The 54,409-nt window shown below is 67.9% G+C and carries 58 protein-coding genes, 1 tRNA gene and 2 pseudogenes (1 of these 61 only partly in view); 23 read left to right on the plus strand and 38 right to left on the minus strand.

Features of this window, described 5'->3' with window-relative positions:
* Both CUJ89_RS04535 and CUJ89_RS04540 read right to left on the minus strand, forming a co-directional pair.
* Nucleotides 1–533, minus strand: partial view of a glycosyltransferase gene (locus CUJ89_RS04535; RefSeq protein WP_114176313.1) — the 5' portion only. It extends 292 nt beyond the left edge of the window; only the first 533 of its 825 coding nucleotides appear in the window; it begins with the start codon at nt 531–533; its stop codon lies off the left edge, out of view.
* Entirely contained in the window at nt 530–1,786 is a 1,257-nt protein-coding gene (locus CUJ89_RS04540; protein WP_114176314.1) for a lipopolysaccharide biosynthesis protein, read from the minus strand. The genes CUJ89_RS04535 and CUJ89_RS04540 overlap by 4 nt, the downstream gene beginning before the upstream one ends.
* A 248-nt stretch (nt 1,787–2,034) precedes the next feature.
* On the opposite strand from CUJ89_RS04540, the gene CUJ89_RS04550 reads away from it, so the two are divergent.
* The 4 genes from CUJ89_RS04550 to waaA all read left to right on the plus strand — a co-directional run bounded on the left by CUJ89_RS04550 (nt 2,035) and on the right by waaA (nt 6,910).
* Entirely contained in the window at nt 2,035–3,429 is a 1,395-nt protein-coding gene (locus CUJ89_RS04550) for a phosphomannomutase/phosphoglucomutase (RefSeq protein ID WP_114176316.1), read from the plus strand.
* A 173-nt stretch (nt 3,430–3,602) separates the two neighbouring features.
* Nucleotides 3,603–4,598 (plus strand): lipopolysaccharide heptosyltransferase I, encoded by a 996-nt coding sequence (gene waaC / locus CUJ89_RS04555; protein ID WP_114176317.1) that lies wholly within the window; start codon nt 3,603–3,605, stop codon nt 4,596–4,598.
* Nucleotides 4,599–4,623: 25 nt separating this feature from the next.
* A complete protein-coding gene (locus CUJ89_RS04560; RefSeq protein ID WP_114176318.1) occupies nt 4,624–5,508 on the plus strand; it encodes a Kdo hydroxylase family protein in 885 nt (294 codons plus the stop codon).
* 37 nt (nt 5,509–5,545) lie between these two features.
* Nucleotides 5,546–6,910, plus strand: coding sequence for a lipid IV(A) 3-deoxy-D-manno-octulosonic acid transferase (gene waaA / locus CUJ89_RS04565; protein ID WP_114176319.1), 1,365 nt, complete (start codon nt 5,546–5,548; stop codon nt 6,908–6,910).
* Nucleotides 6,911–6,961: 51 nt separating this feature from the next.
* On the opposite strand, the gene ureG is transcribed toward waaA, so the two are convergent.
* From ureG to urtA, 12 genes are all read right to left on the minus strand, one after another.
* Complete coding sequence (ureG, locus tag CUJ89_RS04570; RefSeq protein WP_011351182.1) at nt 6,962–7,609, minus strand: urease accessory protein UreG; 648 nt, start codon at nt 7,607–7,609, stop codon at nt 6,962–6,964.
* 18 nt (nt 7,610–7,627) lie between these two features.
* Nucleotides 7,628–8,308 (minus strand): urease accessory protein UreF, encoded by a 681-nt coding sequence (locus CUJ89_RS04575; RefSeq protein WP_114176320.1) that lies wholly within the window; start codon nt 8,306–8,308, stop codon nt 7,628–7,630.
* Nucleotides 8,295–8,912 carry an urease accessory protein UreE gene (gene ureE / locus CUJ89_RS04580; protein ID WP_114176321.1) on the minus strand — a complete coding sequence of 206 codons (618 nt, stop codon included), beginning with the start codon at nt 8,910–8,912 and terminating at the stop codon, nt 8,295–8,297. The genes CUJ89_RS04575 and ureE overlap by 14 nt, the downstream gene beginning before the upstream one ends.
* Nucleotides 8,913–8,940: 28 nt before the next feature.
* A complete protein-coding gene (gene ureC, locus CUJ89_RS04585) occupies nt 8,941–10,647 on the minus strand; it encodes an urease subunit alpha (protein WP_114176322.1) in 1,707 nt (568 codons plus the stop codon).
* A gap of 38 nt (nt 10,648–10,685) precedes the next feature.
* Nucleotides 10,686–10,991 carry an urease subunit beta gene (locus CUJ89_RS04590; RefSeq protein WP_034182910.1) on the minus strand — a complete coding sequence of 102 codons (306 nt, stop codon included), beginning with the start codon at nt 10,989–10,991 and terminating at the stop codon, nt 10,686–10,688.
* 10 nt (nt 10,992–11,001) lie between these two features.
* Nucleotides 11,002–11,304 (minus strand): urease subunit gamma, encoded by a 303-nt coding sequence (ureA, locus tag CUJ89_RS04595; protein ID WP_006406310.1) that lies wholly within the window; start codon nt 11,302–11,304, stop codon nt 11,002–11,004.
* A gap of 236 nt (nt 11,305–11,540) precedes the next feature.
* Nucleotides 11,541–12,416, minus strand: coding sequence for an urease accessory protein UreD (locus CUJ89_RS04605; RefSeq protein WP_114176324.1), 876 nt, complete (start codon nt 12,414–12,416; stop codon nt 11,541–11,543).
* A gap of 152 nt (nt 12,417–12,568) precedes the next feature.
* A complete protein-coding gene (gene urtE / locus CUJ89_RS04610; protein WP_114178488.1) occupies nt 12,569–13,261 on the minus strand; it encodes an urea ABC transporter ATP-binding subunit UrtE in 693 nt (230 codons plus the stop codon).
* A gap of 4 nt (nt 13,262–13,265) precedes the next feature.
* Nucleotides 13,266–14,123, minus strand: a complete 858-nt coding sequence (gene urtD, locus CUJ89_RS04615; protein WP_114176325.1) for an urea ABC transporter ATP-binding protein UrtD — start codon at nt 14,121–14,123, stop codon at nt 13,266–13,268.
* Complete coding sequence (gene urtC / locus CUJ89_RS04620) at nt 14,120–15,304, minus strand: urea ABC transporter permease subunit UrtC (protein ID WP_114176326.1); 1,185 nt, start codon at nt 15,302–15,304, stop codon at nt 14,120–14,122. The genes urtD and urtC overlap by 4 nt, the downstream gene beginning before the upstream one ends.
* Before the next feature lies 1 nt (nt 15,305).
* Complete coding sequence (urtB, locus tag CUJ89_RS04625; RefSeq protein WP_114176327.1) at nt 15,306–16,925, minus strand: urea ABC transporter permease subunit UrtB; 1,620 nt, start codon at nt 16,923–16,925, stop codon at nt 15,306–15,308.
* A 141-nt stretch (nt 16,926–17,066) separates the two neighbouring features.
* Complete coding sequence (gene urtA / locus CUJ89_RS04630; protein WP_114176328.1) at nt 17,067–18,374, minus strand: urea ABC transporter substrate-binding protein; 1,308 nt, start codon at nt 18,372–18,374, stop codon at nt 17,067–17,069.
* Between the two features lie 304 nt (nt 18,375–18,678).
* On the opposite strand from urtA, the pseudogene CUJ89_RS04635 reads away from it, so the two are divergent.
* Nucleotides 18,679–18,795: pseudogene (locus CUJ89_RS04635) on the plus strand (beta 1,6 glucan synthase); the annotation flags it as partial.
* 113 nt (nt 18,796–18,908) lie between these two features.
* Here the strand turns inward: CUJ89_RS04635 and CUJ89_RS04640 are convergent.
* From CUJ89_RS04640 to hemN, 4 genes are all read right to left on the minus strand, one after another.
* Nucleotides 18,909–19,232: a rhodanese-like domain-containing protein gene (locus CUJ89_RS04640; RefSeq protein WP_114176329.1), complete on the minus strand. Its 324-nt coding sequence runs from the start codon at nt 19,230–19,232 to the stop codon at nt 18,909–18,911.
* A 14-nt stretch (nt 19,233–19,246) separates the two neighbouring features.
* Nucleotides 19,247–19,903 carry a protein-L-isoaspartate O-methyltransferase family protein gene (locus tag CUJ89_RS04645; RefSeq protein WP_114176330.1) on the minus strand — a complete coding sequence of 219 codons (657 nt, stop codon included), beginning with the start codon at nt 19,901–19,903 and terminating at the stop codon, nt 19,247–19,249.
* Nucleotides 19,904–20,007: 104 nt separating this feature from the next.
* Entirely contained in the window at nt 20,008–20,265 is a 258-nt protein-coding gene (locus CUJ89_RS04650) for a hypothetical protein (RefSeq protein ID WP_114176331.1), read from the minus strand.
* A gap of 72 nt (nt 20,266–20,337) precedes the next feature.
* The gene (hemN, locus tag CUJ89_RS04655; RefSeq protein ID WP_114176332.1) at nt 20,338–21,729 is read right to left on the minus strand and encodes an oxygen-independent coproporphyrinogen III oxidase; all 1,392 of its coding nucleotides are present in this window, start codon (nt 21,727–21,729) and stop codon (nt 20,338–20,340) included.
* Nucleotides 21,730–21,902: 173 nt separating this feature from the next.
* Here hemN and CUJ89_RS04660 point away from each other — a divergent pair, with 173 nt between their 5' ends.
* The 3 genes from CUJ89_RS04660 (at nt 21,903) to CUJ89_RS04670 (ending at nt 23,853) form a co-directional block, all read left to right on the plus strand.
* Nucleotides 21,903–22,220 carry a YkgJ family cysteine cluster protein gene (locus tag CUJ89_RS04660; protein WP_114178489.1) on the plus strand — a complete coding sequence of 106 codons (318 nt, stop codon included), beginning with the start codon at nt 21,903–21,905 and terminating at the stop codon, nt 22,218–22,220.
* Between the two features lie 142 nt (nt 22,221–22,362).
* A complete protein-coding gene (locus tag CUJ89_RS04665; protein ID WP_114176333.1) occupies nt 22,363–22,944 on the plus strand; it encodes a DUF1439 domain-containing protein in 582 nt (193 codons plus the stop codon).
* Between the two features lie 78 nt (nt 22,945–23,022).
* On the plus strand, nt 23,023–23,853 hold the full coding sequence (locus tag CUJ89_RS04670) for an undecaprenyl-diphosphate phosphatase (RefSeq protein ID WP_096472655.1): 831 nt from the start codon (nt 23,023–23,025) through the stop codon (nt 23,851–23,853).
* 139 nt (nt 23,854–23,992) lie between these two features.
* Here CUJ89_RS04670 and trmB read toward each other — a convergent pair whose 3' ends face one another.
* The gene (trmB, locus tag CUJ89_RS04675; protein ID WP_114176334.1) at nt 23,993–24,760 is read right to left on the minus strand and encodes a tRNA (guanosine(46)-N7)-methyltransferase TrmB; all 768 of its coding nucleotides are present in this window, start codon (nt 24,758–24,760) and stop codon (nt 23,993–23,995) included.
* Between the two features lie 133 nt (nt 24,761–24,893).
* Nucleotides 24,894–24,968: transfer RNA gene (locus CUJ89_RS04680), tRNA-Gly, on the minus strand.
* A 358-nt stretch (nt 24,969–25,326) separates the two neighbouring features.
* Here CUJ89_RS04680 and CUJ89_RS04690 point away from each other — a divergent pair.
* The 4 genes and pseudogenes from CUJ89_RS04690 to CUJ89_RS38460 form a co-directional block, all read left to right on the plus strand.
* Nucleotides 25,327–26,403, plus strand: a complete 1,077-nt coding sequence (locus CUJ89_RS04690; RefSeq protein WP_114176335.1) for an Imm72 family immunity protein — start codon at nt 25,327–25,329, stop codon at nt 26,401–26,403.
* A 207-nt stretch (nt 26,404–26,610) separates the two neighbouring features.
* A complete protein-coding gene (locus tag CUJ89_RS04695) occupies nt 26,611–27,069 on the plus strand; it encodes a hypothetical protein (RefSeq protein ID WP_152036587.1) in 459 nt (152 codons plus the stop codon).
* A gap of 490 nt (nt 27,070–27,559) precedes the next feature.
* Nucleotides 27,560–27,904: a cupin domain-containing protein gene (locus CUJ89_RS04700; RefSeq protein ID WP_114176337.1), complete on the plus strand. Its 345-nt coding sequence runs from the start codon at nt 27,560–27,562 to the stop codon at nt 27,902–27,904.
* A 68-nt stretch (nt 27,905–27,972) separates the two neighbouring features.
* Nucleotides 27,973–28,179: pseudogene (locus tag CUJ89_RS38460) on the plus strand (mandelate racemase); the annotation flags it as partial.
* Here CUJ89_RS38460 and CUJ89_RS04710 read toward each other — a convergent pair.
* Both CUJ89_RS04710 and CUJ89_RS04715 read right to left on the minus strand, forming a co-directional pair.
* On the minus strand, nt 28,176–28,385 hold the full coding sequence (locus CUJ89_RS04710) for a LysE family transporter (protein ID WP_236654922.1): 210 nt from the start codon (nt 28,383–28,385) through the stop codon (nt 28,176–28,178). The pseudogene CUJ89_RS38460 and the gene CUJ89_RS04710 sit on opposite strands and share 4 nt — an antisense overlap.
* Before the next feature lie 13 nt (nt 28,386–28,398).
* Entirely contained in the window at nt 28,399–29,328 is a 930-nt protein-coding gene (locus CUJ89_RS04715; RefSeq protein ID WP_114176338.1) for a LysR substrate-binding domain-containing protein, read from the minus strand.
* Nucleotides 29,329–29,498: 170 nt separating this feature from the next.
* Between CUJ89_RS04715 and CUJ89_RS04720 the strand changes: the two genes are divergently transcribed.
* The 3 genes from CUJ89_RS04720 (at nt 29,499) to scpB (ending at nt 32,912) form a co-directional block, all read left to right on the plus strand.
* Complete coding sequence (locus tag CUJ89_RS04720) at nt 29,499–30,821, plus strand: MFS transporter (protein ID WP_114176339.1); 1,323 nt, start codon at nt 29,499–29,501, stop codon at nt 30,819–30,821.
* Between the two features lie 61 nt (nt 30,822–30,882).
* Nucleotides 30,883–32,106: a CaiB/BaiF CoA transferase family protein gene (locus CUJ89_RS04725; RefSeq protein WP_114176340.1), complete on the plus strand. Its 1,224-nt coding sequence runs from the start codon at nt 30,883–30,885 to the stop codon at nt 32,104–32,106.
* Complete coding sequence (scpB, locus tag CUJ89_RS04730; protein ID WP_114176341.1) at nt 32,103–32,912, plus strand: methylmalonyl-CoA decarboxylase; 810 nt, start codon at nt 32,103–32,105, stop codon at nt 32,910–32,912. Before CUJ89_RS04725 ends, scpB begins: the two co-directional genes overlap by 4 nt.
* Before the next feature lie 133 nt (nt 32,913–33,045).
* On the opposite strand, the gene CUJ89_RS04735 is transcribed toward scpB, so the two are convergent.
* From CUJ89_RS04735 to CUJ89_RS04745, 3 genes are all read right to left on the minus strand, one after another.
* Nucleotides 33,046–33,585: a chromate transporter gene (locus CUJ89_RS04735; protein WP_114176342.1), complete on the minus strand. Its 540-nt coding sequence runs from the start codon at nt 33,583–33,585 to the stop codon at nt 33,046–33,048.
* Nucleotides 33,582–34,193 (minus strand): chromate transporter, encoded by a 612-nt coding sequence (locus CUJ89_RS04740; protein WP_114176343.1) that lies wholly within the window; start codon nt 34,191–34,193, stop codon nt 33,582–33,584. Before CUJ89_RS04740 ends, CUJ89_RS04735 begins: the two co-directional genes overlap by 4 nt.
* A gap of 156 nt (nt 34,194–34,349) precedes the next feature.
* The gene (locus CUJ89_RS04745) at nt 34,350–35,105 is read right to left on the minus strand and encodes a DeoR/GlpR family DNA-binding transcription regulator (RefSeq protein ID WP_114176344.1); all 756 of its coding nucleotides are present in this window, start codon (nt 35,103–35,105) and stop codon (nt 34,350–34,352) included.
* 81 nt (nt 35,106–35,186) lie between these two features.
* Between CUJ89_RS04745 and CUJ89_RS04750 the strand changes: the two genes are divergently transcribed.
* The 5 genes from CUJ89_RS04750 to CUJ89_RS04775 all read left to right on the plus strand — a co-directional run bounded on the left by CUJ89_RS04750 (nt 35,187) and on the right by CUJ89_RS04775 (nt 38,081).
* A complete protein-coding gene (locus tag CUJ89_RS04750) occupies nt 35,187–35,786 on the plus strand; it encodes an NUDIX domain-containing protein (RefSeq protein ID WP_114176345.1) in 600 nt (199 codons plus the stop codon).
* On the plus strand, nt 35,783–36,163 hold the full coding sequence (locus CUJ89_RS04755) for a DUF4406 domain-containing protein (RefSeq protein ID WP_114176346.1): 381 nt from the start codon (nt 35,783–35,785) through the stop codon (nt 36,161–36,163). Before CUJ89_RS04750 ends, CUJ89_RS04755 begins: the two co-directional genes overlap by 4 nt.
* 184 nt (nt 36,164–36,347) lie before the next feature.
* Nucleotides 36,348–37,214: an SIR2 family NAD-dependent protein deacylase gene (locus tag CUJ89_RS04760; RefSeq protein WP_114176347.1), complete on the plus strand. Its 867-nt coding sequence runs from the start codon at nt 36,348–36,350 to the stop codon at nt 37,212–37,214.
* Nucleotides 37,215–37,320: 106 nt separating this feature from the next.
* Entirely contained in the window at nt 37,321–37,707 is a 387-nt protein-coding gene (gene crcB, locus CUJ89_RS04770; RefSeq protein WP_114176349.1) for a fluoride efflux transporter CrcB, read from the plus strand.
* 23 nt (nt 37,708–37,730) lie between these two features.
* Nucleotides 37,731–38,081 (plus strand): DUF190 domain-containing protein, encoded by a 351-nt coding sequence (locus CUJ89_RS04775; RefSeq protein WP_114176350.1) that lies wholly within the window; start codon nt 37,731–37,733, stop codon nt 38,079–38,081.
* A 38-nt stretch (nt 38,082–38,119) separates the two neighbouring features.
* On the opposite strand, the gene CUJ89_RS04780 is transcribed toward CUJ89_RS04775, so the two are convergent.
* Both CUJ89_RS04780 and CUJ89_RS04785 read right to left on the minus strand, forming a co-directional pair.
* Nucleotides 38,120–38,683, minus strand: coding sequence for a YggT family protein (locus tag CUJ89_RS04780; RefSeq protein ID WP_114176351.1), 564 nt, complete (start codon nt 38,681–38,683; stop codon nt 38,120–38,122).
* Between the two features lie 76 nt (nt 38,684–38,759).
* Entirely contained in the window at nt 38,760–39,689 is a 930-nt protein-coding gene (locus CUJ89_RS04785) for a Rossmann-like and DUF2520 domain-containing protein (protein WP_114176352.1), read from the minus strand.
* A 503-nt stretch (nt 39,690–40,192) separates the two neighbouring features.
* Here CUJ89_RS04785 and CUJ89_RS04795 point away from each other — a divergent pair.
* Nucleotides 40,193–40,507: a hypothetical protein gene (locus CUJ89_RS04795; protein WP_114176354.1), complete on the plus strand. Its 315-nt coding sequence runs from the start codon at nt 40,193–40,195 to the stop codon at nt 40,505–40,507.
* 121 nt (nt 40,508–40,628) lie between these two features.
* On the opposite strand, the gene CUJ89_RS04800 is transcribed toward CUJ89_RS04795, so the two are convergent.
* Together CUJ89_RS04800 and CUJ89_RS04805 are read right to left on the minus strand one after the other, a co-directional pair.
* Nucleotides 40,629–41,297, minus strand: coding sequence for a LysE family translocator (locus tag CUJ89_RS04800; protein WP_114176355.1), 669 nt, complete (start codon nt 41,295–41,297; stop codon nt 40,629–40,631).
* A gap of 58 nt (nt 41,298–41,355) precedes the next feature.
* Nucleotides 41,356–42,912: a UbiD family decarboxylase gene (locus tag CUJ89_RS04805; protein WP_114176356.1), complete on the minus strand. Its 1,557-nt coding sequence runs from the start codon at nt 42,910–42,912 to the stop codon at nt 41,356–41,358.
* Nucleotides 42,913–43,507: 595 nt separating this feature from the next.
* On the opposite strand from CUJ89_RS04805, the gene CUJ89_RS04810 reads away from it, so the two are divergent.
* Nucleotides 43,508–44,623 carry a transglycosylase SLT domain-containing protein gene (locus tag CUJ89_RS04810; RefSeq protein WP_114176357.1) on the plus strand — a complete coding sequence of 372 codons (1,116 nt, stop codon included), beginning with the start codon at nt 43,508–43,510 and terminating at the stop codon, nt 44,621–44,623.
* Nucleotides 44,624–44,738: 115 nt separating this feature from the next.
* Here CUJ89_RS04810 and CUJ89_RS04815 read toward each other — a convergent pair whose 3' ends face one another.
* The 9 genes from CUJ89_RS04815 to CUJ89_RS04855 form a co-directional block, all read right to left on the minus strand.
* Entirely contained in the window at nt 44,739–45,935 is a 1,197-nt protein-coding gene (locus CUJ89_RS04815) for a pyridoxal phosphate-dependent aminotransferase (RefSeq protein WP_114176358.1), read from the minus strand.
* 64 nt (nt 45,936–45,999) lie between these two features.
* Entirely contained in the window at nt 46,000–46,437 is a 438-nt protein-coding gene (gene nusB, locus CUJ89_RS04820) for a transcription antitermination factor NusB (protein ID WP_114176359.1), read from the minus strand.
* Nucleotides 46,434–46,961 carry a 6,7-dimethyl-8-ribityllumazine synthase gene (ribH, locus tag CUJ89_RS04825; protein WP_114176360.1) on the minus strand — a complete coding sequence of 176 codons (528 nt, stop codon included), beginning with the start codon at nt 46,959–46,961 and terminating at the stop codon, nt 46,434–46,436. The genes nusB and ribH overlap by 4 nt, the downstream gene beginning before the upstream one ends.
* Before the next feature lie 53 nt (nt 46,962–47,014).
* Entirely contained in the window at nt 47,015–48,157 is a 1,143-nt protein-coding gene (gene ribBA, locus CUJ89_RS04830; protein WP_114176361.1) for a bifunctional 3,4-dihydroxy-2-butanone-4-phosphate synthase/GTP cyclohydrolase II, read from the minus strand.
* 193 nt (nt 48,158–48,350) lie between these two features.
* A complete protein-coding gene (locus CUJ89_RS04835; protein ID WP_114176362.1) occupies nt 48,351–48,869 on the minus strand; it encodes a DUF1993 family protein in 519 nt (172 codons plus the stop codon).
* 294 nt (nt 48,870–49,163) lie between these two features.
* Nucleotides 49,164–49,817 (minus strand): riboflavin synthase, encoded by a 654-nt coding sequence (locus CUJ89_RS04840; RefSeq protein ID WP_114176363.1) that lies wholly within the window; start codon nt 49,815–49,817, stop codon nt 49,164–49,166.
* Nucleotides 49,818–49,831: 14 nt separating this feature from the next.
* A complete protein-coding gene (gene ribD, locus CUJ89_RS04845; RefSeq protein WP_114176364.1) occupies nt 49,832–50,953 on the minus strand; it encodes a bifunctional diaminohydroxyphosphoribosylaminopyrimidine deaminase/5-amino-6-(5-phosphoribosylamino)uracil reductase RibD in 1,122 nt (373 codons plus the stop codon).
* Nucleotides 50,954–50,968: 15 nt separating this feature from the next.
* Nucleotides 50,969–52,252, minus strand: a complete 1,284-nt coding sequence (gene hemL, locus CUJ89_RS04850) for a glutamate-1-semialdehyde 2,1-aminomutase (protein ID WP_114176365.1) — start codon at nt 52,250–52,252, stop codon at nt 50,969–50,971.
* A gap of 191 nt (nt 52,253–52,443) precedes the next feature.
* Nucleotides 52,444–52,896, minus strand: coding sequence for a hypothetical protein (locus CUJ89_RS04855; RefSeq protein WP_114176366.1), 453 nt, complete (start codon nt 52,894–52,896; stop codon nt 52,444–52,446).
* A 236-nt stretch (nt 52,897–53,132) separates the two neighbouring features.
* Here CUJ89_RS04855 and CUJ89_RS04865 point away from each other — a divergent pair, with 236 nt between their 5' ends.
* Nucleotides 53,133–54,350, plus strand: a complete 1,218-nt coding sequence (locus CUJ89_RS04865; RefSeq protein ID WP_114176367.1) for a Bcr/CflA family multidrug efflux MFS transporter — start codon at nt 53,133–53,135, stop codon at nt 54,348–54,350.
* The last annotated feature ends 59 nt before the right edge of the window (nt 54,351–54,409 follow it).

The following is a 54,409-nucleotide window of genomic DNA, read 5'->3' on the forward strand; positions in this document are numbered from 1 at the left end:
GCGCGATAGTTGCCGACCTCGCGCACGGCGTCGATGCGCAGCATCACCGACGGATGCACGAGCGGCGAGCGCAGGAAGCGCGTGCGGCGCAGCGTGCGCGGATCGGCGGGCGGCGTCAGCATGAAGCGCGGCTCGCCGGCGCGCGACACGACCTGTGTCCACATGCCGACGCAGGCCACGCGCGGGTGGGCGCCGAGATACGCGCGCTCTTTCGCGAGGCGCTGCGGCGCGGCGAGATCGCCCGCGTCGATGCGCGCTGCATAGCGGAAGCCGCGCGCCGCGAGCGCGTCGATGCCGGCCGCGAGCGCGCGCTCGATGCCGCCGTTCTGCGGCATGCGCAGCACCTCGATCGCGAGGCCGGGCAGGTCGGGCGCGACGATCGGCGGCGCGCTGCCGTCGTCGACGATCAGCACGTGCACGGGCGCGTCCTCGCGAAACGAGGAGAGGGTCCGGACGACGTCGTCGTGCCCGTTGTAGGCCGGCATCAGCACGGCCACGTCGTCGAGCGGGGGCGGGCAATCAGGGGGCGTCATGGTCGCAGCTTGAAACAGATGTAATAAAAATTCACGGCGGCGGCGGCCAGGTAGCCGGCCGCCAGCCCGACGAGCGCGCCGTACAGGCCGAGCCGCGGGATTGCGAACAGGTTGACCAGCGCGGCGATCGCGAGCGCGAGCAGCCATTTCGACAGCAACACGAATTTTGCTTGATATTTGAGAACGATAAGATTGCCTATCGCCTCGATGCCGGCCGGCACGGACAGCCAGACGGCCCAGCGGAAGATGTCGACCGATGCCTCGTAGCCGCGGCCGAACACCTTGCCGACGATCAGCGGGGCGGCCGCGTCGAGCACGAGCGCGCCGGCCGTCATCAGGCAGGCCGTCATCGCGATCAGCCGGACGATGTTGCGGCGCAGCCGCGCGACGTCCTGCACGCGGTAGACGAATGCGGGCGCGATCGTCTGCGCAAGCATCAGCGCGAGCGTGATCCAGTTCTCGTTGAGCTGCTGCGCGGCCGAGTAGCGGCCGAGATCGGCGAACGACACGTGGCGCTCGAGCATCAGGCGGTCGAGCTTCAGGAACAGGTACATGCAGATGAGGCCGAGCCAGAATACGGTGCCGGCCGTCGCAAAGTGCCTGAACAGCGGCTTGTCGAAGGTCCAGCCGAGCGTGCCGCCGTTGCGATGCCGGTAGTACAGCAGCAGCGCGAAGCCGATCGCGGCGGCCTCGAGCGCCCACAGCCACGCGAAGCGCGCGGGGCCGGCGGCTGCGCGGACCAGCAGCCAGACCAGCAGCGCCTTCGCCAGCGCGGTGATCATGCTGGTGACGAGCTGCGGCTTGCTGTAGGTCATGCTCTGCAGCCACGCGTTGATCACGCCGACGAACGGCTCGCGGAACACCATCGTGACCGCCAGGCCCGCGAGCATCGCGCCGACCAGCGGATCGAAGGCACCCGCGGCGATCGCGATCCAGGTCGCGACGAGCGCGGCGACCGACACGGCGATGCGCAGCGCGAACGCGCTGCCGAGCACCGCGCCAAGCTGGGCGGGCGGGCGCTGGACGATGGTCGGGACGAGGATTTCCGCGCCGCACACCCAGGTGAGCGGCGCCAGTACCAGGAGAAGCGTATTCGCATACTGCCATTTGCCGAACACGTCCGGCCCGAAATAACGGGCCAGAAGACCGCTGATCGCGATCGCGACGCCGATCTGCGTGAGCCGTTCGAGCCCCAGCCAGACGAGGTTCGCGACGGCTTTCGCGACATCCGGGTTGGCGAAGCGTTTCAGCATGCTGCAGCGCGGCTGCGCGCGCGCGAAATGGCCGGCAGGACGGCCGAAGGCGGCGGGTTGGCGGCGGCGGGACGGCTAGGCATTAAAATGGGCGACATGCGCGTCATCAAAACCCGCGATTATAAGTGGGATCGGGATCGCTCCCGCGGCCATCCTGCCCTTTGTCCCGCAGGGCCCGCGTGTATCATGCGCGGCACCGGCGAGAGGCGGCCAGACAATTTTCCATGCACGCAACCGAGAGAGAATCGATGATCTCCCAATCCATTTTCAAGGCATATGACATTCGCGGTGTGGTCGGCAAGACGCTCGACGTCGATACGGCGCGCGGGATCGGCCGGGCATTCGGCAGCGAAGTGCGCGCGCAGGGCGGCGATGCAGTCGTCGTCGCGCGCGACGGTCGCCTGTCCGGGCCGGACCTGGTCGGCGCACTCGCCGACGGCCTGCGTGCGGCGGGCGTCGACGTCGTCGACGTCGGCATGGTGCCCACGCCGGTCGGCTATTTCGCGGCGAGCGTGCCGCTTGCGCTGAAGGGCGGCGAGCGCCGCGTCGATTCGTGCATCGTCGTCACGGGCAGCCACAACCCGCCCGACTACAACGGCTTCAAGATGGTGCTGCGCGGCGCCGCGATCTACGGCGAGCAGATCCAGGCGCTGTACCGCCGCATCGTCGACGAGCGCTTCGAGACGGGCAGCGGCACCTATGAGCAGTTCGACGTCGCCGATCAGTACATCGCGCGCATCGTCGGCGACGTGAAGCTCGCACGGCCGCTGAAGCTCGTCGTTGATGGCGGCAACGGCGTCGCGGGCCCGCTCGCGACGCGCCTGTTCAAGGCGCTCGGCTGCGAGCTCGTCGAGCGCTTCACCGACATCGACGGCACGTTCCCGAACCACCACCCCGATCCCGCGCACCCGGAAAACCTGCAGGACGTGATCCAGGCGCTGAAGGACACCGATGCCGAGCTCGGCTTCGCGTTCGACGGCGACGGCGACCGCCTCGGCGTCGTCACGAAGGACGGCCAGATCATCTATCCGGACCGCCAGCTGATGCTGTTCGCGGAAGAAGTGCTGTCGCGCAACCCGGGCGCGCAGATCATCTACGACGTGAAGTGCACGCGCAACCTCGCACAGTGGGTGAAGGCGAAGGGCGGCGAGCCGCTGATGTGGAAGACGGGCCACTCGCTCGTGAAGGCGAAGCTGCGCGAGACGGGCGCGCCGCTCGCCGGTGAAATGAGCGGCCACGTGTTCTTCAAGGATCGCTGGTACGGCTTCGACGACGGCCTCTACACGGGCGCGCGCCTGCTCGAGATCCTCACGAAGACGGCCGATCCGAGCGCGCTGCTGAACGGGCTGCCGGACGCGATGAGCACGCCCGAGCTGCAGCTGAAGCTCGAAGAGGGCGAGAATTTCCGCCTCATCGACAAGCTGCAGAAGGAAGCGAAGTTCGACGGCGCGGACGAGGTCGTGACGATCGACGGCCTGCGCGTCGAGTACCCGGACGGCTTCGGCCTCGCGCGTTCGTCGAACACGACGCCGGTCGTCGTGCTGCGTTTCGAAGCCGAGACGCAGGAAGGGCTCAAGCGCATCCAGGAGGATTTCCGCCGTGTGCTGACGGCCGCGAAGCCGGACGTCAAGCTGCCGTTCTGAGCCCGGGCGGCCCTCGGGCCGCTGCCGGCGCGACGGTCGGTCGACCTGTCGCATCCATCCCGAAAAGCGGCGTACGCGTCATGCGTGCGCCGCTTTTTGTCTGTCTGACTCCCCGGGCGCGATAAAATCGCTCCTTTCTGCCTGTCGCCGGCCGCCTGCTGGCGTTTTTCAGCGTGCAAAAGATCCTGATCGTGCGCGTGTCGTCGCTGGGCGACGTCGTGCACAACATGCCTGTGATCGCCGATATCCGGCGTCGCCACCCCGATGCGCAGATCGACTGGCTCGTCGAGGAAAGCTTCGTCGACCTCGTGCGGCTCGTCGACGGCGTGCGCGACGTGCTGCCGTTCTCGCTGCGCCGCTGGCGCAAGAAGCCGTTCGCGGGGGCCACGCGGCGCGAGATCCGCGCATTCCGCAAGCGCCTCGCGGCCGAGCGGTACGACCTCGTGGTCGACTGCCAGGGTCTCATCAAGACGGCCTGGGTCGCGAGCTGGGCGCACGGCCCGCTCGTCGGGCTCGGCAACCGTACCGACGGCGCCGGCTACGAATGGCCCGTGCGCTTCTTCTACCGCAAGCGCGTGCCGATCGCGCCGCGCACGCACGTGGTCGAGCGCTCGCGGCAACTCGTCGCGGCCGCGCTGGGCGACCCGGCGCCGACACCGGCCGATCCGGTCGACTTCGGCTTCGACACGCGCGCGGCGGCGCTCGCGGTGGCCGCGCTCGGCCTGAACCTGCCGGTGCCGTACGTGATGTTCGTCCATGCGACGTCGCGTGCCGACAAGCAGTGGCCGGACGCCGCGTGGATCGAGCTCGGCCAGGCGCTGGTGCGGCGCGGTGCGTCGCTCGTGCTGCCGTGGGGCAACGACGCGGAGCGCGCGACCAGCGAGCGGCTTGCGAAGGAGTTCGGCGCGGCCGCGATCGTGCCGCCGAAGCTGTCGCTGCCGGCCGTGGTCGGGTTGATCGACGGCGCGGCCGCGACGGTCGGGGTTGATACAGGTCTGGTTCATATCGCGGCCGCGCTGAAGCGTCCGACGGTCGAACTGTACAATTTCGCGACGGCCTGGCGGACCGGCTGCTACTGGTCGCCGAACGTCGTCAATCTCGGCACGGCGGGGCAGCCCCCGTCGATCGCGCAGGTGAAGTCGGCGCTCGCGGGCTTCGGTCTCCTGTAACGCCTGTCATGTACGCGAACCGATCATGAGCGAATCCCAGATCATCGAAGTCCCGTCCGCCGACTGGAGCGGACACAACCTGTCGGCGCCGCGCGAGCAGTTGCTGGCCGCGGTCGAGGAAGGCAAGGTGCTGTACTTCCCGCACCTGCGCTTCGCGATCGAAGGCGGCGAGGAAGCGCTGCTCGATCCGGCGCTCGCCGATCCGAAACGCAAGAACATCAGCCTCGCGCCGAATGGCGGCGCGCTCGCCGGCGTGCTCGGCGACAGCGTCACGCAGTCGGCCGTGCGCGCGCTGGTCGCGCGCTTCCAGCAGCAGGCCGGCACGCTCGTCGACGGCCTCTTTCCCGAATACCGCGGCAAGCTGCGCGTCGCGCCGACGAGCCTGCGGCTGATGCAGGTCGAGACGCGCCAGACGTCGTGGCGCAAGGACGACAGCCGGCTGCACGTCGACGCGTTCCCGTCGCGGCCGAACTACGGCGAGCGGATCCTGCGCGTGTTCACGAATGTGAACCCGGCCGGCGTGCCGCGCGTGTGGCGCGTCGGCGAGCCGTTCGAGGACGTCGCGAAGCGCTTCCTGCCGGCCATCAAGCCGCAGTTGCCGGGCGCCGCATGGCTGCTGAACCTGCTGCACGTGACGAAGTCGCCGCGCAGCGCATACGACCACCTGATGCTGAACCTGCACGACAGCATGAAGGCCGATCTCGACTACCAGAAGACGAGCCCGCAGCAGACGATGCCGTTTCCGCCGGGCTGCGTGTGGATATGTTTCTCGGACCAGACTTCGCATGCTGTGATGTCCGGCCAGTTCATGCTCGAGCAGACGTTCTTCCTGCCGGTCGACGCGATGGTCCGCCGCGAATGCGCGCCGCTCGGCATTCTCGAACGCCTGAAGGGCAGGGCGCTGGTTTGAGCGCGCACTTCATCCGGCACAACGCGGGGGTACGGGCATGCTGAGGGCGATCTATCGCGCACTGTGGTGGCTCGTCGCGCCCGTCGCGGTCATCCGGCTCTACGTGCGCTCGCGCAAGGAGCGCGGCTATCGCGAGCACATCGGCGAACGCTTCGGCCACGTGGCGGGCCGCTCGCGCGACGACCGTGCGCCGCTGATCTGGGTCCATGCGGTATCGGTCGGCGAGACGCGCGCCGCGCAGCCGCTGATCGATGCGCTGATGCACGCGCGTCCCGACGCGCGCATCCTGCTCACGCACATGACGCCGAGCGGCCGCGCGACCGGCGAACAGATCTTCGGCGATCGCGTGCTGCGCTGCTACCTGCCGTACGACATGCCGGGCGCGGTGCGGCGCTTCCTGCGCGCATGGCGGCCGACGCTCGGTCTCGTCATGGAAACCGAGGTGTGGCCGACGCTGATCGACGAATGCAAGCGCGCGGACCTGCCGCTCGTGCTGACCAATGCGCGGATGTCCGCGCGCTCGTTCCGGCGCGCGGCGAAGTTCGGCGCGGCGACGCGCGACGTGTTCGGCGGTTTCTCGCGGGTGCTCGCGCAGAGCCCGGCCGATGCGGAGCGGCTGACGTCGCTCGGCGCGCGCAACGTGACCGTGCTCGGCAACCTGAAGTTCGACATGACGACGCCGCCGGAACTCGCGGCGCGCGGCCATGCGTGGCGCGATGCGATCGGCACGCGGCCCGTGTGGGTCGCCGCCAGCACGCGCGAGAACGAGGAGGCGCTGGTGCTGCAGGCGTTCGCGGCGATGCGCACGCCCGGCGCGCTGCTGGTGCTCGTGCCGCGTCATCCGCAGCGTTTCGCCGAGGTCGAGGCGCTGGTCGAGCGCAGCGGGCTCAAGGGCGTCCGACGCTCGGTGTGGGCGGCCGACACGGCCGCGCTCGCGGCCGGCCGACCGGCCGCCGAACCGCTGCCGGGCGACGTGACGGTGCTGCTCGGCGATTCGATGGGCGAACTCGGCGCGTATTACGCGGCCGCCGACATCGCGTTCATCGGTGGCAGCCTGCTGCCGCTCGGCGGCCAGAACCTGATCGAAGCGTGCGCGGTCGGCGTGCCGGTGCTGCTCGGGCCGCACGTATTCAACTTCACGCAGGCGACCGCCGACGCGGTCGCGGCCGGCGCGGCGATGCAGGTCGAGGATCCGCTCGATCTCGCACACGTGCTCGACGCGCTGTTCGCCGACAAGGCGCGGCGCATCGCGATGGGCGCGGCCGGCGCGGCATTCGCGTCGCGTCACCGCGGCGCGACCGCGCGCACGGTCGACGTGCTCGCGGCGCTGCTGCCGCCCGCCGAACGCGGCGAGCGCGCGATGCACGACGCGCAGGACGCCTCCGACGCCTCCGACGAATAGGCGGCGCAAGGCCGCCCGGGCAGGCGTGGCGGCTGCGTGCCGCCGCGCTGCTCAGACCGTCAGCAAGCCCTTTTTCTCGATGAACGCGATCACGTCCGCGACGCCTTCGAGCGCTTTCAGGTTCGTCATCACGTAAGGCCGCTCGCCGCGCATCTTCTTCGTGTCGGACGCCATCACGTCGAGGTTCGCGCCGACCAGCGGCGCGAGATCGGTCTTGTTGATCACGAGCAGGTCGGACTTCGTGATGCCGGGGCCGCCCTTGCGCGGAATCTTCTCGCCGCCCGCGACGTCGATCACGTAGATCGTCAGATCCGACAGCTCGGGGCTGAAGGTCGCCGCGAGATTGTCGCCACCCGATTCGATGAACACGATGTCGGCGTCGGGAAAGCGCGACAGCATCCGGTCGACGGCCTCGAGATTGATCGACGCATCCTCGCGGATCGCCGTGTGCGGGCAGCCGCCCGTCTCGACGCCCATGATGCGCTCCTCGGGCAGCGCGCCCGCAACCGTCAGCAGCCGCTGGTCTTCCTTCGTATAGATGTCGTTGGTGATCGCGACGAGGTCGTAGCGGTCGCGCATCGCCTTGCACAGCATTTCGAGCAGCGTGGTCTTGCCGGAGCCGACGGGGCCGCCGATGCCGACGCGCAGCGGCGGCAGTTTCTTCGTGCGGCGGGCGGAGGAGGGAGCAGGTGCGTTCATGGCGTATGGCGTCGTGGTTCAGGAGCGAAACAACCGCGAGTACTGGGTTTCGTGCCGCGCGGACAGGATGCCGAGCTGCGGCGCGAACGTGTTGACGGCGTCGGGCGGCGTCGCGAGCGCGCGGCGGACGGCCGCGTCGATCGCGCCGCGCAGCGCGACGATAATGCGTTGCCCGGCGAGCTGGCCGAGCGGCACGGCCTTCAGCGCGGCGGACGTCTGGTTCTCGACCCAGCCGAATGCGTAGGCGGCGAGCGTCGCGTCGGCACTGGCGTCGTGCGCGGCGGCTGCGTAGGCGAACGCGGTCGGCAGCGCGACCGGCGACATCGACGCGAGCGTCGCGCGGCGCGCGGTGTCGCCCCATTCGAGCGACGCGCAGAGCTGCGCGAGCGACCAGCCCATCTGTTCGGTCTCGCGGCGCAGTTCCGCCGATTCGCGGCTCGCCACATACCACACGTTCTCGGCGGCGAGCGCGTGCGTGTCGTGCACATGCCAGCGCGCGAGCTGGTGTGCGAGGAACGGCAGCTCGCCGTGCGCGAGCACGTCGGTCAGGCCGCTCGCGATCCAGTCGCGCGCGGAATCGGCGTCGCGGATCAGGTTCGCATCGAGCGCGGCCTCGAGGCCCTGCGAATAGCTGTACGCGCCGATCGGCAGCGCCGGCGACGCGAGGTGCAGCAGCGCGACGAGTTCAGTGGTGGTCATGGCCGTGGCCGTGCGTGCATCCGGGACCATGCTGATGATCGTGATCGTGATCGTGATCGTGATCGTGATCGTGATTGTGCGAGTGCCCGTGGTGTTCGCCGAACACCTGTTGCGCGAGCGCGTAGTCCTCGGCGAACGTCGCGTCGTGCCCGTGCTTGTGGCCGCCGCCGTATGCGCCGGATTCGGGCTGGAACGGTGCGCGTGTCTCCTCGACCTGCGTGCCGAGCCGGCGCAGCATGTCCGCGAGCACGGGATCGGCTTCGAGCTTCAGGTAGCCGTCGCCGATCTCGACCGGTGTGTGACGGTTGCCGAGGTGGTACGCGGCGCGCATCAGCGTGAGCGGATCGGCCGCGCGCACGAGCAGCACGGTCTCGGGCGCCGCGGCGATGCGCACGAGCGCGCCGTCGTCGGCGACGAGCACGTCGCCGTCGCGCAGCACGGTGCCGCGCGGCAGCAGGACCGCGACGTCTTCGCCGGTGTCGAGCGTCGCCGCGAGGCGGCTCTTGCAGCGGGCGTCATAGGCGAGCGTGAGCGTCGGCGCGCGCGCGACGAGCGACGCGGCGAGTTTCACGTTCGGGGCAATGCGTTTGTCGAGGGTGCGCATGGAACGGGAATGAGGCGGTAACCGGAAATCAGAACAGGAAATAGCGCTGCGCCATCGGCAGCACCGTCGCCGGCTCGCAGGTGAGTAACTGGCCGTCGGCGATCACGTCGTAGGTTTCGGGGTCGACGCTGATCGACGGGCGCCATGCGTTGTGGATCATGTCGGCCTTCGTCACGTTGCGGCAGTTGCGCACGGGCACGATTTGCTTCGAGAGGCCGTAGCGTTCCGCGATGCCCGCATCGGCCGCCATCTGCGACACGAAGGTCAGCGACGTGCGCGCCAGCGCGCCGCCGCGCGTCGCGAACATCTCGCGATAGTGGACCGGCTGCGGTGTCGGGATCGATGCGTTCGGGTCGCCCATCTGCGCGACCGCGATCATCCCGCCCTTCAGGATCATCGACGGCTTGATCCCGAAGAAGGCGGGCTCCCACAGCACGAGGTCGGCCCACTTGCCGGGCTCGATCGAGCCGACTTCGTGTGCGATCCCGTGCGTGAGCGCCGGGTTGATCGTGTACTTCGCGACGTAGCGTTTCGCGCGGAAGTTGTCGTTGCGCGCGCCGTCCTCGGGCAACGCGCCACGCTGCACCTTCATCTTGTGCGCGGTCTGCCACGTGCGGATGATCACCTCGCCGACGCGGCCCATCGCCTGCGAATCGGACGACAGCATCGACAGCGCGCCGAGATCGTGCAGGATGTCCTCGGCCGCGATTGTCTCGCGGCGAATCCGCGATTCCGCGAACGCGAGATCCTCGGCGATCGACGGATCGAGGTGATGACACACCATCAGCATGTCGAGGTGTTCGTCGAGCGTGTTGATCGTGTAAGGGCGCGTCGGGTTGGTCGACGACGGCAGCACGTTCGCCTCGCCGCACACCTTCAGGATGTCGGGTGCATGGCCGCCGCCCGCGCCTTCGGTGTGGTACGTGTGGATCGTGCGGCCCTTGAACGCGGCGACCGTCGATTCGACGAAACCGGCTTCGTTCAGCGTGTCGGTGTGGATCGCGACCTGTGTGTCGGTGTCGTCTGCCACGGAAAGACAGTTGTCGATCGCGGCGGGCGTCGTGCCCCAGTCCTCGTGCAGCTTCAGCCCGATCGCGCCGGCCGCGATCTGCTCGACGAGCGGCTGCGGCAGGCTCGCGTTGCCCTTGCCGAGAAAACCGAGGTTGATCGGCCAGCCGTCGGCGGCCTGCAGCATCCGCTCCATGTGCCACGGGCCCGGCGTGCAGGTCGTCGCGTTGGTGCCGGTGGCCGGCCCCGTGCCGCCGCCGAGCATCGTCGTGACACCCGATGCGAGCGCCTCGTCGATCTGCTGCGGGCTGATGAAGTGGATGTGCGTATCGATGCCGCCCGCCGTCACGATCAGCCCTTCGCCGGCGATCACTTCGGTTGCCGCGCCGATCGCGATCGTCACGCCCGGTTGAATGTCCGGGTTGCCGGCCTTGCCGATCGCGGCGATGCGGCCATGCTTGATCGCGATGTCGGCCTTCACGATGCCCCAGTGATCGAGGATCACCGCGTTCGTGATCACCGTGTCGGGCACGTCGGCGGCGACGCGCTGCGACTGGCCCATGCCGTCGCGGATCACCTTCCCGCCGCCGAATTTCACTTCCTCGCCGTAGGTCGTGAAGTCGCGTTCGATCTCGATCAGCAGTTCGGTGTCGGCGAGCCGGACGCGGTCGCCCGTCGTCGGCCCGAACATTTCCGCGTACGCGCGGCGGCTCAAGCGTAGTGACATGTCGTGTTGTTCCTGAAGAGACGGGCGTGAGGCGTCGCTCAGAGCGGCCCCATCACCTTGCCCTGAAAACCGTAGACGGCGCGATCGCCCGCCAGCGCGACGAGCTCGACGGTGCGCGTCTGGCCCGGCTCGAAGCGCACGGCCGTGCCGGCCGCGATGTTGAGCCGGAAGCCGCGCGCGGCCGCGCGGTCGAACGACAGTGCGTCGTTGACTTCGAAGAAGTGGTAGTGCGAGCCGACCTGCACCGGGCGGTCGCCGGTGTTCGCGACGACGAGCGTCAGCGTTTCGCGGCCCGCGTTCAGTTCGTGTTCGCCGTCGTCGGTGAGGATTTCGCCGGGGATCATGCGCGGTGCCTCACGGAATCGGGTGATGGACGGTCACGAGCTTCGTGCCGTCGGGGAAGGTCGCCTCGACCTGGATGTCGGGAATCATTTCCGGCACGCCGTCCATCACGTCGTCGCGCGTGAGCAGCGTCGTGCCGTAGTGCATCACCTCGGCGACGGTCTTGCCGTCGCGCGCGGCTTCCATCAGCGCGGCGGTGATGAAGGCGACCGCCTCCGGATAGTTGAGCTTCAGGCCGCGCGCGCGACGGCGTTCGGCCAGCAGCGCCGCCGTGAAGATCAGCAGCTTGTCCTTTTCTCGGGGAGTCAGTTTCATGAAGGCAAACGTTCAGGAAAACGTAATTTTTATCGGTGCGCATGCAAGCGGGCGGATGCGCGGATCATCGTAGCACTGCGCTGTTTTGCGTGCGTCGTGTATCGGTTATGTAAGCAGCAAGGCGCGTGCCATGTGCATGGAACGTCGTGCGATGCGCGTTCGTGGTGCGCGGTGCATGGGTAACGTGCAGCGCCGGATGCGCTGCTGCGCCGAAACGGTGCGTGGCGCGAGCGCGCTCAGGTTTGCCAGAGGCGCAGCGGTCGTGCATCGACGCCGTGCACGATCGGCCGCAACCGCAGCCAGCAGTCGGTGAAGTGGCGCTGCAGCGCTTCCATCGACGTCGACAGCGCGCGCACGAGCACGACGCCGGGCGTCACGCAGGTCACGCCTGCGCGCAGCGTCGCGTCGAACGGCATCCGCTCGGCGAGCGATTCGGCGAGCGCGGCGTCGCACGCGGCGCCGGCCGCCCACAGCGTGCCGTATGCGGGAAAGCCTGCGAGGCCCTGCAGCGCGCCGCGCAGCGGATCGTGCGCGTCGAGCAGCGCGCGCTCGGTCCATAGCGGCCGGCCGTCGGCATCGACGAGCGCCGAGGTCGACGCGATGCGGCCCGCCGACCAGGTTTCGCCGGCCGCCTGCCGGCCGAGCTGCGTCGCGTCCCAGCCGATCGCGCTCGCGCCCGCACCGAGCGTCACCGTGCAGTCGAGCGATGCGTGCGCTGCGTCGAAGAACAGGTTGTTCTGCGGCAGCCAGTCGAGCTTCGCGTCGCGGCCGACGGCGATGCCGATGCGCTGCGTCGCATCGAGGCCGTTCGACTTGTACCACTTGGTCGCGCCGGGCGTCGTCAGCACCGCGTGCGTGCCGTCGCCGAGCGCAATGTCGATGTCGAGCCGGTCGCCGCCCGCGACGCCGCCCGGCGGGTGGACGATCACCGCGTGGCAGATCGCGTCGCCTTCCGGGTACAGCGGCCGCTGCACGCGCAGAGGGCCTTCGTGCAGCCGGTGCGCGAGGGTCGTGCGCGCGCCGTGCCGCTCGAAGCCGAGTTCGAGGCGGCCGCGCCACGACTTGGCGACGGCGGGGCGGGACAGCGGGGCGCGGGAATCGGGGGCGGACATCGGCTGCGAACGGGAAACGTGGCGGACGGAGGAAAGCGGGCGCGAAGAACGTGGATGCTACCGGAACAATAATCCAGATGCCGCGTTCGTTGAAGGCGCCGGTTTCGGCCGAGCCGCGAACCGGCCGCCGATGCCCGCTGCCGCGCCCCGCGTCAGACCGCAATCAGTTCCCGCACGCCGTTCGCTTCCATGTCCCGCGCGTCGCCCCCCGCCACGATCTCCCCGCGGCTCATCACCCAGTACCGATCCGCGATCGAACGTGCGAAGTCGTAATACTGTTCGACGAGCAGCACCGTCATCTTCGATTCGTCCACGAGTTGCCGCAACGTGCGGCCGATGTCCTGGATGATCGACGGCTGAATACCCTCGGTCGGCTCGTCGAGGATCAGCAACTGCGGCTCGCTCATCAGCGCGCGGCCGATCGCGAGCTGCTGCTGCTGGCCGCCCGACAGGTCGCCGCCGCGCCGCGCACGCATGTCCTTCAGCACCGGAAACAGGTCGTAGATGCGGTCGGGCACCTTCGACGGCGCTTTCCGGCTTGCCGCGCCGACCAGCAGGTTCTCCTCGACGGTCAGCCGCGGAAAGATGTCGCGGCCCTGCGGCACGTACGCGAGCCCGGCGGCGACGCGCGCATACGGCGGCATCGCGCCGAGCGCCGTGCCGCGCCACGACACGGTGCCGCTTTTCGCGGCGACGACGCCCATCAGGCAGCGCAGCAGCGTGCTCTTGCCGACGCCGTTGCGGCCGAGCAGCACGGTGAGCTTGCCGTCGTCGGCGGAGAGGTTGACGTTGCGCAGGATATGGCTGCCGCCGTAGTACTGGTTCAGCGCTTCGATCTTCAGCATCGCATCATCGTCCAAGGTAAGACTCGATCACCGCGTCGTCGCGCTTGACCTGGTCGAGCGTGCCTTGCGCGAGCACCGCGCCTTCGGCCATCACCGTCACGCGGCCCGTGTCGCCCGCGAGCGCCGCGACGAAATCCATGTCGTGCTCGACGACCATCATCGAGCAGGTGCCGCGCAGCGTGTTCAGCAGCTCGGCGAGTTCCATCGTCTCGTGGTCGGTCATTCCGGCCGCCGGTTCGTCGAGCAGCAGTAGCGCGGGGCGCTGCATCAGCAGCATGCCGATCTCGAGCCGCTGCTTCTGCCCGTGCGACAGTTCTCCGGCTGCTTGATACGCGTGGCTTTCGAGGCCGATCAGCGCGAGCGTCTCCTCGATCTTCGCCTGCGCCGCGCGGTCGAGCCGCGCGCGCAGCGACGCGAGCCAACCCTTGTCGGTCTGCATCGCGAGTTCGAGGTTTTCCCACACCGGATGTTGCTCGAACACGGTCGGCTTCTGGAACTTGCGGCCGATGCCCGCGCGCGCGATCTCAGGCTCGCTCATTCGCGCGAGGTCGAGCGTCTGTCCGAGGAACACGTTGCCGGAGTCGGGGCGCGTCTTGCCGGTGACGACATCCATCATCGTCGTCTTGCCCGCGCCGTTCGGGCCGATCACGCAGCGCAGCTCGCCCGCGTCGATCGCGAGCGACAGCTTGTTCAGCGCGCGAAAGCCGTCGAAGCTCACCTCGATGTCCTCGAGGTAGAGGATCGTGCCGTGCGACGTGTCGATGCCGGGCGGCACGACGCGGCCCATCGAAGCGGTGCCGCTGACGGCCAGCAGTTCGTCTTCGGGCGGCGGCGTGAATTGGTAGAGGGCCGTTCCGTTCATGTGCGTTTCCCCTTCGCAAGCAGGGTTTCGACGAGGCCCATGATCCCGCGCGGCAGCAGCAGCGGCACGAGCACGAAGATCAGGCCGAGGAAGAACAGCCAGTATTCGGCGAAGTACGCGGTAAACAGGCTCTTCGCGCCGTTCACCGCGAACGCGCCGACGATCGGCCCGATCAGCGTGCCGCGCCCGCCCACCGCGACCCAGATCGCCATCTCGATCGAGTTGCCGGGCGACATCTCGCCGGGATTGATGATGCCGACCTGCGGCACGTACAACGCGCCTGCGATGCCGCACAGCACGGCCGACACGGTCCACACGAACAGCTTGTACGCGAGCGGGCTGTAGCCGAGGAACATCAGCCGCGTCTCGCCGTCGCGCACTGCGGTGACGACGCGCCCGAGCTTGCTCGTGACGATCGCGCGCGCGGCGATGAACGCGAGCACGAGCGTCGCAAATGTCAGCAGCAACAGCACTGTGCGCGTGCCGGGCGACGTGATCGCGAAGCCGGCGATGCGCTTGAAGTCGGTGAAGCCGTTGTTGCCGCCGAAGCCGGTCTCGTTGCGATAGAACAGCAGCATCGCGGCGAACGTCAGCGCCTGCGTGATGATCGACAGGTACACGCCCTTCACGCGCGAGCGGAACGTGAAGAAGCCGAACACCCACGCGAGCACGGCCGGCACGAGCACGACCAGCAGCAGCGCGACCGCGAGATGCTGCGTGCCGCTCCAGTACCACGGCAACTGGTGCCAGTCGAGGAACACCATGAAGTCGGGCAGGTCGCTGCCGTACTTGCCATCGCGGCCGATCTCGCGCATCAGGTACATGCCGATCGCATAGCCGCCGAGCGCGAAGAACAGGCCGTGGCCGAGGCTCAGGATCCCGCAGTAGCCCCATACGAGATCGAGCGCGAGCGCGGCGATCGCGTAGCACATCAGCTTGCCCGTGAGCGTCATCGCGTAAGCGGACAGATGGAACGCGCTCGATTCCGGCGCGACGAGCGCGGCGAGCGGCACGCCGACGCCGATCGCGATGCACAGCGCGACCAGCGCGAGCCACGCGCGGCGCGACAGCAGCGCGGGGCGCGGCGGCAGGCCGAGTGCGAAGCCGTCCGCCGTGCGTGCGGAGGAGGGGGGCGTAGCGGCCGCCGGGTGGTCCGGCAGCGTTTCGGTGAGGGTATTCAAGTCATGCCTCCGCGCTGCGGCCCTTCGGGGCGAACATGCCCTGCGGACGCTTCTGGATGAACAGCACGATCATCACGAGGACCGCGATCTTCGCGAGCACGGCGCCCCAGAACGGCTCGATCGCCTTGCTCGCGAGGCCGAGTCCGAAGCCGCCGAGCACGGTGCCGGCGATCTGCCCGACGCCGCCCAGCACGACCGCCATGAACGAATCGATGATGTAGTTCTGGCCGAGGTCGGGGCCCACGTTGCCGATCTGCGACAGCGCGCAGCCGCCGAGGCCGGCGATGCCCGCGCCGAACGCGAACGCATACGCGTCGACGCGCGCGGTCTTCACGCCGACGCACGCGGCCATCCGGCGGTTCTGCGTGACCGCGCGCACGAACAGGCCGAGCCGCGTCTTCGTCAGGACGGCCCATGCGACGAACACCACCGCGAGCGCGAACGCGAGGATCGCGAGCCGGTTGTACGGCAGGATCAGGTTCTGCATCACGGTCACGCCGCCGCTCATCCACGACGGGTTCACGACCTGCACGTTCTGCGCGCCGAACAGCATGCGGGTCGCCTGGATCAGGATCAGGCTCACGCCGAACGTCGCCAGCAGCGTCTCGAGCGGGCGGCCGTACAGGTGCCGCAGCACGAGCCGTTCGAGCACGATGCCGACCAGCGCGGCCGCCGCGAACGACGCGGGTACGGCGACGAGCGGATACCAGTCGAACGCGCCCGGCGCGTAGCGCTGGATCAGCGTTTGAACGACATAAGTTGCGTACGCACCGATCATCAGGAATTCGCCGTGCGCCATGTTGATCACGCCGATCAGCCCGTACGTGATCGCGAGGCCGAGCGCGGCGAGCAGCAGCACGCTGCCGAGCGACAGCCCCGCGAACAGCGTGCCGACGATCTCGCCGCGGCGCTGCAGCGCGTGCAGTGCGTCGAGCCCCTGCTGCGCGGCGTCGCGCACGCGTGCATCGGGCTCCGCGAAGCTGCCGTCCGCGTTCTTCGCGACGAGCGGACGCAACTGTTCGATCATGTCGAGATTGCTGCGCGCGGCCACCACCTGCACGGCTTCGAGCCGCTTCGCCGGGTCGCCATCGTGCAGCGCGGCGATCGCCCACAGTGCGTCGAGGCGGCGCTTCAGCGCGGGATCGGTTTCCTTCGCGCGGGCGCGCTCGATCATCGGCTTGAGCGCCGGGTCCGGCGACTTCAGCAGCGCATCGATCGCGTCGCGCCGCGCGGCGACGTCGGGCGACGCGAGCGCGAGCCCCGACAGTGCGCCAGCGATCTTCGTGCGCAGCAGGTTGTTCAGCATCACGGGCTGCGTGTCGCCGGGCGGCGTCGCGGCCTGCGTGAGCGCGTCGTGCGCGGTGTCTCCGGTCTGGATCAGCAGGCGGCCGTCGCCGGTCGCGAGTGCGTCGCCGGTCGACAGCGCGTTGAGCAGCGCGACGGCGCGCGGATCGGCGTCGGCGGCGATCCGTTCGATCGCGGTGGTCTTCGCGTCGAAGTCGTCGCCGGCGAGCGCGGCGGTATCGGCGGCCGTCAGCGCGAACGCGGCGCGCGGCAGCCCGCCCGCGAGGGCGGCGCAGGCAACGATCGCGACGGCAGCTCGGCGAAAGCGTGTAGGCATCGGGAAATCCTGTCGGGCGTAGGGAAGCGAATTCGTGCGGCGATGCGCCGGCGATTGCGGGTCGTTACGGCCAGCGCGGCCGGCGCATCGGCATCGGCATACGAATGGAGCGCCACGCCGATGCGCGACGCCCGCACCACGTCAGGCGAGCGCCGCGCGCTGCCGGCGCAGGAACGCCGGAATCGACGTGACGATGTCCGGCTTGCCCTGGTTGCCCGCAATGAACGGGCTCCACGGCTGCGCGCGCACCGCGGTCTTCGTTTTCCACACGACGTTGAATTGCCCGTCGCCGCGGATCTCGCCGATCATCACCGGCTTGTGCAGGTGGTGGTTGCCGTCCATCGCGAGCGTGAAGCCCGACGGCGCGGCGACGGCCTGGCCGATCATCGCGACGCGCACCTTGTCGACGTCGGTGCTCTTCGCCTTCTCGACCGCCTGCTTCCACATGTGGATGCCCACGTACGTCGCTTCCATCGGGTCGTTGGTCACGCGCTTCGCGCCGCCTGGCAGGTTGTTCGCCTTCACCCACGCGGCGAACTGATCCTTGAACTTCGTGTTGGTCGGGTTCTTCACCGACATGAAGTAATTCCACGCGGCAAGGTGGCCGACGAGCGGCTTCGTGTCGATCCCGCGCAGTTCTTCCTCGCCGACCGAGAACGCGACGACCGGCACGTTGGTCGCCTTGATCCCCTGGTTGCCGAGCTCCTTGTAGAACGGCACGTTGGAGTCGCCGTTGATCGTCGAGATCACGGTCGTCTTGCCGCCTTGCGAGAAGTTCTTGATGTTCGCGACGATGGTCTGGTAATCGCTGTGACCGAACGGCGTGTAGACCTCCTGAATGTCGGCGTCCTTCACGCCCTTCGATTTCAGGAACGCGCGCAGGATCTTGTTGGTCGTGCGCGGATACACGTAGTCGGTACCGAGCAGGAAGAAGCGCTTCGCGCCGCCGCCTTCCGCACTCATCAGGTACTCGACGGCCGGAATCGCCTGCTGGTTCGGCGCGGCGCCCGTGTAGAACACGTTGCGCGACATTTCCTCGCCTTCGTACTGCACCGGGTAATAGAGCAGCCCGTTCAGTTCCTCGAACACCGGCAGCACGGACTTGCGCGACACCGACGTCCAGCAGCCGAACACGCACGCGACCTTGTCCTGCGTGAGTAACTGGCGCGCCTTTTCCGCGAAGAGCGGCCAGTTCGACGCAGGATCGACCACCACGGGTTCGAGCTTGCGGCCCATCACGCCGCCGCTCTTGTTGATGTCGGCGATCGTCATCAGCGCCGTGTCCTTCAGCGACGTTTCGGAGATCGCCATCGTGCCCGACAGCGAATGCAGGATGCCGACCTTGATCGGGCCGGTGCCCGCATCGGCCGCTTGCGCGAACGGGCTCTTGCCTGCCAGCGCGAGCGCGCCAGCCATCGAACCGAACTTCAACAGACTGCGACGTTTCATCGGGTTCCCCTTGACGTGTTGGATGTGTGTGCGCCGTGGCGGCGTCAACCGTCGGGGTAACGCAAGGCATGTGCCAGTCGCGCGGATGCACGCCCGGCGTGCCTGCGCAGGGCAGCGGGCGGCGGCGGGGTGGTGCGCATGATGCGTCGTGCAGCATGCGCGATCCGTTGCGGTGCAGGTTCGCGGGCGCAAATGGTGCACGGTTGTGCTTCCCCGTATCGGTGCCTGCACTCGGTGTTCGGTCTGCCGTGCACCCTGTCTTCGCACCACGCAGGCGCGTGCGCAACGATCCACCTGGACGAGCGCGAGATCCCGTTACACGGGCGACATCCTCGCGTTCTCCCCGCCGCTCATCATCGAGGACACGCAGATTGCCGAGCCGTTCGCGATCGTCGCCGATGCGCTGAAGGAAACGGAGTAGGGCGGGAAAGAGAAACGGGCGCGCAGCGCGCGCCCGTTCGGCAGATCAGTGCGGCCCCGGCGGCAACTTGCCGGCGGCCGGGTGCGGCGGCGCGCGATGCGCCGCCGGAAAGGTCAGTAACGCGGCACGGACGGATCGACGTCGCGCGACCACGCGTCGATCCCGCCTTGCAGGTTGTACAGCTTCGTGAAGCCGCGCGATTCGAGGAACATCGCGACCTGCGCACTGCGCATTCCGTGATGGCACACGCAGACGATTTCCGCTTCGTCGTCGAGCTCTTCGCTGCGCGCGGGGATCTGCTGCATCGGGATCGACACGCTGCCGGCGATGTGCGCGGTCGCGATTTCCCACGGCTCACGCACGTCGAGCACGACCGGCGCAGGGCGCGCCGTATCGCCGAGCCATTCCGCGAGCATTGCGGGCGTCAGGATCTGCATGGAGGCTCCGCCGCTCAGAATTTGAAGCGCGACGGCTCGATCGCGTTGACCAGGTGGTCGATGTAGGTTTCGAACACGTCGGCGACGCGGTACTGCTTGTCGTCGATGCGCGTGATGATCTGCGCCTTCATTACCGGACGGCCGCCGACGAACGCCGACAGGCGGCCGCCGATCTTCAGCTGTTCGAGCATCTCCTGCGGCACGACGGGCAGGCCGCCCGCGACGCAGATCACGTCGTACGGCGCCTTGCCGGCCCAGCCGCGCGAACCGTCGCCGAGCACGACTTCCACGTTCGTCACGCCGTCGTTGCGAAGGTTGTCTTCCGCGAACTTCGCGATCGCCGGATCGATCTCGACGGCCGTCACGTGCTGCGCGCGATGGGCGAACAGCGCGGCCAGGTAGCCCGAGCCCGCGCCGATCAGGAGCACGTTCTCGTGCTTCTTGACCGTCAGCTCCTGCAGCACGCGCGCTTCGACGCGCGGGAACAGCATCTTGCTGCGGCCGCCGGGCAGCGGCAGTTCGAGATCGGCGAACGCGAGATCGCGGTGTTCGGCCTGAACGTAGTTTTCACGCTTGACGATCGACAGCAGGCCCAGGATGTCCAGATCCAGCACGTCCCACGGCCGGATCTGCTGTTCGATCATGTTGAAACGCGCGTTTTCGATATTCATGGTGTGGTCATGCAGCCTGGTCGGCCATCAGCGGGGATAGAGAAACTGCGTGATTGTACCAAACGGGGCGGCGGCGAAGCCTTCAGGCGGCCTGCAACAGACCTTTACCCTTTGCTCTTCTTGATCTGTGCCTCGAATGCGATGTCGAGCTTGCTCGCCTTGCGCGGCTTTTTAGGGCCGAATTCGTCGACGAACTTGACGAACTCGTCGAGCGGCAGCGGCTCGCAGCGCTTCTCGGCGGTGCCGCCCGAGCGGTCGACGAGATAGAACAGGCCGCCCGCCATCGCGACGGCCGCGAATTGCGGGTTGCCGGAGCGGGTCTTCAGGCGTTCGACCGCGTAGGTCGCTTTGGTGGTGCGCATCGTGCGGGTTCTGGCGGAGCGTAAGCCCCACACTGTATCAAACCGGCCGCCCGCGTGCGGCCGGCCAGGGCCTTAAACCGTGCGCGAGTAGCGCTGCCGCGGCGTCTGGCCGAGATACGCGTCGAACGCCATCGCGATGTTGCGCACGACCATCCGGCCGGCCGGATGGATCGTCAGGCGATCGCCCGCGATCGTCAGCAGCCCGTCGCGCTCGAACGGGCGCAGCGCGTCGAGCTCGCGCGCGAAATGATCGGCGAAGCGGATGCCGTGCGCGGCCTCGACATGCGAGAACGGCAGTTCGAGGTTGCACATCAGCTGCGTGATCACGTCGCGGCGCAGCCGGTCGTCGGGCGTGAGCCGCACGCCGCGCGCGATCGGCAGCCGGCCCGCGTCGAGCGCGGCGCCGTACGCGGGCAGGTCCTTCGCATTTTGCGTGTAGATGTCGCCGACCTTGCCGATCGACGACACGCCGAAACCGACGAGATCGGTATCCGCGCGCGTGCTGTAGCCCTGGAAATTGCGCTGCAGCGTGCCGTTGCGCTGGGCGTGCACGAGTTCGTCGGACGGCCGCGCGAAGTGGTCCATCCCGATGTACACGTAGCCGGCCGACGTCAGCATGTCGATCGCGAGGCCGAGTAGCGCGATGCGCGTTTCGGGCGGCGGCAGCGTCGCATCGTCGATCTGCCGCTGCATCTTGAACAGGTGCGGCATGTGCGCGTAGCCGAACACCGACAGCCGGTCGGGCGCGAGTTCGATGATCGTCTCGAGCGTGCGCGCGAACACGGCGACCGTCTGGTGCGGCAGCCCGTAGATCAGGTCGACGCTCACCGAATGGAAGCCCGTCGCGCGCGCGGCGCCGAGCAGGTCGGCCGTCATCGCGAGCGGCTGAATGCGGTTGATCGCCTGCTGCACGACCGGATCGAAATCCTGCACGCCGAGGCTCAGCCGGTTGAAGCCGATCGTGCGCAGGTGGACGAGCGTCGCCGGCGTGACCGTGCGCGGGTCGATCTCGATCGAGAACTCGGCGTCGGCGTCCGGCGCGAGCGCGAAGTGCTCGCGGGTGGCCGCCATCAGCTCGGCCGTTTCGTCGTCGGACAGGAAGGTCGGCGTGCCGCCGCCCCAGTGCAGCTGCGTGACGGGACGCGCCGGATCGAACAGCGCGGCCTGCAGCGCCATCTCGCGCTTGAGCTGGTCGAGATACGGACGCGCGCGGCGGCGGTTGTTGGTCGCGATCTTGTTGCAGCCGCAGTAGAAGCACGCGGTGTTGCAGAACGGGATGTGGAAGTACAGCGACAGCTCGCTCGACGACGCGCCGGGGTCGCTCGCCGCGCGCGCATAGTCAGCCGGGTCGAAATCGTCGCGGAACTGTAGCGCGGTGGGGTACGACGTATAGCGCGGCCCGTTCGCGCCGTACTTCGCGAGCAAATCGGGACGGAACATTGTGTCGGCAGAACCAGAACGCATGATGGTCTCGCGCTTTTTAGATGCTTTCGAGTATATAAACGCGCGATTCGGCTGCATTGTGTAATAACGTCGCAGCCGGCGATGGCACAATGCGGGGTGGGGCCGCCGGACGCTGTGTCCGGTTGCCGCACCGTTTTGTGTTGTTCGTTCGAGAGAGCCGAGTGTCCGTCGAAATGCCTGTCCGCCCGGCGCCCGCCGATGTCCCGCCGTCGCACGCGTGCCGCGAGGGCTGCGGTGCGTGCTGCATCGCGCCGTCGATTTCCAGCCCGATTCCGGGCATGCCCGACGGCAAGCCGGCCGGCGTGCGCTGCGTACAACTCGGCGACGACCTGCGCTGCCGGATCTTCGGCCGGCCCGAGCGTCCCGCGTGCTGTTCGGGACTGCAGCCGTCCGCCGACATGTGCGGCGCGTCGCGCGACGACGCGCTCGCGTGGCTCACGCGCCTCGAGGCCGCGACGCAGCCGTCGCATCGTGGCGGCTCGGGGCGGTAGCGGGCCGCCCGCCACGTTCGAGACCGATACGACGCATGGAACCCGCGGCGCGCGCCGAAGCACTCATGCCGGTCGACTGCCCGGCATGGGCCGGCGCCGATCACCCGATCACCGCTGCGCCCGATACAGGAGATTGTTCAGCATGACCGCATCTTGCGCGCCTGGCCGGCGCAGTTTTCTCGTCGCATGCGTCGGCGCCGTCGGCGTGACGCTTTCGCTCGCCGCCTGCGCGTCGACATTTCCGTTCATCCCCGATCACTACACGTTCTCGCGCGGCGACGTGCAGAAAGCCGTCGCGCGCAAGTTCCCGTATCAGAAGACGGTCGCGCAGGTCGTCGACGTGTCGCTCGTGAACCCTGCCGTCAACCTGCTGCCCGACCAGAACCGCGTCGCCGTGCAACTCGATGCGCATTTCGCGAGCCCGTTCCTGCGCGCGCCCGTCAGCGGCAAATTCATCGTGTCGGGCCAGCTCGCGTACGACGCGCCGAGCCGCTCGGTCGTACTGAGGGCGCCGGCCGTCGACAGCCTCGTGCTCGACGGCGATGCACAGATGTACGCGCAGCAGGTCGGCGCGGCCGCCGGCCTGCTCGCAACGCAGGTGCTGACCAACTATCCGATCTACACGTTCAAGCCTGAACAACTGCAATTTGCCGGCGTGAACTACGAACCCGGTACAATTACGATTCTTACAAACGGCATACGCGTGGCGATCGTCGAAAAATGACGTCGTGCCGCGCGCGGCCGGGCGGGCCGCGGCGGCAATCAGGCCCTTTCTTTCGACCACTTCGGAGTTGGGCCACGGATGGACTGGATCCTGATCTGCAAGGCATTGATCCTCGGCGTCGTCGAGGGGCTGACGGAATTCCTGCCGGTGTCGAGCACCGGTCACCTGATCGTCGCGGGCAGTTTCCTGAATTTCAACGATTCGCACGCGAAGACCTTCGACGTCGTGATCCAGTTCGGCGCGATCCTCGCGGTCTGCTGGGAATACCGGCAACGGATCGCGTCCATCGTGTCCGGGCTGCCGAGCCGGCCCGATGCGCGGCGCTTCACGCTGAACGTCGTGATCGCGACGATTCCCGCGATCGCGCTCGGCCTCCTGTTCGAGAAGAAGATCAAGGCCGTGCTGTTCTCGCCGGTGCCCGTCGCGTTCGCGCTCGTCGTGGGCGGCGCGATCATCCTGTGGGCCGAGGCGCGGCAGCGCGAACGCAGCGAGCCGCCGCGCGTGATGTCGGTCGATGCGCTGACGCCGCTCGATGCGCTCAAGGTCGGCATCGCGCAGTGCTTCGCGCTGGTGCCCGGCATGTCGCGTTCGGGTTCGACGATCATCGGCGGGATGCTGTTCGGCCTCGACCGACGCGTCGCGACCGAATTCTCGTTCTTCCTCGCGATCCCGATCATCTTCGGCGCGACGCTCTATGAAACCGTCAAGGACTGGCAGGCGTTCACCGTCGATTCGCTCGGCCTGTTCGCACTCGGGCTCGTCGCGGCATTCGTCAGCGCGTTCGTGTGCGTGCGCTGGCTGCTGCGCTACGTCGCGACGCACGATTTCACGGTGTTCGCGTGGTATCGGATCGCATTCGGGCTGTTCGTGCTGCTGGTCGGTTACAGCGGCTGGCTGAACTGGGCGTGAGGGCCGCGGCGCTCGCCGACTGCGCAGAAACGAAAAATCCCTGCCTCGCGGCTACGCCAGGCAGGGATTTTTCATTGGGGCGCGCGATCGCGCGACGCGTTGCGGTTCCTGGTGCAGCCGGTGTGCGGCTGCGTGGCGATCAGTTCGCGCGCTTGCGGAACACCAGGTCCCACACGCCGTGGCCGAGCCGCAGCCCGCGCCGTTCGAACTTCGTCACCGGGCGGTAGTCGGGGCGCGGCGCATAGTCGGCGGCCGTGTTTTCGAGCGACGGTTCCGCGCCGAGCACTTCCAGCATCTGTTCCGCGTAGTTCTGCCAGTCGGTCGCGCAGTGAATGTACGCGCCGGGCTTCAGGCGCGACGCGAGATGCGCGACGAGCGGCGGCTGGATCAGCCGGCGCTTGTGGTGGCGCGCCTTGTGCCACGGATCGGGGAAGAAGATGTGCACGCCGTCGAGGCTTTCCGGCGCGAGCATGTGCTCGAGCACCTCGACCGCGTCGTGCTGGATGATGCGGATGTTCGGCAGATCGTGTTCGCCTATCAGCTTCAGCAGCGCGCCGACGCCCGGTTCGTGCACCTCGACGCCGAGGAAGTCGTCGCCCGGGCGGTGCGCGGCGATTTCCGCGGTCGATGCGCCCATCCCGAAGCCGATCTCGAGGATGCGCGGCGCGCTGCGGCCGAACACCGCATTCCAGTCGGGCATCTCCGGCGCATACGGAACGACGAAGCGCGGGCCGAATTCGTCGAGCGCGCGGCGCTGGCCGGTCGACACGCGGCCTGCGCGCGTGACGAAGCTGCGGATGCGGCGGTGGTGCAGCGGATTGACTTCGTCGGCGCCGTCGGCGGCTTCGTCGGGAATGGCGTCGTCGTGCGGCGGCAGGCCGGCTTCGTTCGGATCGTCGTGCATCATCGGTACAGAGAAAGGCTCGGTTGCGGGCGAGGGCCCGTTGCGCGCAGCAGTGCGCCGGGGGAACCGGCACAGGGTACAAAAAAGCCGCCTTCGACGAGGCGGCTCATGCGCAGGCTGCCGTGCAGCCGGAAAGTGGAGCGGGCGATGGGAATCGAACCCACGTCATCAGCTTGGGAAGCTGAGGTAATGGCCATTATACGACGCCCGCAGAACGGCGGATTGTACAGGGGTTTGGGTGGGGAAGGCAAGGGGGCGGGCGGTGGCAGCGAATCTGGCATCGCTCGGTGGGGGAGCAGTGGCGTCGCTGGCGGTGTCCGGTGAGCCACCCACCATTCACGGGATCTACCAATCCAAGCTCAGGGCACCAACGCTCCTGTGGCAGAGTGGATAAAAACGCAGGTCAAGGCGCAGCGGACGGATTGGACCGACGTGAGGCTGCCCGATCAAGCAGAAGCTCGGGCACTCTTCCTGGCAGAGCGTGAACGATCGGACAAGATCAGACAGGAAGGCTATGCGCGAAGAGCGCTAGCCGATGGTGGCAAACAATCGACGGACGAACAGGTTCCATGATGTTGAATATTTTGACCATGACCCCCGAGCAGGAACAGGATGCGCGAGCAAAGGCGTTTTATCTGCTCAAGAAATGGACGAGTTTCACGTTCCTGGAATACGCCGTTGGACTATATCGGGACTTTCTCGGCGCGTACGCAAAACAACTGGACACACCGAGCCCAAATCAGGTGGAGCTTGAGGAAGCCTACACACATGATTTCTTGGGGGCACTGGTGCACATGGATCTGGGCATCGATGCATTGCGCCGAGGTCTTGACAAACGAGCAGCATACGACGCGCTGGTTATAGGAAGCCAGCAAGGTGGCGACCTGTTGTTTGGACGGAGTGCGCTTGAAATCGGTCGTAAATACGATCCGTTTTTTCATTCACTGGGACTGAAGGACACCAACTTTTCGGACCCCGTGTATGCCACCGGGTTCGCGGAGGGCGTGTGGATCGAGAGATTGATTTGCTACGCGCTCAAGTGCACGGTCGGATTCGGTTATACCGGGATGCTTGCATACGGAACACGTGCGGATGGAGGAACCCGTGTTTTTGAGCATTGGACCTATGAATCCATGTTTGAAGATGCACCACTTCCGGCGTGGCGGTATTGGCCTCCCGGTCGCAGCTATCCCGCAGTGCTTCCTCCCTGCCCACCTAAGAATGAATCCGGGACCGGCGAGGTTTACAGCGATCAAGAGATTCCTGTCGAGGGTATCTGGGAGCCATGGCTTTCGGTTGGCAAGGTCGGATGTCCGAGCTACTTCCTCAAAGGTAGTATCGCCCACAAGTATCTGTTGGAAGGTACCAACGACGAACAGGCGGTGCGCTGGCGGCTGCTGTGGGAGGACAAGCGTTACCAGGATGGCAGCATTCCGGCAGAGGAGGAAACCTACCTCCCCAAGTTTGTCGCACAACCCAGGCTACGGGCGTTGCCCGGAGAGCCTTGTCCGCGCGCCGGTTATTGGCAAAGCCCTGCCGTGAAAGATTCGGTTTATGTCGAGGCTGGAGAGCCTATGCCGGGACCTCAGCGCACATCGTGGGGGATGGTCGTTTGGCATTATTCAGATCCTCAGCCGGGCAATTGAATAGTCGTAGAGATAAGAGCCAATGGCGGCTTGTGGCTTGGTCGTGAAGTGCCGGAGGGCTTACTTCCTGCTCCATCCATCTCTGCGAGTACCTTCGTCCGTTGTTCATGGAGGGAAAGGGCGGTGAGTTTGGACCGTTAGCAATGCATTGATCTGAAAGAGAGTGTACGCGGCACGTTGCGCTTGGTCTCGATATTTGCGGTCCCGTTGACGATGAGCCGTGCGGTTCGTCCTGGAAGTGACGGCATCGGCGGTCGGTCGCGTTTTTCGACTATTCTCCGAGCGGCAATCGACGATGGTTGGAACGACATGAATCCCAGGCGCGTTCATTCACTGGTCCTCAAGCACTATCCAGAGATCGATTTCGTCAAGTGCGAATGGATACATCTCTTTCGGGATGGTGCTGTCGATCGAGACTTGCTGCGAAAGATGCTCTCCACGATCGGGGCCGATGATTTCATCGTCCACGTCCGTCGAAAGGTCGGTGATTTCTTGCCGATGGAGGCGGCACTCGATTTCATTGCCGAGAACATTGGGAAGAGCTATATCAGGATCGCAGATAGAGCCTTCACCGGCTTCGTGTTCATCGCAAACAACAGTGTTGCGGCAACCTGGCCGCAGCGCCTGACACATAGCCAGATCGATCTGCTGAAGAGCCGAAAATGAACCGCCCACTCTCAGCTTTCGAGATGTCGCTCGCTCGCTGGATGCTGGAGCACGGCGAACCGGAGGCACGAGCGTTTCTTGAGCAACTCGCAGTAGCAGAGGTTATGCCGTGGCGCTGCCCCTGCGGTTGCGCAAGCATCAATTTTCAGATCAAGGGTAGCCAGCCTGCTGCGCCCGGGGCCGGGGTGCATGTTCTCGGAGATTTTGTCTTTGGTCCAGACGAGCGGCCAGCAGGGATCTTCATTTACGAGTGCGCTGGTTTATTGAGTGGTGTCGAAGTTTACGGAATGGCCGGCAACGCTCCCGCAGATTTACCCCGAGAGGACACGCTTCGCTCTTTTACGGCTGCTGCGCCTATGCCAGGGACGGCGCTCTCGCAGGCGAGCCCGTGTCGAAAATAGACGAGTCGGTGTCGGAAGCATACAAGTCCCGACAACGCTTTCGAACTAACGTGATAGACCTCTTATCCGATCGTTTGTCTGGAGCTGACATGTCCGATTTCATCACCGTTCTGCGCGAAACCTGCCCGACCCCGGTCCTTGACGCGACCAAGTGGAAGCGCATCGGCGGCGATCCGCACACCGTGAACCTCAACGCCTACGTCTCCAGGGACGGCAGCAAGATCATGGGCACCTGGATCTGCACGCCGGGCAAGTTCGAGGTGAACTACGAGAAATGGGAGTACTGCCACTTTCTCGACGGCTACTGCATCATCACGCCGGAAGGCGAGGAGTCGGTGCACCTGAAAGCCGGCGATGTGTTCGTGATCGAACCCGGCATGAAAGGGACCTGGGAAGTGGTGGAGACGGTGCGCAAGTACTTCGTCTTCGCCTGAGCGGGCCTGTAGATTCGATCCACGCATATCGTCGTCGTCCGGATACCTTCCCGGTTCGCGACCTCTGTCATCGCGGCTCGCAGCACGTCGTTGCCGCGCTCGCGCTCGGCGGCGCGGAAGTCAATCCGTTCGCGTTCCAACCGTTCAGCGGACTGGCCGATGGTGAACGCGTCGACGCAGGGAATGCGGCCGTGCCGCAAGCGCCGGGCATCGGCTTCGAGCTTCATGCCGACGCGCACAACGCGTTTCGCCCGGTTCGGGCCGCTGACGCCTAAAGCGCGTCGATCGCGAAACGAACCGCGAAGCCGAGCATCATCACCGCGACGAAAAAATCGAGTACACGCCAAGCGAGCACACGAGCGAACCATGCACGGCACGCGCGCGCGCCATAGGCGAGCATCAGGAACCACGCGAGCGAGGCCGTCATCGCGCCGATCGCAAACGGCGCTCGCGCACCGGCGGCCGGCCCGATCGCGGTCAACGCGCCGCGCCGGTCACACGCGGCCGGCATCGCCGTCCGCCCACTCGGGCCGTCGCCCGAGCGTATCGAACAGCCGCACGATCTCGGCCTTCACCTTCTGCACCGCGTTGCTGACGAGCGCCGTATCGTGCCAGCACAGCGACAGGTCGCGCGCGAACAGCCGGTGCGCGACCGTCGACAGCTTGAGCTTGCGTTCCTCGATCTCGACGTGCGCGGCCGTCCACGGCAGGATCGTCACGCCGAGCTGCGCCATCACGGCTGCGAACAGCAGCCCGGTCGAGCTCGCCTCGAAGCTGATCTCGTACGACAGCCCGGCCTCGCGCATTGCCCAGTCGACGCGGTTGCGGATCGTGTTCGGCGCGCTCGGCAGCACGAGCGGCATTCGCGCGATCGCGTCGAGCGGTACGGGATCGCCCTGCACCGGAAACTCGGGCCACGTGATCAGGTACAGCGTTTCCGTCAGCAGCCGGTGGATCGCGATGCCGCGCGTGTCGACCGCGTCGACGACGATCGCGAGATCGAGCCGAGTGCGTTCGAGCAGCGTGTCGAGATCGGCGCTCGGCGCCTCGATCAGCTCCAGCATGATGCCCGGATAGCGGTCGCGCACCGCGCGCGCGAGCGGGATGGCCAGCACGCGCGCGGTGCTCGACGGCATCCCGACCGTCACGCGGCCCTGCGGCGTATCGGCGTCGCGGCGCAGCAGCTCGCGCGTGCCGTCGGCCTGGCGCAGCAGTTCGAGCGCGTGCTGGTACAGCGTGCGGCCGGCGGCGGTCGGCGCGACGCCGCGCACGCTCCGTTCGAGCAGTTGCATCCCGAGATCCTGTTCGAGATTGCGCATCTGCTGGCTCACCGCCGGCTGCGCGACATGCAGCGCCTCGCTCGCATGCGTGACGTTGCCGCATTCGACGACCTTCACGAAATAGCGCAACTGTCTCAAGTCCATCGCCGCCGCCTCCCGATGCAAGCCATAAGCCAATCCGATCGAGCAAGATGAATATCATATTTTTCCCCGATCGATGGTGTTTCTATACTCGTCTCACAAAAGAGCCAGCCTGCCGGCCATCCCGGACCGGACGCGGCAAAAGCGCCGGCCTCGCCGGCAAGGAGACGAAGATGTTCAAGGCGATCGACGCGTCGGCGGCCGGCGTGAAGCCGCGGCGCACGCCGCTCACGCGCGAGCAGGTCAAGGGCTTCTGGGCCGTGTATGCGGGCTGGGTGCTCGACGGCGTGGACTCGGTGATCTACGCGCTCGTGCTGATTCCCGCACTGACCGAATTGCTGCCGGCATCCGGCATCGCGGCGACGCCCGCGAATCTCGGCATGTATGGCTCGATCCTGTTCGCACTGTTCCTGATTGGCTGGGGGCTGTCGTTCATCTGGGGGCCGCTGGCCGATCGTTTCGGCCGCGTGCGCACGCTCGCGGCGAGCATCCTGATCTATTCGGTGTTCACGGGCGCGGCCGCGTTCGTGCACGACGTGTGGGCGCTGGCCGCGTGCCGGCTGCTCGCCGGGATCGGCGTCGGCGGCGAATGGGCGCTTGCGGGCACCTACGTCGCCGAGAGCTGGCCGGAAGACCGCCGCAAGATGGGCGCCGGCTACCTGCAGACGGGCTACTACTTCGGCTTCTTCATCGCGGCCTGCCTGAACTATACGATCGGTGCGACCTACGGCTGGCGCGCGATGTTCCTGTGCGGGCTCGCTCCCGCGCTGCTCGCGGTGTTCACCGTGATGCGCGTGAAGGAGCCGGGGCAGTGGCGCCGGCACGATGCGCGCGACGGCGACGTGGCCGACGCGCGGCGCGCGCATCCGCTGCGCGAGATCTTCGCGCCGGCCCTCCTGCGCCGCACGCTGACGAGCGCGAGCCTGGTCGGCGTCGCGATCGTCGGGCTGTGGGCCGGCTCGGTCTACGAGGCGAGCGCGGTCAGCACGCTGGCGGCGCGCGCGGGCATCGATCACATCGGCGCGATGCGGCTCGCGTCGATCGGCGCGGCGATCCTGTCGTGCGCGACGATCGCCGGCTGCCTGGTCGCGCCGTGGCTCTCGGAACGGCTCGGCCGGCGTACCGCGCTCGGCGTGTATTTCGCGGGCATGGCCGGTGCGATCGTCTTCGCGTTCGGCTGGGCGTTCTACCAGCCGAACGGGCTCACGGCATTCATGGTGTCGCTCGCGTTCCTCGGTTTCTTCGGCGGCAACTTCGCGATCTTCTCGCTGTGGCTGCCCGAGCAGTATCCGACGCGCGTGCGGGCGACCGCGTTCGCGTTCAACGCGTCGGCTGGCCGCTTCATCGGCGCGGGCGTGAACTTCCTGCTCGGCGCCGCGATTCACGGCTACGGTTCGCTCGGCGTGCCGGTCGCATGGACAGCGGCCGTGTTCGTGCTCGGCATCCTGATCCTGCCGTTCGCGGTCGAAACGCGCCACCAGACGCTACCCGAATGAGCGGTGCGCCGCCGTCGCCCGAACACACGCAACATCCCGTCATCAATATCAGGAGTCCGGAATGCAGGCATTAAAAGGAATCAGGGTCGTCGATCTGAGTCGCGCGCTGTCGGGGCCGTTCTGCTCGATGGTGCTCGCCGATCTCGGCGCCGACGTGATCAAGGTCGAGTCGGGGCCGAACGGCGACATGAGCCGCGCATGGGGGCCGTTCGATCGCGGCGTGAGCACCTACTACCTGTCCTGCAACCGCAACAAGCGCGGCATCTGCGTGGATTTCCGGCAACCGGCCGGCCTCGACGTCGTGCGGCGGCTGATCGCGCAGGCCGACGTCGTGATCGAGAATTTCAAGGCCGGCACGATGGACGCGATGGGGCTCGGCTATGACGCGCTGAGTGCGCGCGATCCGCGGCTCGTGATGGGCAGCGTCACCGCGTTCGGCCCGCGCGGCCCGTTGCGCGACTGGCCGGGTTTCGACCAGATCGCGCAGGGCTATGCGGGGCTGATGAGCCTGACCGGCTTCCCCGATGGCGAGCCGACCCGCACGGGCACCGCGATCGGCGATCTCAGCTCGGGGATGTGGGTCGCGACCGGCGTGATGGCCGCGCTGTTCGAACGCGAGCGCACGGGGCGCGGCCAGCATGTCGGCACGTCGCTGCTCGAAAGCCTCGTCGCGCTGCTGAGCGTGCACGGGCAACGCTATCTGAGCCTCGGCGACGTACCGCGCCGCACCGGCAATGCGCATGCGGTGATCGCGCCGTACGGCGTGTTCGAGACGGCCGATGGGCCGCTCAACCTCGCGCCGATCACGACCGACATGTGGTTGCGGCTGTGCCAGTTGCTGGACCTGCCCGAGCTGCCGAGCGATCCGCGCTTCGCGACCAACGATGCGCGCGTCGAGCACCGCGACGCGCTGAAAGCCTTGCTCGAAAGCCGGCTGCGCACGCGCGGCAAGCGCGAATGGACGCAGCGTTTCGTCGAGGCCGGGCTGCCGGCCGGGCCGATCAATACGCTCGACGAAGTGTTCGACGATCCGCAGCTCGCGCATTGCGGGCTGGTCGAACCGGTTGCGCATCCGACGCTCGGCATGCTGCGTCAGGTCGTCACGCCGCTCGGCGGGATGGGCGACGACGTGCCGGCGCCGCGCACGCGCCATGCGCCGCCGCTGCTCGGCGAGCATACGGTCGACGTGCTGCGCGAAGCGGGCTACGGCGACGACGCGATCGACGCGCTGCTGGCCGAACGCGCGATCTTCCAGGCGGAAGCGGTGGCGGAGGCCGTGCAATGAGCGACCTGACGAAACACGACAGCGCGTCGTACGTGACGGTCGACATGGTCGGCGAGCGGATCGCGCGTGTGCGGTTCTCGAATCCGGCGCGGCGGCACGCGCTCGACGCGCCGTTGCTCGATGCGCTCGTCGCGCGCCTCGATGCGCTTGCCGAGCATCGTCCGCCGCCCGTCGTGATCCTGTCGAACGACGGCAGCGGCGACGTGTGGAGCGCGGGGCACGACCTGCGCGAACTGGCCGACGACCGCGATCCGCTCGCGTACGGCAAGCCGCTCGAACGGGCGCTGCGGCGCGTGCGGACCTATCCGGGCGCGGTGATCGCGGCGGTGGCGGGGTCGGCGTGGGGCGGAGCGGTCGATCTCGTGATGAGCTGTGACCTCGTCGTCGCGGCGCGCGACGCGCGTTTCGCGATGACGCCCGCGAACATCGGCCTGCCGTATTCGACGAGCGGCCTGCTACGCTTCTACGACAACCTGCCGATCCACGTGCTGAAGGAAATGTTCTTCTGTGCGCAGCCGCTCGATGCGGAGCGCGCCGCGCATCACGGGCTCGTGAACCGGCTGGCCGAAGCGGGCGGCGTCGACGACGCGGCGCTCGACGTCGCGCGCACGATTGCCGCGAAGGCGCCGCTCGCGGTGCACGCCGTGAAGGAGCAGTTGCGCGTGCTGCAGGACGCGCGGCCGTTGCCGGTCGACGCGTTCGAACGGATTGCCGAGTTGCGCCGGCACGCGTGCGAAGGCGCGGATTTCGACGAAGGGCTGCGCGCGTTCGCGGAGCGCCGCGCGCCGGTGTTTCGCGGCGTCTAGGCAATGCGCCACGCACGGGGGCGAGCGATCGTTCGTGACGAACGGGGTGGTGGGCAAGGCAGGACGCCGGCGCTGCGATTCAGGCGCCGGTCGCATCGTGCGCGGCCGCCATTGCTTGCCGCGCTGCCGCGTGTCACATGCCGATCGCGTGCACGCCGACGAGCAGCAGTGCGCCCACCGCGATCAGCAACAGCGCATGAACGCGCGTATACATCACGCACAGCGTCGACGCGACGGCAATCGCGCGCGCGGGCCAGCCGCCGTCCAGCACCTTCAGCAAGACCCACACCGACGCGAGGATCATGCCGGCCGCGACCGGGCGCAGGCCGGCCTCGAGCGCGACTTGCCAGCGCGTACCCTGGTGCCGCCGCCACAGGTGCGCGACGCCGTAGATCAGGAACGCGGTCGGGCCGAACAGCGCGAGCGTGGCGATCACCGCGCCCCAGAAGCCGGCTACCTGCCAGCCGATCAGCGTCGCCAGCAGCGAGCCGGGGCCCGGCGCCATCCGCGCGATCGCAAAGTCGTTCACGAATTGCGTGGCGGTCATCCAGTGATGCACGTCGACGACCTGCCGCTGGATGTCGGCGATGATCGCCTGTCCGCCGCCGATCGTCGCGATCGACAGCGGCGCGAACACGCCGAACAGCGCGGCGTAGCGTTGCGACGCGGTCATGGCGTGTCGCTCCCGCCCGAGGCCGCGGCCGCGCGGCGGTATTCGAGCGCGACGCTCAGCGCGCCGCCGATCAGTACGGTCCACACGAGCGGCCAGTGCAGCACGGCAACCGACACGAAGGTGAGTGCCATCACCGCGAACGGCAGCGCGCGGCGCGGCAGCCGGCGCACGGCGGTGATCGCCATCGAGATCGACAACCCGATCGCCGCGGCCGCCGCGCCGGCGAGCGCGACATGCGTGAGCGGAAAGCGCGTGAGGGTCGAGAACGCCACGCCGAACAGCACGATCAGCACGGCCGGCGGCGCGATGATGCCGGTGAAGCCGGCCACCGCGCCGCGCCATCCGGCGAGCCGGTAGCCGATCCAGATCGCGAGGTTCTTCACGTTGACGCCCGGCAGCGCCTGCGACAGCGCGAGGCCGTTGAGGAACGCTTCTTCGTCGAGCCAGCGCCGCTCGTATACGAAGTCGCGCATCATCCGCCCGCTCAGCCCGCCGCCGAAGCTGGTCAGGCCGATCTGCGCGAACACGACGAACAGCGCGAGGATGCCGGGCGGCGGCGCATCGCCGGCGGGTGGCGCCGATGGGGGCGTGGCGTAGGGCGAGGGCATCGGGCAGGCAGCGCGTGGCGATTGGGCGGGCGCCCATGTTAGCAAGAGGCGCCTGTCAGCACGCTGACATGGGTTCCGCACGGGTGTAATCAAAACCCGCAGCCGATTCGACGAGCACCATCCGGTGCGCCCCCGCGCGGTTGCGGACCGGCGCTGCTACGCGCGCACGACCGTCACGCCCGCCGCCTCGATCGGCTTCGTCAGCGCGGCGTCGGTTTCCTTCTCGACCACGACGGTCTGTGCCAGCGTGAGGTCGCCGATCACGAACTGCGACGCCGCGCGCAGTTTCGACTGCGACGCGAGCACGACCGTCTCGGCTGCGCGTTCGGCCAGCGCGCGCTTGATCGCGGCTTCCTCGAAATCGCCGGTGCTCAGCCCCGCGACCGGATGCACGCCCGTGACGCCCATGAAGTACAGGTCCGCATGGATGCGCGAAATACCTTCGATCGCCGCGGCGCCGACGGCGACGATCGAATGCTTGTAGAGCCGCCCGCCGATCAGGATCACGTCGATCGACGGATGCGCGGCCAGCGCGACCGCGACACTCGGGCTGTGCGTGACGATCGTCGCGCGCAGGTCGGCCGGCAACTGGCTGACGAGCAGCGCCGATGTCGTGCCGCCGTCGACGATCGCCACTTGCCCGGGCGCGATCATCTCCGCGGCCCGCCGCGCGATGCGGCGCTTTTCCGCCGTTTCGAGGGCCTCGCGCTGTGCGAACGGCGCGACGGCCGGCGACGCCGGCAGCGCGCCGCCATGTACGCGCTGCAGCAGGCCTTCGGCCGCGAGCTCGCGCAGGTCGCGGCGGACCGTGTCTTCGGACACGCCGAATTGCGCGCTCAGCTCGACCGCCAGCACCTGGCCGTCGCGCGCGAGTGCGTCGAGGATCGCTTTCTTGCGTTGCGTCGTCAGCATCGTGTTTGCACGAAAATTCTTGAAATTGCACGAATATGCACGTTACCATGGGCACCGTCTTTTGTCGAACGGGAGGCTGGGATGGCTGCAACGCGGGACCGAGTCCGCATCGTCGAGTCGACGGTGCTGTCCGATGACTGGTATGTGCTGAAGAAGGTGACGTTCGATTACCTGCGCCGTGACGGAACGTGGCAGCGCTTGAGCCGCGAGACTTACGATCGCGGCCATGGCGCGACCATCCTGCTGCGCAATGCTGACACGGGCGACGTGCTGCTGACGCGGCAGTTCCGGATGCCGGCGTTCGTCAGCGGGCACGACGGCATGCTGCTCGAGGCTGCTGCCGGCCTGCTCGACGACGCGACGCCCGAAGCCCGCATCCGCGCGGAGGCCGAGGAGGAGACCGGCTATCGCGTGCGCGGCGTGCGCAAGGTGTTCGAGGCGTTCATGAGCCCGGGCTCCGTGACGGAGAAGCTGCATTTCTTCATCGGCGAATACGATGCGTCGCTGCGCACCGGCGACGGCGGCGGTGTCGCGCAAGAGGGTGAGGATCTCGAGGTCGTCGAGATGCCGCTGCAGGCGGCGCTGGACGCGATCGAGCGCGGCGAGATCGTCGATGCGAAGACGATCATGCTGTTGCAGTACGTCGCGCTGCGGGAAACCGCGGGCGCGCGCGCGGCATGACGCCGCTGCTCGTGCTGGTCGCCGGCCCCTATCGCAGCAGCACGGACGGCGACCCCGCGCGCATCGCCGCGAACCTGCACCGGCTGGAAGCGGCGGCGCTCGCCGTGTATCGCCGCGGGCATGTGCCGATGATCGGCGAATGGGTGTCGCTGCCGCTCGCCGTCGCGGCCGGGTCGCGACAGGTCGGCGACGCAATCAGCGAGGCGTTCCTGTATCCGGCCGCGCACCGGCTTCTGCGATGCTGCGATGCGATATGGCGGATCGACGGCGCGTCGCGCGGGGCGGATGCGGACGTCAGCCTCGCGCGGCGCCTCGGCAAGCCGGTCTATTTCGCGGTCGACGAGATTCCGGTCGCGCAGGACGATTCGGATAGCTGAACGGGCGGGGAGGCGCCGGGCCGCGGCATCGCCGGCGGCTCCCCGCATCGGCCCAGCGCCTGCGTCGCCAGCGGCCGGACGAGTGCGGCGTCATGCCGTTGCATGGCACATGCGGCGCGGCGCCCGAACCGGCGTATGATCGCGACGCCGCCCGTGCACCGCTCGACGTTATCGCCGCCCCATCATGCCGTTCTCCGATTCCACCGACTCCACCGCCGCCGTCGCGCAACTTCCTGCCGATCTCGTCGCTTCCGCCGTTGATGCGCTCGCGCGCGCCGACGCATTGCTCGTGACGGCCGGCGCGGGCATCGGCGTCGATTCCGGACTACCCGATTTTCGCGGCACGGACGGCTTCTGGCGCGCGTATCCCGCGTTGCGCCACGAGCGTTTCGAATTCCACGAGATCGCATCGCCGCACGCGTTCCGTGCGCGCGCGCAGCTCGCGTGGGGGTTCTACGGGCACCGTCTCGCGCTTTACCGCGCGACGGTGCCGCATGCGGGCTTCGCGATCCTGCGCCGCTGGATCGATGCGATGCCGAACGGCGGCTTCGTGCTGACGAGCAACGTCGACGGCCAGTTCCAGAAAGCCGGCTTCGATCCGGCGCGGATTGTCGAGATCCACGGCTCGATTCATGCGATGCAGTGCCTGCGTCCCTGTTCGGACGACACGTGGGATGCGGCGCCGTTCGTGCCGGACGTCGACGCAGTCACGTGCCGCCTCGTCGGCGAAGCGCCGCACTGCCCGCGCTGCGGCGGCCTCGCGCGGCCGAACATCCTGATGTTTGGCGACACCGGCTGGCTCGGTGCGCGCTACGACGCACAGGAGCGCGCGCTGGAAGACTGGATCGCGCGGGTCGGGCGCGTCGCCGTGGTCGAGATCGGCGCGGGCACCGCGATTCCGACCGTGCGCGTGCTGAGCGAACGGCTCGGCGACGACGTGATTCGCATCAACGCGCGCGAAGCGCATGCGCGCCGTGCGGACGTGATCGGGCTGAAGGGCGGCGCGCTGGCGACGCTGGGCGTGCTCGACCGCGCGTGGCACGGCGGCTGAGTGCCGCGCCGCGGGCCGGCCGCCGGCATTGCCGGCGCGGCGCGATTCCGCATACAGTTCAGCCTAGGCCGCATCCGCCACGCGGCGTCGTCAGCGAGGAGTGCTCTTGTTCTATTCGATCGTCGCGATCTTCGTCGGCGCCGGGCTCGGCGCATTGCTGCGCTGGTTCCTGAGTCTCGCGCTCAACGAATTCTTTCCCGCGGTGCCGCTCGGCACGCTCGCCGCGAACCTGATCGGCGGCTACGTGATCGGCATTGCCGCCGTCGTGTTCACGACCCGCGTCGGGCTGCCGCCCGAGTGGCGGCTGTTCGTGATCACGGGTTTCCTCGGCGGCCTCACGACGTTCTCGACCTATTCGGTCGAAGTGATGACGCATGCGCTGCAGGGCGAATTCGGATGGGCGTTTGCGGTGGCTGCCCTACACTTGACTGGATCGTTCGCGCTGACGGCGTTCGGCATGTGGACCGCGCGTGCGTGGCTCGCGGTGGCCTGAGCGCGCCGGTATCGGAGGAAGCGATGGACAGGGTCTTCTTGCGCTTCTATGTGCACGAGCAGCACCGGCTGCACTGGAAGCCGCTGTGGGAGTGGCTGCTGGAGGAGGCGAACCGGATGGGCGTCGCGGGCGGTTCCGCGTTTCGCGCGATGGCCGGCTTCGGGCAGCATCGCGTGCTGCACGAGGATCGCTTCTTCGAACTGCAGGGTTCGCTCACGATCGAGGTCGAATTCATCGTCACCGAGAACGAAGCGCAGCGGCTGCTCGAGCGGCTGTCGCGCGAGAAGGTGCGCGTGTGCTATGCGATGATTCCGGCGCGCTTCGGCGTGATCGACACGCTCGGCGCGCCGCCGGCGCAGGGGCCGGCAGCATAGGGCCCGTTATTAGCGTGAACGGGCCCTAGGATACGGCGTCAGATACCGAACATCGTCATCGACACGGCGGCGCGCGTGACGATCATCAGCAGCACCTGCACGATCACGAACAGCAGGATCGGCGACAGGTCGATGCCGCCGAGGTTCGGGATGATGCGGCGCAGCGGGTTCAGGAACGGCGCGGTGAGCTGGAGGAGGATCGGCATCGCCGGCGAGCGCGGGTTGAGCCACGACAGCAGCGCCATCAGGATCGTCATCCAGATCACGAGGTTGAGCGCCCACTTCACGACGGTGAGCAGTGCGACCACGACGAGCGTCGCGATCACCGAGGCCGGATCGAAGCCGGCCATCACGACCATCAGCACGACGTAGACGAGCGCGGTGAGCAACGCGGCGACGATGCTGGCCCAGTCGATGCCGCGCACGCCCGCGATCACGCGGCGCAGCGGCAGCACGAGCCAGTTGGTCGCCTGCAGCACGGCCTGCGTGACGGGGTTGTACGGCGGCACGCGGACGGCCTGCATCCAGACGCGCAGGATCAGCGCGGCGCCGAACAGCGTGAAGAGGGTATTGAGCAGAAAACGGGCGATCTCGCCGAACATCGTTGGCATCCTTTTTATACAGTCGAGTAGCGTGCGGCCGCCAACGCCGGTTGGCGGCGCATCGGCCGACACATTATCACGCCTCGTCCCGCGACGGGGAGGGGTGGGCGGCCGCGCGCGCGAGCGACATTTCGACGGCTTCGGCGAGTGCCGGCAACGACGCCGGCGGCGCGGCACGCTTCGCCGCGAGCGCGACCGCGCGGCGCGTCATTAGCGCGTACAGCGTCGCGTGATCGCCGCCGCGCGCTTCGAGCAGCGCGAGCTGGCGTTCGACGATGCCCGTATCGCCGCGCGACACCGGGCCGGCGAGCGCGTTCGCGAGCCCCTTGTCGCGAGCGGTCTCGATCGTGCCGGCCAGCATCGGCAGCAGGGCGCGCAGCGCGGCTTCCTCGTCGAAACCGAGGCCGCGCCACAGCTCGACCGCTTCCGACAGCCCGCACAGCGCGAAGCTCGCCGCGTAGTGCGCGGCCGCGTGATAGAGCATCCGGCCGCCGGCCGGAATCGACAGCGGATGGCAGCCGAGTGCGGCAGCAAGTCGCATCAGCGTCGCATGCAAGGCGCCGTCGGCTTCGATCGTGACCGAGCAGCCGTCGATGCGGGCGAGGTCGGCGTCGGTGCCGCCGAACAGGTAGAGCGGATGGAAGCCGCCGGTGGCCGGGCCTTGCCGTTTCGCCGGATCGAGCAGCGCGACCGCCGACGCGCCGCTGCAGTGGACGACCGCCTGCCGTGCGGCGCGCGATGCGTCGAAGTGGAGTGCAGCGGCGGTCGACACAAGATGGTCGTCGGGCACCGTCAGGAAGATCAGGTCGGCGGCGTCGGCGACCTGCTGCGGCGCATCGACCGCCTGGCAACCGTCGATGCGCGCGGCGAGGGCCCTGGCCGATTCGGGCGTGCGGCTCGCGATCGCGACGACGGGAAAGCCGGCTTGCGCGAAGCGCTGCGCGACACAGCGCGCGAGGCGGCCGGCGCCGATGAAGCCGAGGCGGGGTGTATCGGGGAGGGACATGGCAACGGACGAAGCGAAAACGAAGCAGCCGCCAGTATCGCAGGAATGGCGGCGGGGTCGCGGCTGGTCGATTTCCGCGCAGACGCAGGTATGGCTTACCGGTAGGCGGTGCGATCCACGCGTGTAGTGGCGCCCGGCGTCACGGTCGAATCACGATCGTAGAATCCGACCCCGAAACGCGTCGCGCTTGAAATGTCGGTGTTTTGTCTCAAATTTGTAATCGTTCATTACGTCTGCGTGCGCGCTGCGCGAGCCGTATCCGGTAAGACTGACCGGCCATCGCGTTGCGACCCGACTCGTCGGACGGAATCACGCGACTCGCAAGGGGCGCCGCCGGCTCTGGAAGCCACGTCGCACGGCGGCTCCGGCCGCGTGCAATTGCAATTTGCAACAAATGCGCAATACACGTGGGGCGGGTTTTCGCTACATTGCTTCCATGCGACGTGCATGCCCGCCGTTGCCGACAGGAGCGCACAAAATACCGCTCCAGCAGGAGAATCGAAGTGAAAAAGCTCATTCCGTTCATCGCCGCCGCCGCGCTGGGCCTGGGTGCCGCGAGCGCCGCGCAGGCTCACGTGTCGATCGGGGTCGGCATCGGTATCCCGGTCGCACCCGCGTACCCCGTCTACGCACCGCCGCCGCCCGTGTACTACGCGCCGCCGCCTCCGCCCGTCTACTACGCACCGGCACCGGCCTACTATGCGCCGCCGCCCGCCGTGGTCGTCGGTGGCTACGGCGGCTACGGTGGCTACTACGGTCGTCCGTACTGGCGTCATGGTCACGGCGGCTGGGGCCATCACGGCTACTGGCGTCGCTGATTCGTCCCGCGCGGCCTGACCGCGCGTGGCAAAACGGCGCAACGTCCCGTCGAGGGGCGCTGCGCCGTTTTTTATTGGGGCCGCCGCTCCGCGCGCAGCCCGTCGTCCATGTCGGCTTCGATTACACCGCGTGCACGATCAGGTCGCGGTAGCCGCCGACGATCACGCTGTACGAGAAATACGCGAACAGCAGTGCCGACGCGATGTGGCACGTGCGCATCAGCCCGGCGCCCGCACGCTTGCGGCCCTGGCTTGCGAGCGTGCACATGAAGAGCGTCCACGCGAGGCCGCCGAGGAAAAAGCCCGACAGGAACACCGACGCCGTCGCCGGCGTGGTCGCGCCGGCTTTCGCGATCAGCGCGCCGCCGACCGCCGCGAACCACAGGATCGCGCTCGGCGACGACATCGCGAGCAGCATCCCGCGCAAGAAACTGCGCCGCGCGCTCGCGCGCGGCTGCGGTGTGTCGTCCGCGTCGTCGTCGCCCGCCCTGGCCGGCGCCAGCGCTTCGCGCGCCATCTTCCAGGTGAGGAACAGCAGCACGGCGCCGCCGCCGATCCAGACGATCCAGCGCACGGCTTCGAACTGCAACAGCACGGCCATCCCCGCGAGCGCGAGCGCCGCGTAGACGAGATCGCCGACGCACGAGCCGACGCCGAGCCAGAAGCCCGGCCGGAAGCCGTGCGATAGCGTCAGCGACAGCATCGCGACGTTCACGAGGCCGATGTCGAGACACAGCGACAGCGACAGAAAGAAACCGTCGGACAGCATGGAGGCGGGCGGAAAACTCATCGTCGTTGTTCTTGTGGCGATTGCGATGCACGGGCCGGCGGGCGCCGGCCGCATGGCTTCAGAGTCCGAGCTCCTGCCAGAGCCGATCGACACGCGCCTTCACGGCCGCATCCATCTCGATCGGGCGGCCCCATTCGCGGTTCGTCTCGCCGGGCCACTTGTTGGTCGCGTCGAGCCCCATCTTCGAGCCGAGGCCGGCGACCGGCGACGCGAAATCGAGATAGTCGATCGGCGTGCTGTCGACCATCACCGTGTCGCGCACGGGGTCGACGCGCGTCGTGATCGCCCAGATCACTTCCTTCCAGTCGCGGATATTCACGTCCTCGTCGACGACCACGATGAACTTCGTATACATGAACTGCCGCAGGAAGCTCCACACACCGAACATCACGCGTTTCGCGTGGCCCGCGTAGCTCTTCTTCATCTGGACGATGGCCATCCGGTAGCTGCAGCCTTCGGGCGGCAGGTAGAAGTCGGTGATCTCCGCGAACTGCTTCTGCAGCAGCGGCACGAACACTTCGTTGAGCGCGACGCCGAGCACCGCGGGCTCGTCGGGCGGCTTGCCCGTGTAGGTCGAGTGGTAGATCGCGTCGCGGCGCATCGTGATGCGCTCGACGGTGAACACCGGGAACCACTCCTGCTCGTTGTAATAGCCGGTGTGGTCGCCGTACGGGCCTTCGAGCGCGTGCTCGTACGCGGCGGACGCGCCGTTGGCCGGGCGCGGCGGTGCGCCGGCCGGAGCGGGCGCCGGTGCACCGTCCTGCGGATGGATGAAGCCTTCGAGCACGATCTCCGCGCGCGCGGGCACCTGCAGCGTGTCGACGCCGGGCGTCAGGCACTTCGCGAGTTCCGTGCGGCTGCCGCGCAGCAGGCCGGCGAACTGATACTCGGACAGCGAATCGGGCACGGGCGTCACCGCGCCGAGTGTCGTGGCCGGATCGGCGCCGAGCACGACCGCGACCGGATACGGCTTGCCGGGGTTCTGCAGCGCGAATTCGCGGAAGTCGAGCGCGCCGCCGCGATGCGCAAGCCAGCGCATGATCAGCTTGTTGCGGCCGATCAGCTGCTGGCGGTAGATGCCGAGGTTCTGGCGAGACTTGTTCGGCCCGCGCGTGACCGTCAGGCCCCACGTGACGAGCGGCCCGGCATCGCCCGGCCAGCAGGTCTGGATCGGCAGTTTGTGCAGGTCGACGTCGGCGCCTTCCCAGACGATCTCCTGGCACGGCGGCGACGACACCGACTTTGGCGCCATGTCCCACACGGCCTTCGCGAGCGACAGCAGCTTGCCGGCGTCCTTCAGGCTCTTCGGCGGGTCGGGCTCCTTCAGCGCGGACAGCAGGCGCCCGAGATCGCGCAGCGAATCGAGCGCGGCGTCGTCGCCCGCATCGACGCCCATTCCGAGCGCGACGCGGCGCGGCGTGCCGAACAGGTTGCCGAGCACGGGGAACGCATTGCCGGGTGGCGCGTTGAACAGCAGCGCAGGGCCGCCGGCGCGCAGCACGCGGTCGCACAGCTCGGTCATTTCGAGCACGGGCGACACGGGTTGCGTGACGCGCCGCAGTTCGCTGAGCGTCTCGAGGCGCTGGATGAAATCTCGTAAGTCTTTGTATTTCATGAAGAAGGTCCGGGCCACCCGCACGGCGGGCAGCGGTGGGCGGGCGCAGCGGCCGGCTGCGGCCCCGAATCGACCGACGATTTTACCCGGGCCGCCGCGCGCGCGCCGGCGGAGAAAAAAGTCGACCGCGCGCAAACCCCCTACGGCACGGGACTTGCGATCTGAAGAGCGGTTTCAAATTACTTTTTGTTATGATTTTGAGATTTTATAGTGTTGACGATCTATAAAACCCTGCTAGAATCCGCTCACATTGGCTGCAGGGTAAAAGGCTTCGAGCCGCCAATCACCGATCTTTGACGCAGCGCGTCACCGTCCGCCGAATCCTGCACGGCGTATTCGACGGCCTGAGTTGTAGTCTCAGCCAGCGCCACCAGACGCTGGTTTTTTGCGTGGGTGCCACCGCGTATGCCCGCCTCGCCCAATGTGCGAAGGTGCCGGCCCTCTTACACCGTGGCCTCGAACGGTACTTATACCGTTTCTCCGATGCTTGCACGTCCCAACCAAGGCGTGCGGCGTCGTGATTCCGCGGCGCGTATTCTGTCTCGCCATCGAGCTGAGCGAGCCGCACGAGTCATGTTCATGGGAGATGATCTGAATGAACGCTTGGTTATCGTGGCGTCCCACTGAGCAGCATGCGCAAATCGTGCGCAACATGCTGCGTCGCGGGACGCGTGTCAGTCACCATCTATTCAGCGTTGTCGGCTGTCTCGCTGTCGCAGTTGCGCTTGCACTGTGGCTGCTGCCAGCCGTACGCGGTACGCTCGCCGAGAAGCTGATGCCGGTCGTATCCGCGGCCGTGCAGGCCGGGCCGGCCCGTCTGCTGTCCGGCCATCCGCTGCCGAACTTCGCGCCTGCCGGCGTGCAGCCGCAGCAGGAAGACAGCCCCGAACCGGACGCGCTTGCGGTCGGCCTCGACGTCGCATCGGAAGCCGCTGCGCAGGGCGATGCGTCCGACCCGGCCCGCAACGGCCCGTCGCCCGTCGCACTGGCGAAACTGATCCCGACCCAGCGGGTGCCGGCCGATGCGCGCGACGATCGCGCGCTCGCGTCGAACCGCGAACAGGCGCTCGTCGCGACCTATCTGTCGCGCCGTTACCGCGTCGCTCAGGAGCCGCTTGGTCAGCTCGTCAAGGCCGCGTTCCAGACCGGCCGTGACGTCGGCCTCGATCCGCTGCTGCTGCTGTCCGTGATGGCGATCGAGTCGGGCTTCAACCCATACGCCGAAAGCGGCGTCGGCGCGAAGGGCCTGATGCAGGTCATGTCGAAGGTCCATTCCGACAAGTTCGAGTATTTCGGCGGCACCGATACCGCACTGCAGCCGATCGCGAATCTCCAGGTCGGTGCGCTCGTGCTGAAGGACTGCATCGCGCGCGGCGGCTCGCTTGCGAGCGGCCTGCGCATGTACAACGGCTCGACGAACCCCGACGACACCGCATACGGCGCGAAGGTGATGGCCGAGCGCGGCCGCCTGCGCGACGTGTCGCACGGCCGCAGCGTGCCGTTCAACGCGCCGCAGGCGCCGGCCCAGCCGGCGAAGCCGATCGTCACGGCTGCCGCCGCGACGGCAGGCGGCGCGAAGCGCGTGCACGCGACGCTCGACACCGCGACGTCGGCGAAGACGGCCGCGCCGAAGGAGGCATCGCCGCAGGACGACGCGAGCGTCGATACTGCGAAGCAGCCGCACGGCGATCATTCGGAGCTCGGCGCGTAACGTCACGCGTGTCACGCGTACCGGGCGGTTCCAGCCGGCAGGAAGTAAAAAAAGCACCCGATCGGGTGCTTTTTTTTGGGTGATGCGTGGAACGGCCGGTGTGCCGCCCGCGGGGTCAGTGCTGGCCGAACAGCGTCGCAAGTCGTTCGACCGCCTCTTCGAGCCGCGAGTAGGCTGCCGCATAGGACAGACGGATATAGTCGCGCGGCGCATGGACACCGAAGTCCATGCCGGGCACCAGCACGACGCCCGCGTCATGCAACATCGCCTGCGTGAGCGCGGCGCTGTCGCCGGCGGCCGGGTGGGCGACGTCGCCGCAATGTGCATACACGTAGAACGCGCCGTCCGGCATCACGGGCACCGTGAAGCCGAGCCGTTCGAGCGCCGGCGCGATGAAATCGCGGCGGCGCTTGAATTCGAGCCGGCGCGCTTCGTAGATGGCGAGCGCGGCCGGCTCGAAGCATGCGAGCGCCGCGTGCTGCGCGAGTGCGGACGGGCAGATGAACAGGTTCTGCGAGAGCTTCTCGAACGTGCCGACCAGCGTGGGCGGCACGACGAGCCAGCCGAGCCGCCAGCCCGTCATGCTGAAATACTTCGAGAAGCTGTTCACGGTGATGACGTCGTCGCCGAACGACAGCGCCGACACGGGCGCCGCGTCGTAGCTGAGCCCCTGGTAGATCTCGTCGACGATCGTGAAGCCGCCGCGTGCGCGCACGGCCTCGACGATCCGCTTCAGTTCGTCCGGTTCGAGCGACGTGCCGGTCGGGTTCGACGGCGAGGCGAGCAGCACGCCGCGCGTGCGGTCGCCCCAGCGCGTGCGGACGTCGTCCTCAGTGAGCTGGAAACGCGCGTCCGGGCCGCTCGGCACGAGCACCGCGCGGCCTTCGGCCGCCGCGACGAAGTGCCGGTTGCACGGATACGACGGGTCGGGCATCAGCACCTCGTCGTCGCGGCCGACGAGCGCGAGGCACGCAAGCAGCAGCGCGGCCGACGCGCCGGCCGTCACGACGATCCGCTCGGGGCTGATCGTGAGGCCGTACGCGCGCGCGTAGTGCGCGGCGATCGCCTCGCGCAGCGGCGCAATGCCGAGCGCGCTCGTGTACTGCGTGACGCCGCGGCGCAGCGCGGCCGCGGCCGCGTCGACGACAGGCTCCGGCGCGGTGAAATCCGGTTCGCCGATGCCCATGTGAATGATGTCGCGGCCCGCGGCTTCGAGCCGCTGCGCCTCTTTCATCAGTTCCATCACGTAGAAGGGCTGGATCGCGTCGACGCGTGCGGCGAGCGTGACGAGCGAATCGGCGGTGGTATTCATCGGTCGGGCGGGGCGGGGAGGGAGAATGAAAAACGGGCGCTTGCGCGCCCGTGGACAAACGGTGTCAGCCGTTGCGGCGCGCCTGCGTTTCGGCGGGGCGCAGCTTCGCGGCGAGCTTGTCGAGCACGCCGTTCACGTACTTGTAGCCGTCGGAGCCGCCGAACGTCTTCGCGAGTTCGACAGCTTCGTTGATGATCACGCGGTACGGCGTTTCGACGTGGTGCGTGAGCTCGAACGTCGCGATCAGCAGCACGGCGCGTTCGACCGGCGACAACTGCTCGATCGGACGGTCCAGCGCCGGCGTCAGCGCTTCGACGAGCGTTGCGTGCTCGCGGATCACGCCGTGCAGGATTGCGTCGAGCAGCTCCTTGTCAGCCTTGTCGTAACCGAGCGCGCCGCGCAGCTGCGCGTCGATCTCGCCGGAGGACGCGTTCGACAGCAGCCACTGGTACAGGCCCTGCGTCGCCAGCTCGCGCGATTGTCGGCGGGCGCTCTTCTTCATGCGCGCTCCGCTTCGTCGTCTTCGTCTTCTTCTTCGTCCTCGTCTTCGTCTTCGTCGTCGCCGAGCTGGTCGAGCGCCATCGTCAGGTTGGCCATCTCGACGGCGACGCGCGCGGCGTCACGACCCTTTTCGGTCATGCGCGCGACGGCCTGCTCGTCGTTTTCGGTCGTCAGGACCGCGTTCGCGATCGGCAGGTTGAAGTCGAGGCCGATGCGGGTGATGCCCGCGCCGCTCTCGTTCGACACGAGTTCGAAATGGTAGGTCTCGCCGCGGATCACCGCGCCGAGCGCGATCAGCGCGTCGAACTGGCCGCTTTCCGCGAGCTTTTGCAGCGCGAGCGGGATTTCCAGTGCGCCGGGCACCGATACGAGCAGCACGTCTTCACCGGTGACGCCGAGGCGTTCCAGTTCTTCGACGCACGCGTCGGCGAGGCCGTTGCACACGGGCTCGTTGAAGCGCGATTGCACGATGCCGATACGCAGGCCGTCGCCTTCGAGATTCGGTTGGTATTGTCCGATTTCCATGATCTTGTCCGTGGTGTGGATGAACGGTTATAGGGCGAAAGCGTCGTGGCGGGTTAGGCGTGGGACGCCGGGCAGGACTTGGCTTCGCCGCCGGGCATCGGAATGAAGCCCGTGACTTCGAGGCCGTAGCCGGACATGCTGCCCAGCTTGCGCGGATTCGACAGCACCTGCATCTTGCCGACGCCGACATCGCGCAGGATCTGCGCGCCGATGCCGAACGTCTTGAAATCGACCGGCCGGCGCTTGAGCGCTGCGGCCTTTTCTTCCTCGTCGAACGCCTTGAAGACGTCGATCAGGTGTTCCTTCGTATCGCCGCAGTTGAGCAGCACGATCACGCCGAGGTCGCGTTCCGCGACCTCGCGCATCGCGGCGTCGAGCGTCCACGAGTGCGTCGACACGCCCGTTTCGAGCAGGTCGAGCACCGACAGCGGCTCGTGCACGCGCACGGGTGTATCGATGTCGGGCGACGGCGCGCCGCGCACCAGCGCGATGTGCGGCGAGCCGCTCGGCTGGTCGCGGTACAGCACCGCGCGGAACGTGCCGTGCGCGGTCTGCATCGTGCGCTCGGCGATCCGCTCGATGATCGATTCGGTGCGGCTGCGGTACTGGATCAGATCGGCGATCGTGCCGATCTTCAGGTTGTGTTCCTTCGCGAATTCGATCAGGTCGGGCAGGCGCGCCATCGTGCCGTCGTCCTTGATGATCTCGCAGATCACCGCGGCCGGCGTGAGGCCCGCGAGCGCGGTGAAGTCGCAGCCGGCCTCGGTGTGGCCGGCGCGCACGAGCACGCCGCCCGGTTGCGCCATGATCGGGAACACGTGGCCCGGCTGCACGATGTGTTCGGGGCGCACGTCGTGCGCGACCGCCGTGGCGATCGTGTGTGCGCGGTCGGCGGCCGAGATGCCGGTCGTCACGCCTTCGGCCGCTTCGATGCTGACCGTGAACGCGGTGCCGTACTGCGTGCCGTTGCGGTAGGTCATCAGCGGCAGGTGCAGCTGCTTGCAGCGTTCCTGCGTCAACGTCAGGCAAACCAGGCCGCGGCCGTACCGGGCCATGAAGTTGATCGCTTCCGGCGTGACGAATTCGGCGGCGATCACGAGGTCGCCTTCGTTTTCGCGGTCTTCTTCGTCGACCAGGATCACCATCCGGCCGGCTTTCAGCTCGGCGATGATGTCGAGCGTGGAGGCGAGCGTCATAAGGGGGCGAGAAAGAGGAAAGTGCGTATTTTACGCCAGCCGGACGGCGTTTCGGCTGGCATGGACCGCGCGCGGCAGGCAAGCGCTCCGGAAAGCGCTGCGGCCGGCCTGCGCAGCAGGCCCGACCGGGCCGCTGCGGGTTGCCTGCATGCCGGCGCAGACGGTTGCGGGCCGGGCTTTGCCCGGCCGCGCGTCATGCGTGATCGTCGCGTCCGCCGAGGTAGTCGAGCTTGCCGAGTTCGACGCCGCTGTGGCGCAGGATGTCGTACGCGGTCGTCACGTGGAAGAAGAAATTGGGCAGCACGAAGTGCAGCAGGTACGCCTGGCCGGTGAATTCGATCGGGCCGACGCGCATCTTGAGCACGATCTGGCGCGCCTCGCTGCCGTCGATCTGCGCGGCGTCGAAGCTTTTCAGATAGTCGATCGTCTTCTGGATGCGCGCGTGCAGTTCGTCGAAGGTCTGCTCGACGTCCGGGTAGCTCGGGATTTCGGCGTCGGCGAGCCGCGCGGCGCAGCCCTTGGCGGTATCCGTCGCGATGTAGACCTGGCGGACGAGCGGCAGCATGTCCGGGTAGAGGCGTGCGCCGACGAACACCGACGGATCGATCTGCTTCTCGGCCGCGTGCGCCTGCGCCTTGCCGAGGATGTGCTGCAGGTTGGTCAGGCCACGGATCAGCACGGGCAGCGAAGCCTGATACATCGAGATGGACATGGGGACGACTCCTTTGGAAAGAGGGGGCGGCCGGTACGCGGCGCGTCGTGCGTTGCGGCGTTGAAACCGCTGCCGTCGCATCTTAGCGCGACGGGATGACCCGTGCGCGTCGCTGGCTGTTCGGCCAGGGGGCGGGCCAGCGGGTCGACGGGCGGATGCGACAGGAATCGTTTCGATGGGCCGCAGATAGTGGAATCGACCGGCCGACGGGACAAGCTACGGTTGGAAATGGGGTCGGGACATCGCCTCGTATCGACGAGACAGTGCCAGCGTCGTATCGATACTGGCACGGGTTCATCCGTCCAGGATGTGGCCGCCGGTACGTGATAACGCTTGAGACGTCGTCGACAACATCCTTTCGACATACCGCGCGATTATGTCGACTTCGAGGTTGACCTGGTCGCCGGCCTTCAGGTGACGCAGCGTCGTCATCTCGATCGTATGCGGAATCAGGTTGATCGAGAATTCGCAGCCGTCCGCGCGATCGTCGACCGTGTTGACGGTCAGGCTCACGCCGTTGACCGTGATCGACCCCTTGTACGCGAGATAGCGGCCGAGCTCGCGCGGCACGGCGATGCGCAGTTCGTGCGACTCGCCGACCGGCGCGAAGCGCGACACGGTACCCAGGCCGTCGACGTGGCCCGATACGATATGGCCGCCGAGGCGGTCGTGCGCGCGCAGCGCCTTCTCGAGGTTTACGTCACCGGGTTCCGCGAGGCCGACCGTGCGGTTCAGGCTTTCGCGCGACACCTCGACGTCGAACGCGGCGTCGGTCTTGTCGATCACCGTCATGCACGCGCCCTGGATCGCGATACTGTCGCCCAGCGCGACATCGGCGAGATCGAGCCCGCCGGCCAGCACGGTCAGGCGCACGCCTGCATCGGCCGACGTGCCGAGCGGATCGATCGATTCGATGCGGCCGACGGCCGCGACAATTCCGGTAAACATCGTGACGATTCCGTTCAGTGAGAGGCGTCAGGCGGCGCGAAGCGCGCCAGGATCCGCAGATCGTCGCCGATCCGCTCGATACCGTGGAACGACAGTCGCGTGCGTGCTTCGAGACCCGCCGGCGCGGCGAGGTCGAACATGCCGGCCGCGTCGGCGCCCAGCAGGCTCGGTGCGAGATAGACGAGCAATTCGTCGACGCACTGTTCGCGCAGCAGCGAGCCGTTCAGCTTGTGGCCGGCCTCGACGTGCAGCTCGTTGACGCCGCGCGCGCCGAGCGCCGACAGCATCGCGGGCAGGTCGACCTTGCCTTGCGCATTCGCGAGCGGCACGATTTCCGCGCCGCGCGCCTTCAGCACGTTCGCGCGCACTTCGCCGCCGGCGTCGAGCCGGCCGCAGAAGATCAGGAGCGGCGCGCCCTCGAGCAGCCGCGCGTCGAGCGGCAAGTCAAGGCGGCTGTCGACCAGCACGCGCTGCGGCTGGCGCGGCGTGTCGATGTCGCGCACGGTCAGCAGCGGATTGTCCTCGCGCACGGTGCCGATGCCGGTGAGGATCGCGCACGCGCGCGCACGCCATGCGTGCCCGTCGAGGCGCGCGGCCTCGCCGGTGATCCACTGGCTTTCGCCGGACGGCAGCGCGGTGCGGCCGTCGAGCGACGCGGCAGTCTTCATCCGCACCCACGGGCGGCCGCGCGTCATCCGCGATACGAAGCCGATGTTCAGCTCGCCGGCTTCATGCGCGAGCAGCCCGCAGCGCACGTCGATGCCCGCGTCGCGCAGCATCCCGAGGCCGCGCCCCGACACCTGCGGGTTCGGGTCTTCCATCGCCGCGACGACCTTCGCGACGCGCGCTTCGATCAGCGCGTTCGCGCACGGCGGCGTGCGGCCGAAATGGCTGCACGGTTCGAGCGTCACGTAGACGGTCGAGCCCGCGACGTCGTGGCCGCGCGAGCGCGCGTCCTTCAGCGCCTGCACTTCCGCGTGGTCCTGGCCGGCCGGCTGCGTGAAGCCTTCGCCGATCACGTTGCCGTCCTTGACGATCACGCAGCCGACGCGCGGGTTCGGCGCCGTCGTATACATGCCGCGCGCGGCGAGCGCGAGCGCGCGTTCCATGTGGGCGAAATCGGTATCCGAGAACATGCGCGCGGACCCCGGTCAGGCGGCGAGTGCCGCGAACGCGCGGCGCGCGGCTGCGAGCGTCGCGTCGATCACCGTGTCGTCGTGCGTGCTCGACACGAAGCCGGCCTCGTACGCGGACGGCGCGAAGTACACGCCCTCGTCGAGCATCAGGTGGAAGAAGCGGTTGAAGCGCTCGGTGTCGCTCTTCGTGACTTCCGCGAAGCTGGTCGGCACGCGCTCGGCGAAGTAGAGGCCGAACATCGCGCCGATCGAGTCGGCCGCGAATGGCACGCCGGCGGCACGCGCTTCGGCCGCGAGGCCGTCGGCGAGACGCCTGGTTTGCGCGGTGAGCGCGTCGTAGAAGCCCGGCGCCTGGATCAACTGCAGCGTCTTCAGCCCCGCGGCGACTGCGATCGGGTTGCCCGACAGCGTGCCGGCCTGGTAGACGCCGCCGAGCGGCGCGAGGTGGGCCATGATGTCGCGGCGGCCGCCGAACGCGGCGGCCGGCATCCCGCCACCGATCACCTTGCCGAGGCAGGTGAGGTCGGCCGTGATCCCGTAGTACGCCTGCGCGCCGCCGAGCGCGACGCGGAACCCGCACATCACCTCGTCGAAGATCAGCACGGCGCCGTGCTTCGTGCACAACGCGCGCAGTGCGTTCAGGAATTCGGGCGTGCCGCGCACGAGGTTCATGTTGCCCGCGACGGGCTCGACGATCACCGCGGCGATCTCGTCGCCGAACGCGCCGAATGCTTCTTCGAGCGCGGCGACGTTGTTGTATTCGAGGACGGTCGTGTGCTTTGCGATGTCGGCGGGCACGCCGGCGGAGGTCGGGTTGCCGAACGTCAGCAGGCCCGAGCCGGCCTTCACGAGCAGGCTGTCCGCGTGACCGTGGTAGCAGCCCTCGAACTTGACGATGCGGCTGCGGCCCGTGAAGCCGCGTGCGAGACGCAGCGCGCTCATCGTGGCCTCGGTGCCGCTCGACACCATCCGCACCTGCTCGATCGACGGCACGAGCTTGCAGATTTCCTCGGCGATCTCGATCTCGGCTTCGGTCGGCGCGCCGAACGAGAAGCCGTCGGCGAGCACGTTCTGCACGGCCGACAATACTTCCGGATGGACGTGGCCGACGATCATCGGGCCCCAGGAGCCGATGTAGTCGATGTACTGCTTGCCGTCGGCATCCCAGAAATACGGGCCTTGCGCGCGCGCAACGAAACGCGGCGTGCCGCCGACCGAACGGAATGCGCGCACCGGCGAGTTGACGCCGCCGGGAATGGTCTTCTGGGCGCGTTCGAAGAGGATCTGATTGTTGGACATGGGCGAAACCTGCGAGAGAAGGGCGCGGGAGCCTGTGCACGGGCCCCCGCGGCGCCTGGGCGGAACGATCGTCCGATTGTACCGGAGACGCGCGCGGCGGGCCCGCCGGCCGGTCTGCGGCCTTTCGGCGCGCGGGGAACAACTGTGCGGGCTGGAAACGAGGGCCCGATTCGGCCCGGCTGGCGATCCGGCTAGCGCGGCGGCTTGCGCTTGCCGGTCAGCTCGGCCCAGCGCTTCTCGAGCGGGCCTTCGACCATCGGCTTGATCGACGTGCCGGACGTCTGCGCATCCCAGGTCTGCACCGAGTACGGGTGGACGCGCAGCGCGTCGCGCGCGATCACGACGTCCTGATGCGCGTCGACCAGCCAGTCGTACACGAAGTCGATGCACAGCCGGTAGCCGCGTTTCGTCGCCGGATCGGGCACTTCGTAAGGCGCACGCGTCACGTAGCCGGCGCCGAACACGCCCTTGGGCTCCTTCGCGACGCGGTGCAGAAACACGCGGTCGCCCGGCAGGATGCTGCGCGCGAAACCGCAGCCCCACACGTCGTGCACGGCCTCGCCGGCCTTCACGCGCGCGGCGACGTCAGGCAGTTCGGGCCACGGCCATTTCTTGGGGCTCCAGATCAGCAGGAAAGCGGTCATCGGTTCGTTCGTGCGTCGAATAGATCAGACAAGAGCCGCAAGCTTAATCGAATCCGCTCGCGATCTTGCGCGGCGGGCGCCGCACCGGTGCTTCCCGGCCTTCCATCGTACGCGGCCGGCGGCACCTGAAAAAGTTGCGCGTACAATCATGGGCCTGAGCGCGCCGCCTGCGGCGCGGCCTCCCGTCTTCACCGCCACGCGCGCCCCGATGCGCGCGGGCTCCAATCCGGATACCCATGTCTCACGTCGTCCGGCGCCGGCCCGATGCCCGGCTGATCCTGTTGCTCGGCGCGCTCGCCGCCTGCGGGCCGATCGCCACCGACATGTACCTGCCGAGCCTGCCGTCGATCGCCGACGGCTTCTCCGTCAGCCCCGGCGCCGCGCAGCGCACGCTGACGAGCTTCATGGCCGGCTTCTCGGTCGGCATGCTGCTGTACGGCCCGCTGTCCGACACGTGGGGCCGCCGTCCCGTGCTGCTCGGCGGCATCGCGCTGTTCACGCTCGCGAGCATCGGCTGTTTCGTCGCGGGGTCGATCGACATGCTGATCCTCGTGCGCTTCCTGCAGGCACTCGGCGCGGGCGCCGCGTCGGTGCTCGCGCGGGCGATCGCGCGCGACGCGCACGAGCCGACCGACGCGGCGAAGGTGCTGTCGATGGTCGCGATCGTCACCGCGGTCGGGCCGCTGCTCGCGCCGCTGATCGGCGGCCAGATCCTGCGCTTCTCGGGCTGGCGCGGCGTGTTCGTCGTGCTGGCCGTGTTCGGCGCGGTGTGCGCGGCGACCGCGTACCTGCGCGTGCCCGAAACCTGGCCGAAGGAACGGCGCAAGAGCACGGCCGTGCTTGCGTCGTTCGCGTCGTACGGGCGCATCCTGTCCGACCCCGTCGCGTGGGGGCACATGCTGTGCGGCGGGATGGCGTTCGCGTCGATGTTCTCGTACATCACCGCGACGCCGTTCGTGTACATCGAGTATTTCCACGTGTCGCCGCAGCACTACGGGCTGCTGTTCGGCCTGAACGTCGTCGGGATCATGATCGGCAACTTCGCGAACACGCGGCTCGTCGGCCGCATCGGCTCGCTGCGCATCATCGCGGCCGCGGCGCTCGTGAGCTGCATTGCGTCGCTCGCGGTCGCGCTCGTCGCGCTGACGGGGTGGGGCGGGCTGTGGTCGATCGTCGTGTGCCTGTTCTTCGTCGTCGGCGTGGTCGGGATCCTGTCCGCGAACTGCACGACCGACCTGATGCATCGCTATCCGCACAACGCGGGCGCGTCGGCGGCCGTGTTCGGCGCGATGCAGCTCGCGCTCGGCGCGCTTGCGAGCGTCGCGATCGGCGCACTCGCGGACGGCACGCCGTTCGCGATGGGCGTGACGATCGGCGTCTCGGGCGTGCTGTGTTTCGCCGGACGCTACCTCGTGCTGCGCTGGCACGGGCGGCCGGTGAAAGCGGGCGCCTGAACCGGCAGCCGGGCGGCAGAATGAAAAACGCCACCGCGCGCGATGCGCCGGTGGCGTTT

Source organism: Burkholderia pyrrocinia, from assembly GCF_003330765.1.
GTDB lineage: Bacteria > Pseudomonadota > Gammaproteobacteria > Burkholderiales > Burkholderiaceae > Burkholderia > Burkholderia pyrrocinia_B.

Coding starts and splice junctions, on each gene's coding strand:
- urtD (WP_114176325.1), bottom strand. CDS start 14,123: ATGAACGGAACGGCCCTCTACCAATTCACGCCGCCGCCCGAAGACGAA.
- CUJ89_RS04660 (WP_114178489.1), top strand. CDS start 21,903: ATGCCTGTCCGCCCGGCGCCCGCCGATGTCCCGCCGTCGCACGCGTGC.
- urtB (WP_114176327.1), bottom strand. CDS start 16,925: ATGCCTACACGCTTTCGCCGAGCTGCCGTCGCGATCGTTGCCTGCGCC.
- scpB (WP_114176341.1), top strand. CDS start 32,103: ATGAGCGACCTGACGAAACACGACAGCGCGTCGTACGTGACGGTCGAC.
- CUJ89_RS04725 (WP_114176340.1), top strand. CDS start 30,883: ATGCAGGCATTAAAAGGAATCAGGGTCGTCGATCTGAGTCGCGCGCTG.
- trmB (WP_114176334.1), bottom strand. CDS start 24,760: ATGATGCACGACGATCCGAACGAAGCCGGCCTGCCGCCGCACGACGAC.
- hemN (WP_114176332.1), bottom strand. CDS start 21,729: ATGCGTTCTGGTTCTGCCGACACAATGTTCCGTCCCGATTTGCTCGCG.
- CUJ89_RS04815 (WP_114176358.1), bottom strand. CDS start 45,935: ATGAATACCACCGCCGATTCGCTCGTCACGCTCGCCGCACGCGTCGAC.
- CUJ89_RS04650 (WP_114176331.1), bottom strand. CDS start 20,265: ATGCGCACCACCAAAGCGACCTACGCGGTCGAACGCCTGAAGACCCGC.
- CUJ89_RS04735 (WP_114176342.1), bottom strand. CDS start 33,585: ATGACCGCGTCGCAACGCTACGCCGCGCTGTTCGGCGTGTTCGCGCCG.
- ureG (WP_011351182.1), bottom strand. CDS start 7,609: ATGAACGCACCTGCTCCCTCCTCCGCCCGCCGCACGAAGAAACTGCCG.
- CUJ89_RS04810 (WP_114176357.1), top strand. CDS start 43,508: ATGAACGCTTGGTTATCGTGGCGTCCCACTGAGCAGCATGCGCAAATC.
- ureC (WP_114176322.1), bottom strand. CDS start 10,647: ATGTCACTACGCTTGAGCCGCCGCGCGTACGCGGAAATGTTCGGGCCG.
- CUJ89_RS04645 (WP_114176330.1), bottom strand. CDS start 19,903: ATGAATATCGAAAACGCGCGTTTCAACATGATCGAACAGCAGATCCGG.
- nusB (WP_114176359.1), bottom strand. CDS start 46,437: ATGAAGAAGAGCGCCCGCCGACAATCGCGCGAGCTGGCGACGCAGGGC.
- CUJ89_RS04560 (WP_114176318.1), top strand. CDS start 4,624: ATGAGCGAATCCCAGATCATCGAAGTCCCGTCCGCCGACTGGAGCGGA.
- waaA (WP_114176319.1), top strand. CDS start 5,546: ATGCTGAGGGCGATCTATCGCGCACTGTGGTGGCTCGTCGCGCCCGTC.
- CUJ89_RS04575 (WP_114176320.1), bottom strand. CDS start 8,308: ATGACCACCACTGAACTCGTCGCGCTGCTGCACCTCGCGTCGCCGGCG.
- urtE (WP_114178488.1), bottom strand. CDS start 13,261: ATGCTGAAGATCGAAGCGCTGAACCAGTACTACGGCGGCAGCCATATC.
- CUJ89_RS04550 (WP_114176316.1), top strand. CDS start 2,035: ATGATCTCCCAATCCATTTTCAAGGCATATGACATTCGCGGTGTGGTC.
- CUJ89_RS04745 (WP_114176344.1), bottom strand. CDS start 35,105: ATGCTGACGACGCAACGCAAGAAAGCGATCCTCGACGCACTCGCGCGC.
- CUJ89_RS04785 (WP_114176352.1), bottom strand. CDS start 39,689: ATGTCCCTCCCCGATACACCCCGCCTCGGCTTCATCGGCGCCGGCCGC.
- CUJ89_RS04540 (WP_114176314.1), bottom strand. CDS start 1,786: ATGCTGAAACGCTTCGCCAACCCGGATGTCGCGAAAGCCGTCGCGAAC.
- CUJ89_RS04835 (WP_114176362.1), bottom strand. CDS start 48,869: ATGTCCATCTCGATGTATCAGGCTTCGCTGCCCGTGCTGATCCGTGGC.
- CUJ89_RS04805 (WP_114176356.1), bottom strand. CDS start 42,912: ATGAAATACAAAGACTTACGAGATTTCATCCAGCGCCTCGAGACGCTC.
- ribD (WP_114176364.1), bottom strand. CDS start 50,953: ATGTTCTCGGATACCGATTTCGCCCACATGGAACGCGCGCTCGCGCTC.
- CUJ89_RS04590 (WP_034182910.1), bottom strand. CDS start 10,991: ATGATCCCCGGCGAAATCCTCACCGACGACGGCGAACACGAACTGAAC.
- CUJ89_RS04800 (WP_114176355.1), bottom strand. CDS start 41,297: ATGAGTTTTCCGCCCGCCTCCATGCTGTCCGACGGTTTCTTTCTGTCG.
- CUJ89_RS04775 (WP_114176350.1), top strand. CDS start 37,731: ATGGACAGGGTCTTCTTGCGCTTCTATGTGCACGAGCAGCACCGGCTG.
- CUJ89_RS04700 (WP_114176337.1), top strand. CDS start 27,560: ATGTCCGATTTCATCACCGTTCTGCGCGAAACCTGCCCGACCCCGGTC.
- hemL (WP_114176365.1), bottom strand. CDS start 52,252: ATGTCCAACAATCAGATCCTCTTCGAACGCGCCCAGAAGACCATTCCC.
- ureE (WP_114176321.1), bottom strand. CDS start 8,912: ATGCGCACCCTCGACAAACGCATTGCCCCGAACGTGAAACTCGCCGCG.
- CUJ89_RS04840 (WP_114176363.1), bottom strand. CDS start 49,817: ATGTTTACCGGAATTGTCGCGGCCGTCGGCCGCATCGAATCGATCGAT.
- CUJ89_RS04670 (WP_096472655.1), top strand. CDS start 23,023: ATGGACTGGATCCTGATCTGCAAGGCATTGATCCTCGGCGTCGTCGAG.
- CUJ89_RS04865 (WP_114176367.1), top strand. CDS start 53,133: ATGTCTCACGTCGTCCGGCGCCGGCCCGATGCCCGGCTGATCCTGTTG.
- CUJ89_RS04780 (WP_114176351.1), bottom strand. CDS start 38,683: ATGTTCGGCGAGATCGCCCGTTTTCTGCTCAATACCCTCTTCACGCTG.
- urtA (WP_114176328.1), bottom strand. CDS start 18,374: ATGAAACGTCGCAGTCTGTTGAAGTTCGGTTCGATGGCTGGCGCGCTC.
- CUJ89_RS04605 (WP_114176324.1), bottom strand. CDS start 12,416: ATGTCCGCCCCCGATTCCCGCGCCCCGCTGTCCCGCCCCGCCGTCGCC.
- CUJ89_RS04665 (WP_114176333.1), top strand. CDS start 22,363: ATGACCGCATCTTGCGCGCCTGGCCGGCGCAGTTTTCTCGTCGCATGC.
- CUJ89_RS04755 (WP_114176346.1), top strand. CDS start 35,783: ATGACGCCGCTGCTCGTGCTGGTCGCCGGCCCCTATCGCAGCAGCACG.
- CUJ89_RS04740 (WP_114176343.1), bottom strand. CDS start 34,193: ATGCCCTCGCCCTACGCCACGCCCCCATCGGCGCCACCCGCCGGCGAT.
- CUJ89_RS04690 (WP_114176335.1), top strand. CDS start 25,327: ATGATGTTGAATATTTTGACCATGACCCCCGAGCAGGAACAGGATGCG.
- ureA (WP_006406310.1), bottom strand. CDS start 11,304: ATGAAACTGACTCCCCGAGAAAAGGACAAGCTGCTGATCTTCACGGCG.
- CUJ89_RS04720 (WP_114176339.1), top strand. CDS start 29,499: ATGTTCAAGGCGATCGACGCGTCGGCGGCCGGCGTGAAGCCGCGGCGC.
- ribH (WP_114176360.1), bottom strand. CDS start 46,961: ATGGAAATCGGACAATACCAACCGAATCTCGAAGGCGACGGCCTGCGT.
- CUJ89_RS04855 (WP_114176366.1), bottom strand. CDS start 52,896: ATGACCGCTTTCCTGCTGATCTGGAGCCCCAAGAAATGGCCGTGGCCC.
- CUJ89_RS04760 (WP_114176347.1), top strand. CDS start 36,348: ATGCCGTTCTCCGATTCCACCGACTCCACCGCCGCCGTCGCGCAACTT.
- ribBA (WP_114176361.1), bottom strand. CDS start 48,157: ATGACGCTCGCCTCCACGCTCGACATCATCGCCGAGCTGAAAGCCGGC.
- CUJ89_RS04750 (WP_114176345.1), top strand. CDS start 35,187: ATGGCTGCAACGCGGGACCGAGTCCGCATCGTCGAGTCGACGGTGCTG.
- CUJ89_RS04715 (WP_114176338.1), bottom strand. CDS start 29,328: ATGGACTTGAGACAGTTGCGCTATTTCGTGAAGGTCGTCGAATGCGGC.
- CUJ89_RS04640 (WP_114176329.1), bottom strand. CDS start 19,232: ATGCAGATCCTGACGCCCGCAATGCTCGCGGAATGGCTCGGCGATACG.